The following is a 57,671-nucleotide window of genomic DNA, read 5'->3' on the forward strand; positions in this document are numbered from 1 at the left end:
ACACAGAATTCTGAACACTACCGATCCCAATGCCGATTACTCGACGGCCCCTGATGGTATTCGTGAACTGTGTTCTAATAATTTGAACATTCTTTTAGAGCCATACTAGGCAGTGACAATGTCATTTCTTTGCCTTCTACCTGCGCAATATTACGCTTTAACAACCAAATCGCTTAGTCATCGCTTTGCCTCGAGTTTTTTGAAACGTGGGTAGGTTGAATCTTTGTTTTAATGTCTTCTCTTAGCTCCGCTAACGATAGCTCTATAACAGCTTCCCAGTTTCCAATGACCCCAGTCTGGTATCTTTTTTGAACTTCACTATCAAACTTCAGTCCTTCTGAAAAAATACCTGTAGGGGCACTTACAATAATGGACGTTTGGAAGTTTAATCCAATAGACCAAAACCCAGGACTGACCCAACCCCAGAACTTTTCGATATCAATATCAACAGGAATCGCTTGTTCGTACCCCTCGTCTTCAACGGACAATACGCGGTAATTACTCGCTCTAAAGCCTTCTGACAAACGGTTCTTCACTACCCCCTTCACCGTCTTACCCTCTGGCAACAATATATCGCCCCATGCCATGCCATGAGCATCCCGCTTTCTTGCTATTGCTCTAGACGTAATCTCAGCATCATGTATTTCGCTATTTTTAAGCGAAGGTATATCCGCTTGCCTTGGCTCTATTTGAAAGTCTCTGTTGTCGCTCACCCTTACAAACTTTATCGCCTTGCCTTCAACAGGGTTGACCGACGCGTTGTTCTTAATATCTAAAATATCTCTACTTGCAGCGCATCCTGTTGCTGCCATTATTAACAAAACAACAAGCATAACTTTTATGGTGCTTTGCATGATCTAATTCCTTATCTAATTCACTATGCATTGTGCCTTCACTAGGCCCTAGCCGGCCTAGAAGAACCAAATTTATATACTCTTAGCGTCATAATAAATCTTTGACACTGCTTGCTTAATTCGGAAGTACCGCGATCAATCGACTTGTGTAACTGGCTCCAATCACCTATTAAATATTCTTAGCAATCAAGTCCGCTTTCAAAAGCCCGCCTTTGGTAAACAGTTTGGCTGAGAATTTAGGGTTTCTGCGCGACTTATAAGCTTCCAGTATTTTCTTCAGGCCAGCGGCTTCCAACAGTGAAATGTTCACTTCGGTATCCATTTCAGCCGACTCAACAAAGTCATTAGAAAAACTTGGCGCGACAATGAGTACTTGTGCGACTCGCTTACCGGCACCTTCACAGCGTGTGACATAAGCTTTCACTTGGCGGGAGGTCGTTGAGTACTTCGCAAAGTCCCCTTTCTTCGAGGTTTTCGCTTCACCGATAATAATATCGTCTTCACTCAACGACAGCAGGATGTCAGCTTTGTCTTTGGCGGTATTGATGTCGCGTCGTAAGTCTTCGTCAACTGTTAAGCTAAGCTCTTCGAATATGGCTTTGGTGACCTCTTCAAACTTAATGCCGATGTCAGCTTCGGCTATCTCAATATTCTTCTGCTTCAGTGCTGCTAAATCGCGCCTTGCCAGGGCTTCGTAATTCTCTACAAGCTTATCTGTAGCATCGGCAAAGCTTTCAAGAATCACCTGCCGTGGGTCGCCTCTGCGCGTTATACCCATATCAGACTTCAGACTCTTTACCTGCTCGTTCGACAGCATAAACAGAATGTCGTACGGCGTTATCGCAAGAGCACGAAGCTTCTCAACGTCTATGTCCTGATTCGGCTCAAGTTCGAACTCGTCCTTTAACATTTTCGGCAATTGCGGGAGGTGCTGGCTTAGCGTTGAAAACAGCGACTTGTACCCTGTTGCCGATAAAATATTAAATTCATGCTCTGTAGAGGAGTTCAGCGCGCCAATAATTAGGTTGCACCTCTCTTCCAGCGTTGTGCCAAGCTTATCGAGCGCGAGCTGTAAGTCATCAATAAGTGTTTTCAAACGCTCTTTTTTCTCAGTCACGCCCGACTGTTCGCCGTGCATGTCATCACTAAGAATTTGACTGACCGATAAGCCCATTTTGAAAACGGTATCAATTTTATCGTCACGACTGACACCGCGAATACGCTTGTCATGGCTTTTCAGAATATTGGAGAGCTCGGCGTCAGAGAATGTCCGCAAAATTCGTAGCAGATGCTTGTCTGCAAGCTCTTTAGATTGAATTCGGTGCAACAGCGCAACTATTTCATCGGGCACATAGACGGTCTGATGCTTCTTAGATACGAAAACAATGCCTATTTCACGGAGCTGATTCAGACAGTCAGAAACGCCAGTTTTAGGGATGGGATCGATTAAATGCTCAATGGCAACACGGTTGTCGGCAGTAACATCCAGTTTATGCGCGAGCACATTCAGTATTCCGCGTTCTTCATCGGTAATTTTACCTTCGCGGTTCGAGCGCTCGTCATTATGCAGTGCTTCGTGCAAACAGGCGTAGTAAATGCCCAGGCGTTTCGGTTCGTCATAAACCTCTGTTTGTTCAGCTTCATCGAAAAGCGCTTTCAAGCTCTTCGCCTGAGCGTCAATTTGTTTCCACTCCTTTTCGTACAGCTGCTCTATCCAGGAAACACGCGCCACACAATTGCCGTCACGACTAAGAATATTCACCAAAAGCGCGGCCTGAGCCCCACTTAACGCAAGCTGCGACTTTACTTCTTTTTGAAAAAGCGGCTGAGCAAGCCTGAATAGTTGGGTAACTTCGCCACTGGGCGCATTTTTGATTTCACCGTCAATGTTCTTGAACTGCTTTGCCACTTGCTTGTTGTGCGAACTGGCTTCCGTGCATATGCGATCAAGAAAGTTAATGAATTTAGACTTCTCAATTTGGTTAACAGTAGACAGAACATTGGAGAGTTTCATTACGTACCGTTCCTTGGTTAGGCTAATTATTCACCAATTAAGTTACTCCTTTATAACGATATTGCAACCCAAGGTTATATTAAGAAACTATAAGATCAATAAAACCAACCAGTCCGAAACGACACGCCGACAACAACGAATAGAATGGAAATAGCCGTAACTGACACAATGTGCCAGGCCATGAGGTTTAGGTTCGCAGGTGAAAGGTTCGGAATGACTCGAAACCTTGCGCTAATAGCAAAACCAGCTGTTAGTGCCAGCAAACCCAGCTTTGCCATTATAGGGTAAGCAACGGGGTTACTGGTATTGAACCACTGACTGACATCTGGCAGTAGCCGGTACGCCAGCATTACCCCGGTAATGATCTGAACAATGAGTGCGGGCATGCCTATTTTTTCGTACGCGGACTCAAAGTTTAAAAGTAGCTGAGGAGAGCGCTCTCTCAAGACCCTGGGTAATATAGCGAAAGCCAAAACAATGTGTCCGCCTGTCCAGATGGTTGCCGCAAGAATGTGGAGTAGTAAAAGTGAGCCATACATTGGAAGCCGCCTTTCAGCCTAGGTATTCGTATAAATTATTCTGAGAACCGTACCATTCTATTGTCTCTTTGAGTCTAAAACCAATAGTTTCCAGCAGCTTATTTGATCTAACGTTGTCGGGAAGGGTGACAGCAACAACTTTGTCGAGTGAACAGGTTTTCATAACGGTTTTTAAGGTATTTTCCGCAGCCTTTCTCGCATAACCTTTGCCGCTGTATTCAGGCAAAAATGCGTAGCCTAAATCCGGGCTTTCCAATTCGTCTCGTTTCAATAAGCCACACATGCCAATTGGTGTGTGCGTTTCTTTTAGGCAAACCAAGTTTAGACCGAAGCCGTGCTTCTTATAGCTAACCATAGGGCCAGTTTTAAGATAGTTAGTTGCATCTTCTTGCGTACGAATGTTTTTATCGCTGATGTACCGTATAAACAAGTCATCGTTGAGTAAGCGGACAATAAAAGGAGCATCGCTTAACTCAAACTGCCGGACAACTAAACGTTCAGTTTCACAGACTACTTTCATGGAAGCCCTTTTATAGCAATGGTTATTGGTAACCCGAAAGCATTTCCCAGTTATTCTCATCAATACTGTGATTACACCACTTATCGATTGTGGACTGAACCAGAGCCCCCTTCGTACTCGCCTTAACCTGAACAGGAAATGACTTTAATGACTCGGAATGCACGGCTGTAACATCAAACCCAGGCACATTCCCAGAGTACGGAGAAACATAGTAACCTAACGTACCCAGTACTGCCGACACCAGATGTTCGCCGACCTGCCCTGTTAATTTATTTGATGTGCCTGATGCCATAATATTGTTTTTCTTGTTCTTAATGCCCGAGCACAGCACCGCAGGCGCGTGCTGATGCGTCTTGTTATATTTCATTCAGCTGATACTCGAAAGATTGAGCTATAATTACTTCCTCAAAGTTTTCGGGATTAGGCATCAGAAAGCGCGCAGCAAAATCAGCAGCCATACCAAAAGGTTTCTCAGTTACTTCTCTGACAAACTCCACTGAATTACTCTCTTGCTCGGTCAAATAATCGAACGCCCTTCGGTTGCACTCCTTTACCCAATCTGTTTTGCTGGCAACTTCTTTCGAACGCGGACGACACTTTAAAGCAACTTCAGATGCTTTATGCTCCACGATAAAATCAATTGCTTCAGAGCTACTGTGAACCACACTGTCAGCATCGGTCTCAGAGTTAACCGAAGAGCAACCAGTAAGTAACACAGCAGTGAATAACATTCCGTACTTCATCCAAGCTCCTTAAGAAATATAACAATTATATATGTTGCAGACGCATTTTGTAACGCCCAAAAACAGCACTCCTAACCGCCTTAAATGACTGATAAAAAGTACTATTTTTACTCTTAGGTCAAACTTACCCGAGAAAGCAGTTCGAGCATGCTCACTTTCCTTCAACCTAATGCGCAATATCATACTTTAATTTTTTGTTATATAGCTGAAGATAAAAGAGTTAGTTCCATAAAGCAATGCTAAACCGTGCAACATCACCGAAGAGTGTGCACAGGCAACTGAATCAACCAGCCAGTCATAAGCGGCGGAACCGTACCAAATAACCCAAATCTAACGTACAATACACAGCCTAAACACCAAACCGCACACGGTCACATGACTTTTTCTGATCTCAAACTATCGCCAGAAACCCTTACTGCCCTTTCACGCCAGGGGTATAGCGAACCTACCCCCATTCAGGCAGAAGCTATTCCGTTGGTGCTTGCAGGGAAAGATGTCATGGCCGCGGCGCAAACGGGTACGGGAAAGACAACGGCCTTTACGGCGCCTATTTTAGAGCTTCTGAAAGGTAACGAGCGCGCCAAGGCAAACACAGCGCGAGCGCTTATTTTAACGCCCACTCGCGAATTAGCGGCTCAGTTGGGTGAAAACGTTGCGAACTTAAGTGCGGGTCTGCCATTGAATTACGCGGTGGCGTTTGGTGGTGTGAAAATTAATCCGCAAATGATGAAGCTTCGCAAAGGCGTGGATATTCTGGTGGCGACACCAGGCCGCCTGCTGGACTTGTACAAACAGAACGCGGTTCGCTTTCCTAAGTTAGAGGTGCTGGTGCTGGATGAAGCCGACCGCATGCTCGACATGGGTTTTATTCACGACATTAAGAACATTATTAAGTTACTGCCGGCTAAGCGCCAAACGCTTCTGTTCTCGGCAACCTTCTCTAACGACATTCGTGCGCTGGCTAAAGGCTTGCTGAAAAGCCCGGTCGAAATTTCGGTGGCACCACCCAACGCCACTGCCGAACCTATTGAGCAAACAGTGTATGAAGTACAAAAAAGCCAAAAGCTGGGGCTGCTATTAAAACTACTGAAAAGTCTGGAGCAACCCAAAGTGCTTGTGTTTTCGCGCACCAAGCAAGGCGCTAACCGGTTAGTTAAACAGCTGGATAAAGCCGGCTTCTCGGCAACAGCTATTCACAGCGCTAAAAGCCAGGGTGCCCGCATTAAAGCATTGGCTGACTTTAAAAGTGGCAAGGTGCAGGTACTTGTCGCCACCGACATCGCCTCGCGCGGCATTGATATTGAAAAGCTGCCGTACGTGATTAATTACGACCTCCCACACGTCGCAGAAGACTACGTGCACCGTATTGGTCGCACCGGCAGAGCCGGCCAAACGGGTCATGCTATTTCTTTGGTTACAGACGAGGACGCGCCCTTTCTGCAGGCCATTGAAAAACTCATTGGCCAGCCAATTGAACAGCGCACCTTGGAAGACTCTGCTAAAGTTAAATCATAAACGGAGAGCCCGAAAATGAGTAACTTAGCCAAAGCGTTAGAAAGTGAATGCCAAATTGTCTCGGGGTGCAATGCGCTTAAGCGCGTCATTAGCCCTAAATCGCGTGACTTGGGCGGTTTTACGGTAAAGCGCATATTACCTTCGGTAGGCATGAAATCAGTCGGCCCCTGGGTGTTCTTTGATCATATGGGTCCTGCTGAGTTTGCCGCTGGTGACGGTATTAACGTGCGCCCTCATCCACACATTGGGCTGGCTACGGTTACTTATTTGTTTGAGGGTGAAATTCAGCATAAAGACTCGCTAGGCACGGATGTCGCGGTGCAACCGGGTGACATAAACTTAATGGTTGCTGGTCATGGCATTGTTCACTCAGAGAGACAACTCGAGAAAATTACAAAACACCCTCACAGCGCCCATGGTTTGCAATTATGGTTAGCACTGCCGCAAGCCCATGAACAATGTGAGCCCAGCTTTCATCATTACGATAGCGACAACCTGCCTACGGTGAAGTTTGATGGTGCGCGCGCAAAAGTACTTATTGGAGAGGCGTTTGGTGAACGTTCTCCGGTGAAAACATTTTCTGAAACCCTGTATGTTGAAGTGAATTTAAACGAGGACATAAGTTTCGAGCTTCCCAAGGTTGAAGAGCTTGCACTTTATGTCGTTGCAGGCAGCCTGAAAATAGAAAACTTTACTTTGGCAGACCACCACATGGCGATATTCAATGAAGAGCAGGGTATAAAGGTGACCGCACAGGCTAACACTCGCTTTGTGTTGGTAGGTGGGGCCTCGCTTGGTCCTCGCTTCATGGAGTGGAACTTTGTGGCAACCGATCAAGCATTGATTGATGCGGCCAAACAGCGCTGGCAACAGCAGGAGTTTCCTGACGTGCCAGGAGATGCTGAGGAGTTTACTCCACTGCCGGAGTCAAATTAAAAGTGATAATTACTAAATTTATTAGCTAAGAGCCACGCATCTCAGCAAAAGGTCAGCGGAACTTTCTTCGAATGTTTTCAACTAATAAGCCATACTCAATAACAATTTAAAATAATGAAAATCGCTTTCCTGATTTCAATTTTAGTAGTCTTAAGCACCTCTCCAGCCATAGCCGGCGAAAAATACCTGCGTGATGATGGCACAGAAATTCGATATTACTTAGATAACGCCGCTGCTGATAATCTGCTGGTGATTTTTCAGGGATCAGACTGTAACAGCGTTCGTCACATGACGTCAGTTACGACTATTTGGCAAACTCTAGCTCCTAATTCCGCTCTGTTGACGATTGAGAAGTATGGCATTGATGATAGCCTACCCTATGCCTCTGGAGAGCGAGATGACTGCCCTACCAAATACCTTCAACACGACACAATGACGCAGCGAATTAATGACGGGGTTCAACTCATCGACGCTTTTAAGAACTCCTATGACAAAGTCATAGTCGCGGGAGGCAGCGAAGGCGGCTCCATTGCGCTGGCGGTAGCCAAACGAGTTTCGGGCTTGCACTCCGTACTAGCGTTAAACTCGGGTTCCTCCAGCTTTCAGCATGATATCGAGTTCAGCATTAAACAGACTGTACCAGAAGACCAACGTAATGAAGCTTTAAACGGATTTCGACAATTTGTGGCGCGAATTAAACAAAGTCAGGAGCCTTTTCCAGCCAACGTCAGCGGACACGGTTACGCATACTGGAAAGATGCCTTAGAGCGAGACTTACTCAAGCCTCTAACAAGCATTGATGCACCTGTAGTAGTTATACAGTCACAGGAAGATAAAAGTGTCGACCCTGAGCAAACGCGGCGGGAAATAAACAGAATTATTTCCGATGGCGCTAAACATATAACACTAAAGATGCTGCCGGGACTTGATCACGGTTTTCAAGATTCAAATGGTCAATCCCAACTAAAAAATGTTGTTGAGGGTGTATCTAATATCATCAATACTAAATGATAGAGAAACCTAAAAAGACAGGTACGTCATGCCAGATAATTTAAAACTCTACGAAGCCATTATGCTACTCGCATTGTGCGAGGAAAAGGGCACCATGAACGGCATGTACGTGGAGTATGCCACCGCCGGAGCTATAGCCGCTGAACTTTTAATGCTCGGCCGAATTAAGGCTGATGAAAATAATAAAAACAAAGTTGCAGTGCTCGATGACAGCCCTACTAGCGATGCGTTGTTAGATGAAGCTTTAACGATGATCGCTGAAGCCAAACGTCCGCGTAAACTCAAGGACTGGGTGCAAAAACTCGGCGGCATTAAGAACCTGAAACATAAAGTTGCACAAGCATTAGCTGATGACGGCATTGTGTCTCATGAAAAAGAGAAAGTGTTGTGGCTGTTCGAACGCCAGGTTTACCCCGAAGTAAACCCGCAACCAGAACAGGAATTGCGTCAGGCCATGCGTGATGCGGTACTCAGTGATAGCGAAGATATTGAGCCTCGCATCGCTATTGCCGTCGCATTAGCCAATAGTGCCAAGCTACTGCCACAGGTGTTCAGTAAGCAAGAGCTGAAAGACCGCAAACAACGCATTAAGCAGCTGGAAAATGGTGAACTTGTGTCTAAAGCCGCCAAGGAAGCCGTCCAGGCCATTGAAGCGGCGGTTATGGTTGCTGTGATTATGCCTGCCATAACAGCAGCTTCAGCGCCAACTTCCGGGAACTGTTAACCGATAAAAGGAACTTACATGATACTTCTTAAGAAACTCAAACGATGGCAGGCTGGCTTAATTGCTATATTTATAAGCTTTGCCATTGCCTTCACTACTTACACAGCTCAAACCCGTGTCACCGAGACTGTACCTGACGCACAAGGTGGCATTGTCATAGTTTACTCGCTCATCATTAACGTTGTGCTCTGGTTATTTTTATCGATTGCGATTTTTCATTTTATGCGAGCACTCGCGCAAGGGCATCGGTTTAAATCCGTTATCACCGCCGCATTGATTTTTTTATTTGTCGGCTATGCAACTAACACCACTTATACCGCCATGCAATTAAATAGTGCTTTAATCGCTGCGGCTGATCCAACAACTTCTTCGCACAGGTTAACCGAGCTTGCAAAAGCCGATATAGACTATGGCTACGAACTGGACAATAGAGTGGCGGGTAATCCATCAACGCCTGTTGATACGCTGGTGTCCTTATACAACAAAGAAGGCCAGATCGGCACCGACTTAACTCTGGCAGCTAACCCCAACACGCCTAATGAGATACTAATCGCATTGTCTAAACGCACCAACGAACGCTGGGGAGATGCTATCGTCAATGCTTTAAAACGTAACCCCAAAGTCAGATCAGGCGAACTAACTTTTGACTCTTCTATGACATTGCAGGCTAATTAAGCCTGCAGTAGGTTTCCTATTTCAAATCCATATACATGCAAAATGCTATTTGAAAAAAAACAGTAAGCTTCTACTGTTAGTAGTTAGCCGAATATATTCTTCGCATTAGTGGAGGGGCTGACTATGAATAACAATTTCACCTGGAATGCAGACACACTGTTCGTCTTTAGCCTTAACGAGAACCAGCGAGTTTCTTATTGCCCGAATAATATTCAGGGCTTAATGCAAAAGGAAAAAGACGATCTACTACAGCAGCCACTTGATGCGCTTGTTGATAATGATGCCTTACCCAACAAAGTCATTAAAGAAGTCAATACGTCACTTAAGCGTGAAATGCCGTGGAGAGGCATTGTGCCTTTTGTTGTGCCAAATCGCGGAACCGTTTGGTTTGATGTGATTGTACGCGGCATATTTCGTCGCGGGAAAATTACGGGTAGCCAGTGGCTCATGCATCAGGCCGACAGTCACTACGAACAAGCAGCTAAGCGAGTCTATAAGCGTCAAGGCGGTTGGTTTAATTGGTTAACCAAGCCCTTTAATCATTGGCGTAATAAGCGCAAATGGGCTAAAGAGTTGGCTAACGCCGATGGTTCAACCGCAAAAACTCAACACCGCATATTTGGAGACGGTTCACCCATGGGAAAAGCCATGTATGAGCTTGCACTACGCGAATCATCATTGCTGGCGCTTACCACCCGCTTGGGGGAAGGTAACGACGTGTTAGCGGAAGCCGTTAATTCAACATCTGAAAACGCGTCAAAAACTGCCGACGCCACCGAACAGACGGTTGAGGATATTGAGCAAATTGCTGCTTCTATGGAAGAAATGGGACAGACCGTTGATGAAATTGCCCGCAACGCAAATGACTCTTCAAGTGCGTGCAATGATGTTAGCGACCAAACAAAAAGTGCAGCCGACTTTATCGCGGACAGTAGCAAGAAAATTACTCAGTTGGTGAATGTCGTTAACGAGAGTGCTAAGCAAACTGAACAACTCTCTCGTAATGCCGATTCAGTAAAAGAGGTCAGTGAGAAGATTGATGCTATCGCTGAGCAAACGAACCTGTTGGCATTAAATGCTGCTATTGAAAGTGCCAGAGCCGGTGAACATGGTCGTGGATTTTCCGTTGTCGCCGATGAAGTGCGCGCCCTTTCTCAGAAGACACAGCAAGCTGTCGATCAAATTGAAGAGACGGTCAACCGTATGACGCAATCAATGACCACTTGGCGTAATAAAATGTACGAACAACGAGATTTGGCTGAGGAATGCGGAGAACTAGGCCGAAAATCTGAGCAACAGGTCTACGAAGTGACGGAAGCCGTAACGGGAATCAATGATCGAATGACGCAAATTGCCGTTGCCGCTGAAGAACATACCAGTGCGGTTTCCGAAGTGAAAGACAGCATGATGTCCATTAACGACAACGTGCGCAGTGCAAATAGACTCACCCGTGATACAGAAGGTGAAGTTAAAGCGATTAAAACCCGCTTGCGCGAGTTTCGTTCGCTGGTTGAAGCCTTTGAAGAAGACTAGCTTTTCAGCTCTCCAGAGGACGATTCTATGTGCGCTCGCACGAACCACTGGAACTGCTCGAGCTCTGCTAACTGCCCGGTTAACATGTCTTCTGATACCGGGTCGAGCTCAGCCAGTGCTTCCATCGCTTCCCGGTGGTCACCGTTGACGCCGTTGTAGACTTTGTCCAGAGCTACTAAATGCTCTGTCACTAACCCTTTACCTAAAGAGTAGTCTTCCCATCTGCGGCGGTCGGCAATCGCTTTAGGCGTACCGACAGGAACGCCACCTAACGTCGCAATTCGCTCTGCAATGGTATCGGTCATTTCACGTACAGCGTCGACCTGAGGGTCTAACATTTCATGCACACCAATAAAATTTGGTCCAACAACGTTCCAGTGCACATGTTTTAGTGTCAATTGCAGGTCAAGCAATGCGACTAGGTGATCATCAAATACCCAGGAAGATCGCTTTGTGGCAGCGCAAGGAAGAAGAGTTCGCTATCACGGAGTGTCGAAGGCCAAGGATGGCCTTCGTCAAGCCCACAAGGATGTGCTCGTAGCGTCTCCGTGATAGCGAACTCTTTTTCCTTAGAAAGCAGCCACAAAAAACCCGGCGCGAAGGCCGGGTTTTGTTTAAGCGTTGGCGGGATATTACCAGCCAGTTTTCTCTGCAACAGCTTTGCCGATGTCGGCCAGGCTTCGTACAGTTTTAACGCCTGCTGCTTCAAGTGCAGCGAATTTCTCGTCAGCAGTACCTTTACCGCCGGCAATGATGGCACCAGCGTGGCCCATACGTTTGCCCGGAGGCGCAGTAACACCAGCAATGTAAGAAACAACTGGCTTAGTTACATTGTTTTTAATGTACTCTGCCGCTTCTTCTTCTGCTGTACCACCGATTTCACCGATCATTACGATAGCTTCGGTTTCTGGATCTTTTTCGAACAGTTCCAGAATATCGATGAAGTTAGAGCCCGGGATAGGGTCACCACCGATACCAACACAGCTAGACTGACCAAAGCCTGCATCAGTAGTCTGCTTAACCGCTTCGTACGTCAATGTACCTGAACGTGACACGATACCCACTTTACCTTTCTTGTGGATGTGGCCAGGCATGATACCGATTTTGCACTCGTCCGGAGTGATAACACCCGGGCAGTTTGGACCGATCATGCGCACGCCTTTGTGCGTCAGGTATTCTTTAACGTAAAGCATATCCAGCGTAGGGATACCTTCAGTAATACAAACAATCAGTTCGATACCAGCGTCTGCTGCTTCGATGATTGAATCTTTACAGAAAGGAGCCGGTACGTAGATAACTGATGCAGTTGCGCCAGTTGCTTCTACCGCTTCTTTTACGGTGTTGAATACAGGCAGGCCTAAGTGCTCTTGACCACCTTTACCAGGTGTTACACCGCCAACCATTTGCGTACCATAAGCAATTGCTTGCTCAGAGTGGAAAGTACCCTGACCGCCAGTGAAACCCTGACAGATTACTTTGGTGTTTTTATCGATCAAAATGCTCATTATTGACCTCCTGCCGCAGCAACCACTTTATCGGCAGCATCAGACAAGCTTTCTGCAGCGATAATGTTCAGGCCACTTTCGTTCAATTTCTGTGTACCCAGTTCAGCGTTGTTACCTTCAAGGCGAACAACCACTGGTACTTTAACGCCGACTTCTTCAACCGCGCCAATGATACCTTCTGCGATCATGTCGCAACGAACGATACCACCGAAGATGTTAACCAATACGGCTTTAACAGAGCTGTCAGACAAGATGATTTTGAACGCTTCAGAAACACGCTCTTTTGTCGCGCCGCCACCAACATCAAGGAAGTTAGCTGGCTCGCCGCCGCTCAGTTTAACGATGTCCATAGTACCCATCGCCAAGCCTGCGCCGTTAACCATACAACCGATGTTGCCGTCTAACGCTACGTAGTTCAGTTCCCACTTAGCTGCTTCAGCTTCACGAGCGTCGTCTTGTGACGGATCGTGCATTTCCTGAATTTTAGGCTGACGATACAGAGCGTTGCCGTCGATGCCGACTTTCGCATCCAGACAGTGTACGTTGCCTTCGTCAGTGATAACTAATGGGTTAATTTCTAACAGTGCTAAGTCGTACTGTTCGAACATTTTCGCCAAGCCTAAGAAAACCTTAGTGAATTGCTTTACCTGATCTGGAGTCAGACCCAGTTTAAAGCCTAATTCACGACCCTGATATGGCTGCGCACCAACTGTTGGATCAATTTCAGCTTTCAAGATTTTTTCAGGTGTTTCTTCTGCGACGGTTTCAATCTCTACGCCACCTTCGGTTGACGCCATGAACACGATTTTGCGTGAAGCACGGTCAACAACAGCACCTAAATAAAGTTCGTCGGCAATGTCAGTGCAGCTTTCAACTAAAATCTTAGCAACCGGCTGACCTTTCTCGTCGGTTTGGAAAGTAACTAAGTTTTTACCTAACCACTGCTCTGCGAATGCACGAACGTCTTCTAAACTTTTCACTAATTTCACGCCACCCGCTTTACCGCGGCCACCAGCGTGAACCTGACATTTGACAACCCAAATGTCACCACCAATACGTTTTGCCGCTTCTACCGCTTCATCAGCAGTGTCGCAGGCATAACCTTCAGATACTGGCAAACCAAACTCTTTAAAGAGTTGCTTACCCTGATACTCATGCAAATTCATGATGCTCTTCCGATTCGTTGAAACAACTAAAGCAGCGATAGGCTGCTTACCCGAATACCGCGCCGAATTTTAACGTGATCGGCGCATAATTAACAGCCGCAAGCTAAATTAGCGTTGCGGCTGGTTCTCAGCGTCTTTAGATATCCAGGATAAGACGTTGAGGATCTTCTAACAGCTCTTTCACGGTGACCAGGAAGCCAACCGATTCTTTACCATCGATAATACGGTGGTCATAAGAAAGAGCTAAGTACATCATTGGCAAGATTTCAATCTTACCGTCGACAACCATTGGGCGCTCCTGGATTTTATGCATACCCAGAATGGCGCTTTGAGGTGGATTTAGAATTGGTGTAGATAACAGAGAACCAAACACGCCACCATTGGTGACAGTGAAGTTACCGCCTTGCATTTCATCAAGTGTTAACTTGCCGTCACGACCTTTAATAGCCAGCTCGCGAATGCCTTTTTCCATGTCAGCAATTGACATTTTGTCGGTGTCGCGCAGTACCGGTGTTACCAGACCACGTGGTGTCGATACGGCAATGCTGACGTCAAAGTAGTTGTGGTAAACAATATCGTCACCGTCGATAGACGCATTCACGTCTGGGAAACGTTTCAGCGCTTCGGTTACTGCTTTAATATAAAAGCCCATGAAACCTAAACGCGTGCCATGGGTTTCTTCAAAGACGTCTTTATATTTCTTACGCAGGTCCATAATTGGCTTCATGTTGATTTCGTTGAACGTGGTCAACATAGCCGTATCATTTTTCGCTTGTAGCAAGCGCTCTGCGATACGTTTACGCAAACGTGTCATAGGTACACGTTTCTGGTCGCGGTCACCTGAAACTGCAGGCTGCGCAGATTGCTGCTTGCTGCTGTCCGAAGACTTAGACGATGAGCCTGCTTTAACGTGTTTTTCAACGTCTTCTTTGGTGACTCGTCCGCCTTTGCCCGTGCCTTTAACATCACTTGGCTTAAGTCCGTGTTCACCTAATAAACGACGTACCGCAGGACCAGCCACTTCGCTGTCACCGCCATCGTCTTTGCTTTCAGCAGCAGACTCTGACTTGCTGTCGTCTGATTTGCTTGCGCTACCGCCTGAAGAAGCACCCGCTTCCACAATACCGATAACGTCGTCGGCACCAACTGTTGCGCCTTCGTCGTGTTCAATTTTAACCAACACACCGTCAGCAGGAGCAACGACTTCCAGAACCACTTTGTCGGTTTCAATGTCGACTAAGTTCTGGTCGCGCTTAACTTCGTCGCCTTCTTTAACGTGCCAGGCTGAAATGGTTGCGTCAGACACTGACTCTGGTAATTGAGGAACGGTAACGTTCATCTTTTCGCCTGAGCCTTTTTTCTCAGAAGAGCCAGAGTCTTTTTTGTCGTCTTTCTTGTCGGCTTTTTTGTCGCTGTCGTCTGACTTTTCTTCTTTCTTAGAGTCAGAGCTTGCTGCGCCGTCACCTTCTTCGATTTTACCAATCACTTCGTCGGCAGTAACGGTAGTGCCTTCTTCAGCTGTAATTTCGCCTAAAACACCGTCAGCTTCTGCGACAACTTCAAGCACTACCTTATCGGTTTCGATGTCCACCAAATTTTGGTCGCGCGATACTTTATCGCCAGGTTTTACGTGCCATGTTGCGATGGTAGCATCTGCAACAGATTCGGGTAATTGAGGAACTTTAATATCAATCGCCATGGTTCATCTTCACCTATTTAATGGTTAGCGCTTCGTCAACGAGTTTTTGTTGCTGTTTATTGTGCTCTGATAAATAACCGACCGCAGGAGCCGCTGATGCGTCCCGACCACGATAAGTTAATTGAGCACCGGAAGGTATCGCAGCCCAGAAATGATGCTGGCTGTTATACCAGGCACCTTGGTTCTGCGGCTCTTCCTGACACCAGACAAAGTCCTTGACGTGTTGATAATCTTTCATGATATCGGCTACTTCTTCCGCAGGGAACGGATACAACTGCTCGATACGAATAATAGCCACATCGTCTTGTTCACGGTCGCGGCGTTCTTTCAGTAAGTCGTAATAAACCTTACCGGAACATAGCACCACGCGTTTCACTTTTTTCGGATCCAAAGAGTCGATTTCGCCAATCGCATTTTGGAAGCCGGTATTTTCGAGCTCGCTCATCTCTGAAATTGCCAAAGGGTGACGCAGCAATGATTTAGGCGTCATGACAATTAACGGACGGCGAACCGGACGTAATTGCTGACGACGAATCATATGGAATACTTGTGCCGGGGTAGTAGGCACACACACTGACCAGTTGTGGTCAGCTGAAAGCTGTAAGAAGCGCTCCAGACGTGCTGAAGAGTGCTCTGGCCCCTGCCCTTCGTAACCGTGCGGTAATAACAGAGTCAGTCCACATAAACGGCCCCACTTCTGTTCACCAGAACTAAGGAACTGGTCAATAACCACCTGAGCGCCGTTAGCAAAGTCACCGAATTGGGCTTCCCACATAATCAGTGATTTAGGTTCTGCCGTTGCGTAACCGTACTCAAAGGCAACTACTGCCGCTTCTGACAATACTGAGTCATAAATTTCGATTTGGCCCTGATCTTGTCTGATATTGTTCAGAGGCATGTAGACGCTAGCGTCGTCCTGGTTATGCAATACTGCATGACGGTGGAAGAACGTACCGCGGCCTGAATCCTGACCGGTTAAACGAATATGGACGTCTTGATCGACTAAAGTTGCGTAAGCCAGGCTTTCTGCAAAGCCCCAGTCCAAGGCTTTGTCACCTTTCGCCATTTTCTGGCGCTCTTGGTAGACCTTAGCAACACGCGAGTTCAGCTTATGTTCTTCCGGATACGAAGAGATTTTATCCGCCAGCTCTTTTAACTTCTTCGCTGATACTTTGTAGTCGTACTCAACGTCCCAGTCATTACCAATGTACGGTGACCAGTCAACTGAATGCTGACGCATTGGACGGTGTTCTTCGACAACCACTTCACCCTTATCCAATGCATCGCGATAATCTTGTATCCACTGCTTAGCGTCGTCTTCACTGACAGCGCCTGACTCGTTTAAGCGTTTTGTATACAGCTCGCGCGCCACTGGATGTTTCTTAACTTTTGCGTACATCAACGGCTGCGTCGCACTTGGCTCGTCCGCTTCGTTATGGCCGTGACGGCGATAACAAACTAGGTCGATAACTACGTCACGCTTAAAGGTATTACGATAATCGAGCGCTAATTGCGTAACGAAAACAACCGCTTCCGGGTCGTCTGCATTTACGTGGAAAATTGGCGCCTGCACCATTTTCGCAATATCAGTACAGTACTGAGTTGAACGCGCATCTTCTTGCTTCGACGTGGTGAAGCCGACTTGGTTGTTCACAACAATACGTACTGAACCGCCAACCTGATACGCTCGGGTCTGCGACATGTTAAACGTTTCTTGTACTACGCCCTGACCGGCAATAGCCGAGTCGCCGTGGATAGTAATTGGAAGAACTTTCTCACCAACCTTGTCACCCAAGCGATCCATGCGAGCACGTACCGAGCCCATAACAACTGGGTTTACAATTTCTAAGTGAGACGGGTTAAAGGCTAATGCTAAGTGCACATCGCCGCCCGGCGTAGCGAAGTCTGACGAAAAGCCCATGTGATACTTAACGTCACCAGAGCCCTTGCTTTCGCCGTGCTTACCCGCAAACTCGTCAAATAGGTCTTGTGGTTTCTTACCTAAGACGTTCACTAAAACGTTCAAACGTCCGCGGTGAGCCATACCAATAACCACCTCTTTTGCGCCTTGCTCGCCAGAGCGAGAAATTAACGCTTTAAGAAGTGGTACCAGGCTGTCGCCGCCTTCTAATGAAAAACGCTTAGCGCCCGGGAATTTTGAGCCTAAGTATTTTTCCAGACCGTCAGCAGAAATCAGCTCACGCAGAATTTTGGTTTGTTGCTCTTTGTCGAACTTCGCTTTACCTAAAGAGCCCTCTAAACGCTGCTGAATCCAACGTTTCTCTTCAGTAGAAACGATGTGCATGTACTCGGCACCAATAGAACCGCAGTAAATGTTTTCCAGCGCTTGGTGAATCTCTTTTAACTTCATGGTTTCGCTGCCTACGGCTAGCGAACCCACGTTGAACTCGCGATCTAAGTCGTCTTTGGAAAGCTCATGAAAGTCGAGAGAAAGGTCAGGAACCGTGTCTTGTTTCCACAATCCAAGCGGATCTAAGTTAGCGTGTTGGTGGCCACGAAAACGGTAGGCGTTAATCAGCTGTAAGACTTTAACCTGCTTTTGGTCGCTGGCTGAACTGCCGCCACCAGACTGTTTGAGTTTGTTCTTCGCCGCTTCGCGAAACTGTTCGCGAACATCGCTCATTTTGGTATCTGTTACCTGACCATCGCTTGGCAGAGCATCGAAGACCTTACGCCATTCATCGCTGACAGCGGTCGGATCATCCAGATACGCCTCAAACATTTGCTCAATGTAGGCAACGTTCCCACCGGCTAGATGCGAAGTTTCTAGCCATTCACGCATTACACCGTCTTGCATTGCGTTTCCTTCACCTAAATATGTAAACCGATTTTATAAAAAAATAGCCATCCTTTGTGGGATGGCTATCCACAACATAAACCGTTCAAATTGACGCGCCGTTGGTTTTTAAACCGCGCGATTCAACAGCATCGATTTAATGTGGCCAATAGCCTTAGTTGGGTTCAACCCTTTTGGACAAACATTGACGCAGTTCATAATGCCGTGGCAACGGAACACACTGAATGCATCGTCTAAATCATCCAAACGCTCGTCGGTTGCTGTGTCACGGCTATCGATTAAGAAACGATACGCGTGCAACAGGCCAGCAGGACCAATGAACTTGTCAGGGTTCCACCAGAACGACGGGCATGATGTTGAACAACATGCACATAAAATACATTCATACAGTCCATCAAGCTTAGCACGCTCTTCAGGAGACTGCAGACGCTCACGCGCCGGCGGCGTTTTTTCGTCGTTAATCAGGTACGGCTTAATCTTTTCATACTGCTGATAGAACTGGCTCATATCAACAATAAGGTCACGAATAACCGGTAAGCCTGGCAATGGACGAATGACAATTTTGCTGCCTTTCAATGCTGATGTTGGCGTAATGCACGCCAACCCATTTTTACCATTGATATTGAGGCCGTCAGAGCCACAAACGCCTTCACGGCATGAACGCCGGAACGCCAACGACGGATCTTGCTCTTTCAATTTGATAAGCAAGTCCAGCACCATCATGTCTTGGTTTTCTTCCACCTCTAGGGTGTAGTCCTTCATGTAAGGTGCGTCATCAACATCCGGGTTGTAACGATAAATCGAAATATTCAATGTTTTCATCGCTGTAACCCCTTAATTAGTACGTACGAGCTTTCGGAGGGAAAGCTTCGCGCAGTTTCGGTGCCATATTAACCTGACGAGTAACCATGTCTTCAGATTCTGGACGGTAAACAGAGTGAACCAACCATTTTTCGTCGTCACGGTCAGGATAGTCAGCACGGCTGTGCGCGCCACGGCTTTCAGTACGGAAGTTTGCTGCAACCGCAGTTGAGTATGCCGTTTCCATTAAGTTATCAAGTTCCATACACTCAACACGCTGAGTATTGAACTCTTTCGAGGTGTCGTCTAAACGTGCATGCTTCAAGCGCTCACGAATTTCTTTCAATTCTTTCAGACCTTCTGCCATTGCGTCGCCTTCACGGAATACCGAGAAGTTCATCTGCATGCAGTTTTGCAGGTCTTTCTTAATTTGCGCTGGATCTTCACCTTTCTGTGTGTTTTCCCAACGGTTGTAGCGAGCCATTGCCGCTTCAACATCAGATGCTGAAGATTCACGCGCTTCACTGTTAGCCGCTAAGGTTTCACCTAAGTGCATACCGGTCGCACGACCAAATACGACAAGGTCAAGCAGTGAGTTACCGCCCAAGCGGTTTGCACCGTGAACAGATACACAGGCAATTTCGCCACAAGCAAACAGACCTGGTACTGGTTTACTTTCACCTTTGTCATCAACAGTCAGAGCCTGACCGTTAACGTCGGTTGGGATACCACCCATCATGTAGTGACAGGTTGGAATAACCGGAATAGGTTCTTTAACCGGGTCAACGTGAGCAAAGGTACGAGACAAGTCACAAACGCCTGGCAAACGGCTTTCCAGCGTTTCTTTGCCTAAGTGGTCCAGTTTCAACTTAAGGTGTGTACCCCAAGGACCTTCACAACCACGGCCTTCACGAATTTCGGTCATCATTGAGCGGGCAACAACGTCACGCGACGCTAAGTCTTTTGCGTTTGGTGCATAACGCTCCATGAAACGTTCGCCGTCTTTGTTTAACAGGTAACCACCTTCACCACGGCAACCTTCAGTTACCAAGCAACCTGAACCGGCAATACCGGTTGGGTGGAACTGCCACATTTCCATGTCTTGTACAGGAACACCGGCACGTAACGCCATGCCAACACCGTCACCGGTATTGATGTGTGCGTTCGTGGTTGAAGCGTAGATACGACCAGCACCACCAGTTGCTAAGACAACCGCTTTGGCTTTCACGTAATAAACTTCGCCGGTTTCCATGTTCAGAGTTGTTACACCCGTGATAGCACCGTCTTGGTTCTTCACGAGATCAAGTGCATACCACTCAGAGAACACGGTAGTTTTGTTCTTAACGTTTTGCTGATACAGCAAATGCAGAAGCGCGTGACCAGTACGGTCAGCAGCTGCTGCGGTACGAGCGGCTTGCTCGCCACCGAACTCTTTTGACTGACCACCAAATGGACGCTGGTAAACTTTACCGTTCTCAAAACGTGAGAAAGGCAAGCCCATGTTTTCCAGTTCCAGAATAGCTTCCGGACCTGCTTTACACATGTATTCGATAGCGTCCTGGTCACCAATGTAATCCGACCCTTTTACGGTGTCGAACATGTGCCATTGCCAGTCATCTTCGTGTGCATTACCTAAAGCAACGGTAATACCACCTTGTGCAGAAACCGTGTGAGAGCGCGTTGGAAACACTTTCGACATCAACGCACAGCTCATTCCCTCTTGGGAAATTTGCAGCGCTGCTCGCATGCCGGCACCGCCAGCACCAATCACCACTGCATCAAATTCTAAAGTTTTAACGTTCACTTAAACACCCCACAGTACGAATAAGCCAGTGAGCCAAACAGCGATGAGACCAACGCTGAAAACCAGCTGAATGAAAGCACGTAAGCCAGCGGCTTTAACGTAGTCAGTCAGTACCTGCCAAATGCCAATCCAACCGTGGATAAGAACGGCTGTCAGAACCAGCATAGTGGCCACTTTCATCCAGATGTTAGCAAATAACCCACTCCAAACTTCATAGGTGACATCTGGCGTAGAAATGAAAAAGCCCGCCATGAATAATGCGTATAAACAAATAACGATAGCGCTGGCACGAAGAAGGATAAAGTCGTGCGAACCGCTGCGTCCGAAAGTAGCTGCTGCTGTTACCATAGCCAAACTCCTACTAGCACGGAAAGAAGAATAGAAAGCACAATTGAAATAACCGCGCTGGTTCTTCCCGAATCGAGCTCTTCCCAGTAGCCCATGTCCATGACTAAGTGACGCAGGCCAATAATTAAGTGAAATCCTAGCGCTGTCAAAATACCCCAGCCAATAAATTTAGCGATAAAGCTGGTCATCAGGTTTTCGATTTGAGCAAAGCCTTCTGGTCCACTAAGGGAAACAGCAAAAGCCCAAATAAGGAAAGCAAGAGACACCAGCATTACGACACCTGAGATACGGTGCAAAATAGATGCTTTGGCAGCGGCAGGAAATTTAATAGTTGATAAGTCTAAATTAACAGGTCTTTCTTTTTTCACGATAGATTGCCTTTTAATAAAGCACAAAAGAAATGTCTTTCACGTGTGTGTAACAAGATATTTGTCACAAATACGGTGAAAGAGTATATCGACCCAAGCCACATTTTACAACGACAAAACAACGATTCGATAAGTGAACTGTTTAGTCATGCGACTAAAGTCTAACTTAACTCAAAAATGAGTAATCTTTTCTTCATCTTCACTACGTATACTTTGCTAGAATTAGTTCACGTTCTGCGAATTAAATTGACATTTACGGGCATGATCGAGTTAAATTAGCCCACTTTTTCAAAGTAAACAGTGAGGAGATTTCCTTATGGCTGATCGTAAAGCCACTTTACAGATTGACGGCCAATCCATTGAACTGCCAGTACTTTCACCGGCGGCAGGTAAGGATGTAGTTGACGTCCGAACACTGGGAAAACATGGTTACTTCACTTTTGACCCAGGGTTCCTGGCTACGGGCTCTTGCGAGTCGGCTATCACCTACATCGATGGCGAAAACGGTGTGCTTTTACACCGCGGTTACCCTATCGGTGAGCTTGCAACAAAAGCAGACTATTTAGAAGTTTGCTATATGTTGTTGCACGGCGAAGCGCCAACTGAAGAACAGTACCAAGATTTCAAGAGCACTATTACTAAACATACAATGGTGCATCAGGGAATCCACAACTTCTTTAACGGATTCCGCCGCGACGCACACCCAATGGCAATGCTATGTGCTGTCACGGGTGCTTTGTCTTCGTTCTACCACGATGACTTAGACATTCATGATGAAAACCAGCGTCTGCGCAGTGCGTATCGCTTAATTGCTAAAATCCCAACGATTGCAGCAATGGCTTACAAATTCAGCATCGGCCAACCGTTCGTCTACCCACGTAACGACTTAGGCTACGCAGAAAACTTCTTAAACATGATGTTCTCTGTACCTGCTGAAGACTACGAAATTAGCCCGGCGGTTGCTCGTGCTATGGATCGTATCTTCACGTTGCACGCAGACCACGAACAAAACGCATCAACCTCTACTGTGCGTTTAGCAGGCTCTTCAGGTGCAAACCCATATGCGTGTATCGCAGCGGGTGTTGCGTCATTGTGGGGGCCGGCTCACGGTGGTGCTAACGAAGCGTGCTTGCGTATGCTGGCTGAAATTGGCTCTGTTGAGAACATTCCTAAGTACATCGAAAAAGCAAAAGACAAAAATGACCCATTCCGTCTGATGGGCTTTGGTCACCGTGTTTACAAAAACATGGATCCACGCGCAACTGTTATGCGTGAGTCTTGCCACGAAGTACTGAAAGAGCTTAACCGTGATGATCCTTTACTGGACGTTGCAATGGAGCTGGAGCGCATTGCGCTTGAAGACGACTATTTCGTTGAGAAGAAACTCTTCCCGAACGTCGACTTCTACTCAGGTATCGTACTGAAAGCTATCGGTATTCCAACGAATATGTTTACCGTTATCTTTGCACTGTCACGTACCGTTGGCTGGGTGTCTCACTGGCACGAAATGATGGGCGAAGCGAACCAGAAAATTGGTCGTCCTCGTCAGTTGTACACTGGCTACACACAGCGTGAATTTAGCCCAATCAAAAAGTAAGGCTAACTACCGTTTACAAAGGCGCTCGATGAGCGCCTTTTTTATTGCTCGAAATTCAATAATTTTCCCGAAGATACCGACAATTAGTTCGTGTACGTTGCTTTTTATTCCTTAGAAAACGTGCAACTGCCCTTCAATTTATTTATACTACGTCGCATTTCGCTGGCCACCCATAGCGACAAGGCCGATTTCATTTTCAGTGAGTGTCTGTCACTTACTGCAGATAATTACAGAGAGGCTTATGCAGCAAGTAGTTAACGTACAACAACCCATCATTAAACCTCGTCGATTCAAGGTCTATCAGCACCGACAGCTTGATAAAATAGAAGCATTGAACAAAGTGCCTGCTGATATGCGTTTTGAAATGAAAGTCGTTGCCAACGTACTGCCATTTCGGGTCAATGAATACGTGTTTAACGAGCTTATTGATTGGGAGAATGTACCCAACGATCCGCTGTTTCAGCTAACTTTCCCACAAAAAGACATGCTTGAGCCGTCTGCGTTTCAGCGCATGGCTGACTTAATGTCGGGTAAACACACAACGAATGAAGTGTTTGACCTGGCAACACAGTTACGTGAGGAAATGAACCCGCACCCGGCCGGACAAATGCAGATGAACGTGCCTCATGTGGATGGCGAGCCATTACCGGGCATGCAGCACAAATACCGTGAAACGGTTCTGTTTTTCCCTGCGCAGGGGCAATACTGCCATTCTTACTGTACTTTCTGCTTCCGTTGGGCACAGTTTGTGGGCAAGGCAACACGGTTTAACTCTAACGACGCCGATCAGCTGCATCGCTACTTGGCACAGCACAAAGAAGTGACAGACTTACTGGTAACTGGCGGCGACCCGATGGTTATGCGCACACGTAAGTTAGCGGAATACCTTGAGGGGCTGCTGAAGCCTGAGTTTGAACACATTAAAACCATTCGTATCGGTACTAAGTCTCTGACTTTCTGGCCGTATCGCTTCATTACCGACCCGGATGCGGATGAAATGTTACGCCTACTTGAACGCTTGGTCCAAGGTGGTAAGCATGTGTCCATTATGGCGCACCTTAACCACCCGAATGAGCTACGCACTGAAGTGTGTCAGGAAGCCATTCGTCGTTTACGCAGCACTGGCGTGCAAATTCGCTGTCAGGCGCCTTTACTGCGCCACATTAATGATGACCCGGACGCTTGGGCAAACATGTGGACGAAACAAGTGCAGCTGGGCATGATTCCATACTACATGTTCGTTGAACGTGACACCGGCGCGAAACGCTACTTTGAAGTACCACTTGAGCGTACTTGGGAAATTTTCCAAAAGGCGTACCAGCAAGTTTCGGGTATTGCCCGTACTGTTCGTGGGCCATCAATGAGTGCCGGGCCAGGAAAAGTCGAAGTTCAGGGTGTGACAGAAATTGCCGGCGAGAAAGTGTTTGCATTGCGCTTTATTCAGGGCCGTAATCCTGACTGGGTACAACGTCCGTTCTTCGCAAAATATGACCCGGATGCAACATGGCTGCATCATCTTAAGCCGGCGTTTGGGGAAGAGAAGTTCTTCTTCGAAGATGAGTATGCGAAAATGTCAAAGATGGACTAAGAGATTCGGCAAGGCCAGCTTAGCCGCTGGCCAGTGCTCGCGCCCGCTGCAAGTCGGCTTCAGTGTCGATACCTGCCGCGGGCGTTTTTATTGCCTCAGCGACATGAATACGCTCGCCATGCCAAAGTACGCGTAACTGCTCTAACGACTCAATATGCTCAAGTGGGCTGCTTTCCCAGGTAATGTAGTCCAATACAAAACCCGCACGATACGCATAAATACCAATGTGACGTTGATAACTCTCAATAACCGCCGGCTGTAATGGCTGCTCTTTCGCAAATTCATCGCGGTTCCACGGTATAGCTGCACGGCTGAAATACAATGCATAACCTCTGCTATCAGTAACCACTTTGACTGCATTGGGGTTAAATACGTCCTCTGCGTCTTCAATGGGCACAGACAGAGTCGCCATGGGTGCTGCCGTCTGATTAGACAGGTTATCCGCAACCTGACGGATAATTTCAGGTGGAATAAAAGGTTCGTCGCCCTGCACATTGACGACCACTTCGGACGTTTCAATATTGAGCTTACTTATTACTTCCGCCAAGCGCTCAGTACCAGAGTTATGACCCGGCGAGGTCATTAATACCTGACCATCAAAGGCTTTTACCGCGCTTTCTATTCTGCTGTCATCAGTCGCAACGATAACCCGCCCTGCACCACTTTCCTGCGCACGTTCGTACACATGCTGAACCATGGGCTTGCCGCCAATGTCAGCTAAAGGTTTACCGGGTAAACGACTCGAACCATAGCGAGCAGGAATGACAACGGTAAAACTCATGAAGGAACCTTTTCTAACTCTTCACTGCTGATTTCCCGGGCTTTATCGGCAATCAGAACAGGAATACCTTCACTGATAGGATAGGCAAGTTGTTCACCACGACAAACCAGTTCGTCTTTCTCTGCATAATGAACCAGCTTTCCCTTACACTTAGGGCACGCCAAAATGTTTAACGTCTTAGCTTCAATGGGCATTTTGTTTCCTTTCCAGTTCTTTCAGTAACTGCTCTTTCAAAGAGTCAGGCAGTTTGGTCGCTATTGGCTGATAATACCAATTTTCCCGAGCAAATGACTGACATTTGCCAGCGTCTTTCTCGGTCATTAATATCGGTAAATCTGTCAGGTTATCAAAGTCGCTTTCAACGAACTCGTGATGATCATTAAAAGGCACGGTCTGCTTTACCTCAAAACCCTGGTCTCTCAGAGAGTTAAAAAATCGCTGAGGGTAACCTATAGCAGCAACTGCATTATAGGGTTGCTCTTTATCCAGTTCGGTTTGTTCATCGTCGTTAACCCGATACCACTGACCGTTCTCAACTTCCGTCACATAGCGGGCAAACGGGTGGCGACCATAATTTGATACCACCCATTGTGAGCCTTTAAGTCGCCATGGCCCTTCTCTAAGAGGGCCGGCCGGCAACAACCATCCATTCCCTACACCGCGCTCTGCGTCCAACATAATAAGTTCAATATCACGCTTCAGTGCATAATGCTGGAGACCATCGTCAGAAATAATAATATCAACATTAGGGTGCTTGTCGGCCATATACTTAGCCGCTTCAACGCGCTTAGGAGATATAATCACAGGGCAGTCGGTTCGTTTACGAATAACCAAAGGCTCGTCACCCACCTTCTCTGCATCATCTCCGACATTGATAGAGTGTGGGAATGGACCTTTTGCGCCATAGCCCCGGCTAACAATACCGGGTGTCCAGCCTTCTTCTTTTAACCACTGACAAAGCGCAATAACCATCGGCGTTTTACCGGTACCACCGACACTAATATTACCCACCACAATAACCGGCACATCTGCTTTATAGCGCCTAAAAGGGCCGATAAAGTAGAAGCTGCGGCGTAGGTTTGTCAGGAGCCAAAACAGCAATGACAGCGGCGCCAGTAATAATAAAAGCGGATGAATACGCGCCTTATACCACTGCTGTTGTAGCCACATTAAGCGCCTCCGTGGAACTGTAGGTTATACAGCTGCGAGTATGCGCCTTCCTGATCGAGCAGTTGCTGGTGAGTGCCTCGCTCAATGATCTCGCCATTGTCCATGACCAAAATTTCATCGGCGTTCTCTATAGTCGATAGCCTGTGTGCAATAACAATCGCTGTGCGGTTTTGTCGTAATGCGCCTAAGGCTTGCTGAATATGGCGCTCAGACTCGGTATCAAGAGCCGAGGTTGCTTCATCCAGAATAAGTATTGGTGCATCTTGTAAAAGCGCCCGTGCAATTGCAATACGCTGACGCTGACCACCAGACAACATAACACCGTTTTCACCCACCATAGTATCCAGACCATTTGGCATGTTGTCGGTAAATTCAGTGACATAAGCTTGCTCAGAAGCTCTTATTATGTCGTCTTTTGACACCTCTTTTGACGCACCATAAGCAATATTATTAGCGATAGTGTCATTAAATAAAGTCACATGCTGAGACACCAGCGCGAACTGCCGACGCAGACATTTCAGTTTGTAGTCATTAATGTTGTGGCCATCAAGCAAAATACGCCCCTGCTGGACGTCATAAAAGCGCGTCAGCAAGTTTGAAATTGTTGACTTACCACTGCCCGAACGCCCTACTAACGCAATGGTTTTGCCCGGCTCTACGTTAAAGCTGACATGCTGTAACGCTAAATCGTCGCCTTGCTGATAACCGAAGCTGACATCGTCAAATTCAATATGACCCGCCGCACGGTCAATCACTTTTGAGCCTTTATCAATTTCGATAGGCTCGTCGAGGATAGTAAATACGCTCGTTGCCGCTGCAATACCGCGCTGGAAATCGCTGTTTACGTTAGTTAGTTGTTTCAGCGGACGTAGCAGCATGATCATCGAGGTTAGCAAGGTCGTGAATGCACCTGCCGATAACTCACCCAGCATTTCCGGAAAGCTTGCTATAACCAGCACCATAGACAAACTGAGTGATGCAATAAATTGAATAACCGACGTGCTAATAACCCGTGTGTTCACCAATTTCATGTTTTGGTTACGGGTAGTGTTATTGATTTCTGCGAAGCGCGTCGACTCTTTCTTCTGTCCTTCGTGCATCACGACGACTTTGTGGCCGTTGATCATTTGCTCTGCGGTGGTTGTCACATTGCCCATCGCCGTTTGAATACGGCTACTGACTTTACGGAAGCGTTTAGACACTACCGCGACAACTTTAGCAATAAGCGGCCCGACAACCAGAAACACCAACGACAACTGCCAACTTTGATAAAACATCAGCCCTAATAAGCCAATAACAAAAGCGCCTTCGCGAACTAACACCAATAAAGCCCTGCTACTGGCTTCAGCGACTTGCTGGGTGTCATAGGTAATCTTTGAAATTAAATCGCCGGTTGAATGCTGGTCATGGAAGGCAACAGGCAACTTCATCAGATGGTCGAACAACTGCTGTCGCATTTTAGTGACAACTTTAAAGCCAACCCAATTTAAGAAATAGCTGGAGGCAAAGTTAAAAAAGCCACGGATAATAAAGAAAAACGGAACAAAAATAGCACCATAGAGAAGAATATCGGAGTTTTGCTCGGTTAATCCGTCATCGATAAGGGTTTCAATTTGAGAGAAAAATAGAGTATCGACGCCTGCATAACCAATCATGCCGATAACTGCGGCGATAAAAGCGAGCTTATAAGGTTTGATATAACCAATTAAACGCTTAAAGGTCGTCTGTTTTTTTTGCTGAGAATCCATGTAGTCTCATATAAGTCATTAAAACTTTGTGCATTCTACCTGTTTTCATGTGGTAACTCCAAACTCCATGAGTCCCCGTCGCTGATTATTGTTATTTGCCCGACTTCCTGCGTGCCGTACCACGGCGACCCGGTGCGCTCTAGCCGCTGTACAGTATAACGGTGCGGGAAATTGTAGCCACGATGTTCACCATAACTAATAACGTAAGCCTTGGCATTTACCACCTGTAATAAAGGCCAGCTTGTCGAGGTTTTGCTCCCATGGTGAGGAACAGCAAGTATGGTGGAGTTAAGCACGCCTTTCGACTCAAGAGAAGCGAGTAACGACTGCTCTGCCGCCATTTCAATATCACCGGGAAACAACATTTTAAAGTCATTCCAGCGTAACTGAACAACACAAGACTCATTATTGCGGCTTAATTGACCACCTTTTGCATAGGACGCTGTCGGCCAGTAGGTATGCAAAGACATACCGTTCCAGTGAATAACCCGCCCGGACTCACAAGGATTATTCGTTTTAGCGCCTTGCCATTTTATGTTCGGGTAGCGTTTTGCTAAATACGCTTTACCACCGCTGTGATCAATGTCTTTATGACTAATAACGGCAAGCTCCGGCACGAGCCCGTGGTACCTTAAAAAGGGTTCAATAACCTGCTCTGCCACACTAAATCCGCTATGGTACGAAACACCTGTATCCATAAGAAGCGCACGTCCATTTCTTTCAATAACGACCGCCTGACTTTGTCCAACATCTAACATATGAACGCGCAGCTGGCCGTCACGACTATTGAGCAATACAAAGGCGGAAAGCGGCAGACATAGAATCAGCAATGCTCGCTGCCAATTGCGGACTACTGGAACAATAAAGGCAATAATAAGCGCCCATAAAGCACCGAAACGCGCTTCTCTGGTAACCGCTAGAGCGTCGATTGCCAGCCAGTTCGACGGGTGCCCGCTCAGCTTCTCTAAATACGGCATGACATAAGCCAGCGGCTGTTCCGCAATATGCCATAGCCACTGCGGGTAACTGACACCGTCGAATAGGCTGCACACCGTTGCAATAAGAGACAACGGTAAAATCCAAAAGCTAATAATTGGCAGTATCAGCAAGTTGACCAGGGGTGCGAACAGCGAAAACCCACCGAATAAATACACCGACAACGGTGCCATAATAATTAACAGCACCCATTGAATGAACCAAAGTTGCCGGAGTCTGGCAAAGCCCCCCTCTTTCGGGCGCCAGCGCCAAGAACTGAAAAACAATGCCGTGACGGCACAAATCGACAGCCAGAAGCCAGCATCCTGCCAGGCGAAAGGGTCAACAATAAAAACGCCAAGACAGGTTCTAAGCAGTAACTGCAGTGGCGTTATTCGAACAGCAACTAACTTGTGGGCCAGAACAATACCTGCGAGCACAAGAGCACGAACCGTCGATATCGCAAAGTCTGCTAAAAATGCGTAGAAAACAGCAACCGCAATGCCTGCGCAAGCACACACGAATCTTTTATTATAGCGTTCCCGAAAAGCAGGACTTAACGGTAAATAACGAAAACCTAATGACACAAAAAGAAACACAGCGCCAATAACCATACCGATGTGCAAGCCGGATATTGCGAGGCTGTGCGCTAACCCTGTTTTTTGCCAAACCTGTTTGACTTGGTATGGCAGAAGACTGCGTTCGCCAATGGTTAAAGCAGCAATAATACCGGCGAAACTTAGATCAGCTTTCTTGATAGTATCGAAAATCTGCTGGCGAATGCTGGGGCTCCGGTTAAGTAATGTCACGTCTTTTAACGAGCCAACCGCACTTATGCCTTGTCGCTTTAAATAGGCTTTGTAATTAAAGCTACCATCGTTACGGTAACTTTTAGGGGCTTTAAAAACCGCAGTTCCGCGTACTGTATCGCCCGCTTTCAAGGCTATACTTTCGTCGTAAGTACCGTCGTAAGTGTAAAGGTTTAACTGTACCCGAATGCCTTGGTACCAAGACGGAACGAATTCATTCACACGCAAAACCCTGCCCGTAACACGCGTATGGTATTGATAGACTTGAGGGATTTCGTCGAGTGTTATTTCAACAGCGTATTCAGCGCCCAGATAGCTCTTAGGTAGTGACTGAAACTCTTGCCAATAAAGGTTGGCATTCACCCACGAAATACCGCAAAATACAACAATGAGTAGTAACCTGATGGTTTTAGAGTCCATCGCTTGCTCCCTCCCTGGAGCAAATCGAAACAGGTATTAAACATCACATTATGGCCAGACGCTTTATTCAACGCTTTATGCCTGACCACCAAAAAGTGCGTGAGTCTAAGGCAATAAGAATATTTGGCAGCCTTTTGCATGATGCAAATTTATGGCATTTGAACCGGCGTTCAGCCTCTGGGGCGTTCGCTGTTGGCCTTTTTTGTGCGTTTATTCCCGTTCCGTTTCAGATGTTATTAGCCGCAGCCTCGGCCATTCCTTTCCGGGTTAATCTGCCGCTGTCTGTGGGTCTGGTTTGGGTGTCCAACCCCATTACCATGCCACCCATGTTTTATCTGTGTTATCTGGTAGGCAATGCCATTCTGGCCGAGCCTCCACAGCCTTTTGCATTTGAGTTAAGCTGGGAGTGGCTGGGACACAGTATTTCCACTATTGGCCCCGCATTTATTCTTGGCTGTTTAATTCTGGGAACACTGTCGAGCTTAATTGGCTACGTTGCCATTCGCTTGCTATGGCGCCGCTCTGTGGTTAAAGCATGGCGCAATCGCCAAAGCGACTAACCTCTCTCGTGTAATGCTTTTGCGGGCTCCACTTTCATAGCACGCCAGGCCGGATAAATTGTCGCCAACCAACTCATTACCAGCGCAACAGCACTCACCAGAACAACATCGCTCCATTGCCACTGCGAGGGTATTTCGCTCACAAAATAAATACCGCCGTCAAGAATGTCGATATGAAACAAAGACTCAATAAAGCGCATAATTTCAGGCATAAATTGTCCCAGTAAAATACCAATACCAGCGCCCCAAAGCACGCCGTATAACCCATTCATAATGCCCTGGAACATAAAGGCCAGTAACAGAGTCCGGTCTTTCATACCTAACGTTTTCAGCATTGCAATTTGACGACGCTTTTTGGCCACTGTCATAACCAGTGTCGACACAATGTTAAAGCACGCAACCGCCATAACCAGTACCAACACCAGATAAACCACTGAGCGAACTAGCTCAATGTCTCTATACAAGTGACCATGGGTACGTGTCCAATCATTCAGGTAGACCAATTCAGGCAGTTGGTTACCGATCTCTTGTGCAACTGTCGGCGCTTTGAATACATCATTTAGCGCCAGTCGGACCGACGTCACACCATCGGCAATACTGAGTTCATCCATCGCAGTGCTAAGCGATACGTAGGCGTTCAGGTGATCAATTTCACCACCAAATTCAAACAGCCCTGTCACTTCTAAACGCTTGCGCTTTGGAGACTGAAACCCTCTGGCAGATTTTTCAGGGAACAGAATGGATAACGAGTCACCGATCTGTACATTAAGCTTTTCAGCAATTCCTGCTCCTAGCAAAATACCACCTTCAGAAGTCCAGCGCTGCCAGTCTTCATCACTAACGTAACTACTGAGATCAGATACCCTGTTTTCGTAACTGGGGTCGATACCTTTAAGTTGAATACCGTGAAAGCTAGTATTAGTTTGCACCATAACGGTACTGTTAATACCGGGAGCTGCCGCAACAACATCGGGATGTTCCTTCGCAATCTTACTGATGAGCTGCCAGTTTTTGAGCTCTCCCTCTACCGCGCTATATTCAACATGCGGAACAACCGACAACAACCTATTTTGAAGAACATTCTGAAAGCCATTCATCATCGACAACGCAGCAATGAGTACCGCGCACCCCAACGCAATACCAGTGGTTGATGACGCCGAGATAAAGGATAAAAACCCCTTTTTATCGCGGCGGCTACGGAACCGTTTTGCCAGTAACCAAGCTAAACTCATTGATGGTTCACCTGTGTATCGTCTCTCAACTGCTTACCATTCAAAGTACCACCGACCAATCGCTCCACTCGGTGCAGCTGTTCAGCCAGCGTATTGTCATGGGTCACCACGATAAAAGCCGTGCCCTTTTCTTTATTAAGCTCGAGCATTAATTGGTAAATACTGGCAGCAGCTTCGCCATCCAGATTCCCTGTTGGCTCATCTGCTAATACGATATCAGGGTTGTTCACAAAGGCTCTAGCAATCGCCACCCGTTGCCTCTCACCACCAGACAGCTGAGCCGGTCGATGAGATAAACGATGCTCTAAGCCAACTCGCTTCAATAAAGCTTCCGCCGCCTGCTTAGCCGCTTTGGGGTTCTCGCCGGCTATCAGCCTTGGCATAGCCACGTTTTCCAATGCCGAAAACTCCGGCAGTAAATGATGAAACTGATACACAAAACCGAGATTACTATTGCGCCAGCTTGAAAGCTTGTCTGAAGACCAGGTTGTCATATCCTGACCGTTAAACGACAGACTACCTTTACTCGGCTTTTCCAAACCTCCGAGGATATGCAGTAAAGTACTTTTCCCTGAGCCGGAAGCCCCCACAATAGCAACCATTTCCCCGGCAGAAATGGAAAAGTCGACCGACTTTAATACGTCGACCTGGCTTTCACCGTCCTGGTAAGTTTTACTCAGCTCACTACAATGCAGTAAATCAGTCATATCGAAGCGCCTCCGAAGGTTGCGTGTGAGCCGCCCGTAACGCTGGGTAAACCGTCGCTAGAATGGTTAGTGCAATAGCGGCGACTGCTATCAAGAAAATTTGTCCTGCATGAATCGATACGGGTAAACCGCCGTTACCCACGGCCAGGCCTCCGCCCATTAACGCCATAATGTCATTCAAAAACAGACTGACCAGCAGCCCGAGAATAACGCCAATAATGGAGCCCACCACGCCGTTGTAAGAGCCTTGCATCAGAAATACCGACCGAATGCTTTTATGAGAAAGACCTATAGTTTGCAAAATAGCAATATCGTGACGCTTATCATTTATCACCATAATAAGCGCCGACAACGTATTAAACGCGGCCACCGCAATAATCAGCGCCAGCATCAACCACATCATGCGCTTCTCCATGCCCACCGCTTCAAACAACTGACCATAGCTCGAGCGCCAGTCAGACACAGTAAACTCGGTTTTACTACGAATGTTTTCTGCCACAGCGGGCGCTTTGAACGCGTCGTCCAAATACAGTTGCAAGCCGGTTACATTGTCTCGCGGCAAACGAATTAAACGGGCGAGGTCATCGCCATGAGCAAAAACCACCGAGTCATCGACTTCAGAGCCCATGGAGAATATCCCGCTGATAACAAAACGTCGCTGTGAGGGAACCAACCCAAAAGGCGTATAAACACCACCTTCTGCAGCCACCAAACGCACAGTATCGCCCGGCGTTAACCCTTGTCTTTGCGCCAGCCTTCCCCCAATAATTAAATGGTAGTCGCCGGCGTTCAATGAAGCCCATTGCCCCTGTGTCAACTTGTCTCGTAACGAGTCCGGCAGTTCAACTTTATTAGGATAAATACCTTGTACCTGAGCCACAGAGAGCTTTTCATTTAATTGCAAGATGGCTTGAGTTTGAACATAAGGCAGTGTTTGTTGCACAGCGTCAATGTCCGGCAGCGCTTTGCGGGCGTCTTGCCATTGTGCTAACTGGCGCGAGTTGTTTGTGTCATGCACCGTCACTTGAGGTACTGCACCTAAAATGCGCTCTTTCAGCTGTCCTTCAAAGCCATTCATAACGGACATGACCACCACCAACGCCATAACCCCCAGCGCAATGCCGATAAAAGCGAAGCGGTTAATAAAGGCGGTAAAGGGTGATCCCTGTCGCGAGCGACTGTAACGCAGTCCTATAAACAGCTCGACGGGCTGAAACATGTTCCCTCAATGTTTTTGTGGTTGCTAATTCATTACGAGCAAGGATAATGACTTGTTAACAGCCTGACAACTAAAAGCAGAGGCAATGATGCAATCGCAGACATCGATGACAGCACCAATAGGCGATTTCTTCACCGTGCAGGAAGACTTCCCGGTTAACCTGGTACCGCTAAAGAATACTGATCAGCTGCCAACCGATGAGGAGTTTGAAACACAAATTCCTGAACTGTTTTTAATTGCCTCTAGCATGGCTGAAAACGACACCCAGAAAATACAAGCCATTAAAGTCGAACAACCTGCCGGCAGCGCTCTTGTTGACTTCCTTGAGCAGCAGCACAAACGCATGAATATTCTGCTGGGCTACATGCTTCGTAATGAAGACGATGCGACACACCGCTTTTCCGGAAAAGAATATGGCGGCGGCGGCATTCGGGTGATTTCAGGCTCACCGCCAGAAAGCGGCCAATTATTTCAGGCGAAGCTGTTTTTTAAAGAAGAAGCACTGGCTATATTCTGCTATGTCCGTCTTGAGAGCTCGGAAGCGCTCGACGATAACGACACCTACTTATGCACCCTAACTTTCGAGCGTATCCGCGAAGAAGACCAGGAACTCCTCATACGTGCCAGCCTGCACGCGCAAAGTCGCCAATTAAAGCAGCGCTCTAAACAACGCCGCGAACAAAAAGATAATGCAGAGGAAAAAGCTGACGACTCATCCAATTCCTAGTCATTTTCAGTATAATACCGTCGTTCGCGCAGCTTTTACTGCAACCTTTTTAACGTAACTATTGAGTAGTCATGACTAAGGCATCTGTATTACGACCGCCCTTTCCTTCATCTAAAGACAAAGACATTACCTGGCAGGAGCTCCAAGGTAGTTCTCCGGCACTTGCTCTGGCCAAACTGATTGACTCGACTCCGGGCCGGGTATTGGTGGTTACTGCCGATGCCAATCAGGCCTATCGCCTTGAGGAGGAAGTTAAGTTTTTTGCCGGCGAACACACCGAGTATCATGACGACATAACACTCTTTCCAGACTGGGAAACTCTGCCCTACGACAGTTTCTCACCGCACCAGGATATTATCTCTGACCGTCTGTCAGTGTTGGCACGTCTGCCCTCTGCCAAGCGTGGTGCGCTTATTGTCAGCGTCAATACCTTGATGCACCGCATTGCCCCAACCTCTTACGTGTCGGGACAGGCTCTACAAATAGAAAAAGGCCAGCAACTGGATGCTATTAAGTTGCGGGAAAAACTGGAGCGAGCTGGCTACCGGCATGTTAATCAGGTTATGGAGCACGGTGAATTCAGTGCGCGTGGCTCCATTTTAGATTTGTTCCCAATGGGTAGCGAAACGCCTTATCGACTGGACTTTTTCGATGACGAAGTTGACACCATTCGTCCATTTGACCCGGAAACACAGCTGTCAAAAGACCCAATAGAAGATATTAATCTGCTGCCGGCGCACGAATTTCCAATGACTAAAACCGCGATTGAGCGGTTCCGTGCCCAGTATCGCGAGCGTTTTGAAGCCAGTACCGAGCGCGAATCGGTTTATCAGCAAGTCAGTAAAGGCCAGCTACCCGGCGGCATTGAATACTATTTGCCGCTGTTTTTTGAGGAAACAGCTTCATTATTTGACTACTTACCTGAAGACACGGTTCTGGTGACCTTTGGCAACATTCAGGCAAGCCTTGAGCGACTCTGGCAGGACATTAATCACCGTTACGACCAACGCCAGTTCGATCCGTTACGTCCGCTGCTGCACCCCAATGAGGTGTTTTTACCTGTCGATGCGATTCACTCTAACTTTAAGCAGTATCGACGAGTACGTGCCAGCGTTCCTGCCGACATGGCGCAACCGGGACCTGTGCAGTTCGAGTCTCAGTCAGTTACTGAGATAGCCGCAGATCACCAGCAAAAGGCGCCTTTTGAAAAGCTCAATAAAGTTATCACTAATGCACTCGAGAAGTCAGAGCGGGTTATTATTTCTGGTGAAACAGCGGGCCGTCGCGAAGCACTGAGAGAAATCATTGCGAAACTGGGTCATAAAGTCACGCTGTGCCAGCATTTAGGAGACGCACCTGCAAAAGGTGTTGGTTTAATTGTCAGCCCCATCGTCAACTCCTTTTATTTACCCGACGCCAAACTCTGGTTCATTACAGAAACGGAGCTTTTTGGCAGCCGCGTAGTACAAAGTCGTCGCCGCGAACAAAAAGCAACCGTCAGTGCCGACACACTCATTCGCAACCTGGCGGAACTGCAACCCGGTCAACCCGTGGTTCACCTTGACCATGGCGTGGGCCGTTATAAGGGGCTCACAACACTGGACGCCGGTAACGTCACTACCGAGTTTGTCACCATTGAATATGCAGGTGGCTCGAAGCTTTATGTGCCAGTGGCTAATCTTAATGTTCTGAGTCGATACAGCGGTGGCGAAGAAAGCCATGCACCACTGCATAAGCTGGGTAACGACACTTGGGAAAAAGCTAAAAAACGTGCGGCAGAGAAAGTGCGGGATGTTGCTGCTGAACTGCTCGACATCTACGCTCGCCGAGAGGCTAAGCCCGGTTACCCGTTCAAAATTAACGATGAAGACTACCAACGCTTTGCAGCAGGCTTTCCGTTTGAGGAAACCATCGATCAGCAAGCCGCCATTGAAGCTGTTAAAAATGATATGCAGCAACCAAGAGCTATGGACCGACTGGTTTGTGGTGACGTTGGTTTCGGTAAAACGGAAGTGGCCATGCGCGGCGCCTTTATTGCGGTAAACGAAGGCAAACAAGTCATGGTGCTGGTACCAACCACCTTGCTGGCTCAGCAGCATTACGAGAATTTCAGCGACCGCTTCGCCGATATGCCAGTGCGTGTCGAGGTACTTTCACGCTTTAAAACAGCCAAGCAGTCCAACGCCATTCTTAGCGACCTGGCTGACGGTAAAGTCGATATTATTATCGGCACACACAAGTTGCTGCAGGACACGGTAAAATGCCGTGATCTTGGCTTGCTGATTGTCGATGAGGAGCATCGCTTTGGGGTGCGCCAGAAGGAAACCATTAAACGACTGCGAGCTGATGTCGACATTCTGACATTAACCGCAACCCCGATTCCTCGAACACTGAACATGGCCATGAATAACATTCGTGACCTGTCGATAATCGCGACACCACCGGCGAAACGTCTGGCCGTTAAGACTTTCGTAAGGGAGTATGACGAGCCAACAGTGCGAGAAGCCATTCTGCGTGAAATATTGCGTGGCGGTCAGGTGTACTTCCTGCACAACAACGTAGAAACCATTGAGAAAACCGCCCGCGACATTGAAGAGCTGGTACCGGAAGCGCGTGTCACTATTGCCCACGGCCAAATGCGTGAACGTGAACTTGAGCAAATTATGTCGGACTTCTACCACCAGCGATTTAACGTATTGGTGTGTACGACCATCATTGAGACCGGCATAGATATACCAAGCGCTAATACCATTATTATGGATCGCGCCGACCATCTAGGCCTTGCGCAAATGCACCAGCTTCGTGGCCGTGTCGGACGTTCTCACCATCAGGCGTATGCTTATTTACTGACCCCTCACCCCAAACGGATGACCAAAGACGCAGCGAAGCGCCTGGAGGCCATTTCTCAGTTGGAAGATTTGGGCGCTGGCTTCATGTTGGCCACCCATGATCTTGAAATTCGTGGCGCCGGAGAATTGCTTGGCGACGATCAGAGCGGCCAAATTGAGAGCATTGGCTTTACCTTATACATGGACATGCTCGAGCAAGCCGTAGACGCCTTAAAAGCAGGCAAAGAGCCGTCGCTGTCTCAACTTCTGCATGAGCGCTCAGAAATTGACTTGAAGTTACCGGCGCTACTGCCTGACGACTATATTCCGGATATTAATAATCGCCTTAGCCTGTATAAGCGCATTGCTAATTGCGAAACCAATAAAGAAATTGATGACATTCAGGTGGAGTTAATTGACCGCTTTGGACTACTGCCTGACGCCGCTAAGAACTTGTTGCGTCAAACCAGTCTAAGAAACCATGCCGAACAATTGGGCATTCGCAAAGTGGATGTGGGTAATCAGGGCGGTGTCATTGAGTTTGCTGATAACACTAAGATAAACCCGGAAGTGATTATCGGCTTAATTCAAAAAGCACCGAATCATTACAAACTGGACGGTCCAAACCGCCTGCGCATCAGTCAGTCGCTTGAAGATACTCAAAGCCGCTTAAAACTGATAGAGTCATTACTTAATGAGTTTTCTGAACAGTCGGAAGCCTAGCGCACAAGGAGAGCAAATTAATGGCGTCAGTCACCAGTCTGATTAAACACAGTTTAATTGCTGCTATTGCCGTTGCAGCAATTTACCCGGTTAGCGCAAAAGCCTTACCGGATAAAGACTACTGGCGCTGGTTTGAAGTTGAAGTTCTGGTGTTCAAACAGCGTATTGCTGATGACTCTAGCGAACAATTCCAGCTGTCCCCGACTCGCGTCGATGCACGCAACAAACGCGATTTCCTGACTTCGTTCTTAAGCAACAGGCCACGGGCATTAATCCGCGGTTTACCCGTTTGTGAGCCATTAGACGAGACTCAACAAATTGATTTAGCCTGTCGCTATGAAAACGAAGAGCAATGGATTCCGATTGCCGGTAACCCTTTAGCTCCGCCAGCGCCGCTTATGGCGTTGCCTGAAACCCCGGTGGTCATTGACGGCAAAGGTGGCGACATTAATACCGCAGCAGCCCCGTTTTTAGTGCCTGCTGACAAGCTGGAGCTCAATGAAATTCGTACCGAGCTTGAAGAAAAAGGCCATGCTAAGCCGTTATTACACTTAGCCTGGCGCCAACCGGTTTTCAAAAAAGGTGTTGGTCCCAAGTCCCGCTTATTTGCCGGTAAAAATTACTCAAACGACTTCTTTTATGACGGCTTTCCTAAAAATGACGATGAGTTTATAGCGCCATTGGAAAACCAAAGTAGTCATGCGCTTCAGTCCGATATTGAGCAATTGTTTGCACTTATTGAAAGCGGTCGCAAGCCCTTTAAACCTTTAAGCAAAATACCGCAGCCAGAGCAAATGCGGTCGTTAAATGAGAAGAACCCGCTGGTTTGGGAGTTTGACGGTCTTATCGACATATACCTTATTGGTAACTACCTGCACATTGACGGCGAATTCAATTTACGGGAAAAAAGCAGCCTGGAGCGCATTGGTAATAGCATTGAAGAGCAAGCGCAACTCGCGTTAGCTGGTGCGCAAACCGATACAGAGTTTTTACGCAGTTATTACTTCTCGCAACTGCGCCGCGTAATTAGCCACGAAACACATTACTTTGATCATCCGAGACTCGGTGTTGTCGTCCAAATTCGTCGAACTGACTTGTCAGCTCCACGATACTAAAACGGAGGCCGATAATGGAAAAGTACGAAGAGCTTTTATTGGCGCTCAGAAAAGTTATTAGAGCCATTGACCTTTACTCCAAGCAGCTCAACAAGTATTCCGGGCTGACCGCCCCTCAGTTGCTCATTTTACGGGAAATTAAAGCTGCAGATGGCATTACTGCTAGTAAAGTGGCTCAGAATATTAATTTAAGCCCGGCCACGGTATCGAATGTTATTGAGCGCCTTGAACACCGCCAGCTTATTCACCGGCATCGCAGTGAACAGGACAAACGTCGCGTGTCACTGTATTTGACCGACAGCGGAATGGCGTTACTGAATAAAGCACCCCAGCCGTTACAGGAAGACTTTATTGAAAAGTTTCAGGCGTTAGAAGAATGGGAGCAATCCTTACTGCTTTCCTCCATGCAGCGCATTGCCAATATGATGGATGCTGAACGACTCGACGCCGCCCCGGTGTTAGAAGTCGGTAGTTATCACAAACTGGATCATTAATTATGACTGCTTCACTGTTCACACGAGCTTCGCTCATCACAGCGTTAATTGCTGCGGCCTCTCCTTTTGCCGCAGTCGCTGATGTCTGTAAAACCGACAACCCAAATATTACGCCCATTAATGCCGTTCAGGGCAGCCGCTTTAACTCACCGATGGTCGACACTCGCGTCACGGTGAGAGGTATCGTAACGGCCAGCTGGCAAGCCGAAAAAGAGCTTGGCGGCTTCTTTATTGAAAGTGCGCCAGATGACGCTGACGACAATGACAAGACGTCTGAAGGTATATTCGTGCGAACAGATAGCCACATTAGTAACGTATCGCCCAAAGACACTATTGTTCTTTCCGGAGTCATTCAGGAAGTCAACGATGTCACTACCATCACCGAGGTTGACGAGCTGACTATCTGTGGGTCTGTTGACGCTTTACCGGAAGCCACTCAGTTTACTCTGCCTGCGGCTGATAAAAGCGCCTTTGAGCGTGTCGAAGGCATGCGCGTAATACTTTCCAGCAGTAATAATGAGCCTCTCACGGTTTCAGGCAATTACAATTACTCGCGTTACGGCTTTGTGGATATTTCTTCGGGTCGTTTATGGACACCGTCGCAAATTGTTAACCCCGGCGACGAAGCTCGTGAACTGGCAGCAAAAAACGAGCTAAACCGCATTCAAATGGACGACAACAGCAACCAAAAAGAACCTCGCCCATTGCCATTTGGCAGTTTGTTCTCAGGTCCTCAGAAGAGTTTACGTACAGGCTCTGAAATAGAGCCGTTAGTTGGCGTAGTCAGTCAGTTTAATCGCCGTTATCGGTTTCAACCACTAGAAGAGCCAAGGTTAAAAGAGCGAGAAGAAGCCATCATTTCTGAAGCTCCCGAAAAGGCTGGCGGCACACTAAGAATAGCCAGCTTTAATGTTTTAAACTTCTTTAATGGTAACGGTCAGGGGCTAGGCTTTCCAACGCCACGCGGCGCCGATACACCGGAAGAAATGAAACGGCAACAAGCTAAAATTGTAGCGGCAATAAACGCATTAAACGCCGATGTTATCGGCATTATGGAAGTTGAAAATGACGGCTTTGGAGAGCACAGTGCCATTCGTCAATTGGTCGATGCGTTAAACGATTCCGGCTCAGCTACCTATTACATCTCTGAACCGCAAGCTCAGCGTATTGGCGGTGACCAGATAACCGTTGGCCTGATATACAACAAAGACACTATCTCTGCGTCTTCTCATGCGTTAGTTAACACCGCTGGTGCATTCGCCTGGGGGAGCCGCCCGCCGTTGGCACAAACACTGAAAGATAAAAACACTGGCGAAGAGTTTACTGTTATTGTTAACCACTTTAAGTCCAAAGGAAGCTGTCCGGAAGACAACGAAAGTCCAAATAGCAACCAAAATGACGGACAAGCGTGCTGGAACGACTTGCGGGTAAAATCTGCGGAGCAGCTGACTGAATGGATTGCAGAAGAAGCCTTCCCGAATGCGGTATTACTGGGTGACTTTAACGCCTATTACAAAGAAGATCCTATTCGTTACTTTTCAGAAAACGGCTTTCATAATCCATCAAAGGCAACTGACTATTCCTACGTTTATGACAGCCAGGCTGGCGCGCTTGACCATATCTTTGTGGCCGATACCCTAAAAGACAATGTTTCAGGCGTTTACCATTTACCGTTTAACGCTGACGAACCGTGGATTTATGACTACCGTAATGCGGACTTTTATGAACCAACGCCTTATCGTTCATCAGACCATGATCCATTAGTATTGGATTTGCGCTTTTCGGCATCGGGCATGTAGGCGTTTGTAGTACCAAAGTGAACTTCGAACTCAATACCCACTAACCACTGGCCTTGCCGTTGCTCTTGTAAGTGATTACGAGGCCAGTGATAGCCCACCCAGCTTTCAACAAAAAACCATTCTCTTAAATAGCGCTGTCGGTTTAATAGCCGTAAACCATAGTCACTAATAGGCACCTCGTGGTCAGTTTGCCCCTCTATCCAAGTCTCCGTTGCCCAGGCCTTATCTTCGTTATATAAGTGATATAGGCGTGCAGTTGAGCTCCAGCGCAGTCCTTCTGTTTCCTCAGCAAAAGTACCTAATGCCCCCCACTGTAACAGCCAACGTTCATCTAATGCCGACTCATAATTGAAACGCTGCGAGACGCCAAAGCCATCGCTATCTCGCCAAAATGCTGCCGACTGAAATTTAAGCTGCTGTTTGTCCGATATGACAAAGCCCGTCATATAGCGTGCTCTCACGTAAGTATCAAAGCGCAAGCCACCGCGGATACCGACACTGTACGATACTCGATGCCCCTCATGTATCTCGGGGGCAAACCCCAATCCAACCAACCATTCTCGGTCAGATTCAGGCGAGCGTATCACCGACGGTTTACCCGTTGACTCTTCGTCTAAAAACTCGTCGTCATCAACACGCCCGATAAACGCGGACACGTTATCTTTGAGGTTAGGCAATGCAACACGAGCACGAAACCGCGACTTAACCTCAAAACCGTCGTATTCGTCCCACTGCGGTGCTACCGAAAGGCGCCCATACGAGCGGTGGTAGTCGTCTTCAAATTCGCCATCACCAAAAAGGCCGTCAAACCACAGTGTGGTTGCATCGACTGTGTCACCTAAACCGACCCTGAATCCATCCAGCCAAAACTCGTCGTCCTTTTGTTCCTGCTCGGCTGCAAGGCTCGGTAAAGAGCAACTTAAGGTGAGAATAATTGAGTAAGTAATCTTTTTCATAAAAGTTGGTCTATAAAGTATTAACCCTGGCGTTTGGAGTTTGCCATGAAAAAGCTCATTACTATTGTTAGTGCCACACTGTTATTTTCTTGTTTCAGCATGGCACAAAATACTGAGCCAACAAAGCAAAATAATGAAAAAGTCGCCACATTTGCGGGTGGCTGTTTTTGGTGTGTGGAAGAAGCTTTCGAGCAGCTGAGCGGTGTGCAGGAAGTGGTGTCCGGTTACGCTGGCGGCACCGAAGAAAGCCCAACCTATAAACAAGTTTCTTCCGGCCGGACCGGCCACACGGAAGCCGCACAAATTTACTACAACCCTGACATTATTAGTTATGCGGGTTTATTGCAGAAGTTTTGGCGCATTATGGACCCAACCAATGCAAACGGTCAGTTTGTCGACCGAGGCAAACAGTATCGCCCCGAGATATTCGTTCATAACGAAGAGCAGCGCCGTATTGCAGAAGCATCAAACCAGTGGCTGGCTGAAAACGGTCCTTTTGACGAGCCTATTGTGGTGCCTGTAACCGATTTCACGACGTTTTATAAAGCCGAAGAGTATCATCAGGATTACTACGACAAGAACCCCATTCGTTACAAAGTCTATACTTATAACTCAGGACGTTATGACTTTGTCGAAAAACATTGGGGTGACACTTCAGGTGTGGATTATCAGCGCTTCACCAATGATAACCCAGGTGGTGAGCAACCGTCGGCGGCCCCCGGCAACAAACCCTGGGTAAACTTCAAGAATCCATCTGAACAACAGCTGCGTGAACAGCTAACCCCTATTCAATACGCAGTCACTCAAGAGGATGAAACCGAAGAAGCCTTTAACAACCCCTACTGGGATAATAAGAAGCCTGGCATTTATGTTGATGTTGTCAGTGGCGAGCCTCTGTTTTCATCCGCTGATAAGTATAAGTCGGGTACCGGCTGGCCAAGCTTTACGCGGCCAATAGCATCCAATGCGGTGGTTGAGAAAGAAGATAATAGCTGGTTTTATACACGCACAGAAATACGCAGTCGTTATGCTGACTCTCACGTTGGACATGTGTTTGAAGACGGTCCGGCACCAACTGGCTTACGCTATTGTATGAACTCAGCAGCGTTAGAGTTTATTCCACTGGAAGACATGAAAGAGCGAGGATACGGTGACTACATTTCTGCAGTCACCGGTGATTAAAAAGTTAGAAAACTAAGCAGTCCAGCCGAGCTCTTTTGCTCGCTGTGCTGCTTGCTCAGGCACGTCTGTTGCTACAAAGTGATGGTGCAATACCTGAACACCCAGCATGTGGTTAATCACCGCATCAAGCTGCACGCGCTCTTCATTAGGTACGTTTTCGTCCTGATGACGCTCAAAGGTTCTAACTACTTCGTCATAGTCGAGTAACCCTGCAGACTCCACCGCGTCTTTACTTAAGAACTGCTCAGCGAGCTTTTCTACAGCCTTCCACTTTTCCGGATCGGTATGCGCAGGCGGTGCCATAAAGGCAAACTTTTCGCGCTTATACAGGGTTTCCGGCAAGAGGCCTTTCATCGCTTCACGCAGTACATACTTTTCTTTGTTGCCTTTAATACGTAAATGCGGCGGCACAGTAAACGCATATTCCGCCAAATGATGGTCAAGAAATGCGGGACGCGCTTCCATTGAGTTCGCCATATCGACTCGGTCACCACCCCAGGTCAGTATTTGCCCTTCCAGCATGGTTTTTATCCATACATATTGAGCTCTGTCTAACGGGTGACGGCCTTCCAGCATGGTTTCATCCAAAGTATCCGCAATAGCTTCGCTCGGGTCATAATGCTCGACCTGCTGACGCTTCTCAGCCGACATTAATGGTAAAGCGACTGACGAGCAGGACAACCAAGGCTGCACGCAACTTGGGGTAAAACCCATTTTCTTATTGAACGCGTCACTGACAAACTCTTCGCGAGCCAGCATAGCGCCCTTGAATAAAGCATTGTTCTTTTCCAGTAGCTCCTGCCATTCTACTCGCTCAACTTCCGGCAAGTGATCAAGGCCATGCAGGAACATATCTTTACGGAACGCCGGGTAGCCCGCAAAGAGCTCGTCCGAGCCCTCGCCTGTCATAACCACCTTATAGCCGGCTTCATGCACTTGCTGGCTCATTAAATATTTAGCGACACCCAAGGTGTTGTATATAGTTCGTTCTGTATGCCATAGGGTTTTCACAAAGTGATCGTAAAGATCGTTCGCATTCAGTCGCATAATATGATGGTCAGCGTTGGTCGCTTCCGCCATCTCTTTCGCTATTGGTGTTTCGTCGTAGTCGTCCGAGTCAAAACCAATGGTAAAGGCTTTTACGGAAGTTTGAGTTGACGCGGAAGCCAGCCCCAGTATCGAACACGAATCGATACCACCTGACAAATAACAGCCGACCGGTACATCGGCGGTCATTCGATGCTGGACCGCCTCTAATAACTTGGCACGGACACCTTCAATGTACTCTTCTTCATCGACGTCAGCCCCCGGGTAACTGTGCTCGGGAGGAAAGTCGACGTCCCAGTATTTATGCTCTGACGCAACCACTTTGCCGTTTTTACGCTGCAATTTAACAACATAGCCCGGTTGCACCTGGTTTATGCCCTCAAACGCTGTAGAGCCCGGCACCATGACCTGAATTAATTGGTGATATAAACCTTCCGCCGAGAATTGACGCTTAACATCCGGGTGCGCAAATAAAACTTTCAGCTCCGAACCAAACACCACACCGTGTTCCGTTTCTGTCCAGTACAGCGGTTTAATACCGAAGCGATCACGCACTAAATACAGGCTGTCGTCTTTGGCATCAAACAAGCCAAATGCAAACTCGCCACGCAACTCTTTTAAGGTGTCCTCCATTCCGTAACGCTCGAATAAATGCAGTACAATTTCAGAGTCACTCTTACTGTTAAAACGTGCGCCACGCGCCGTTAAGTCGGCGCGAATACGTTTAAAGTCATAAAACTCACCGTTGTGTGTCAGCATCAAACGTTTGTCTGCGGACATAAAAGGTTGACGACCCCGGTTTTCATCGAGATCAATAATAGACAAGCGAGCGTGACTAAAACCTACGCCGCGCTCCGGTTGAATCTTGTAACCAAACCCGTCGGGCCCGCGATGATGCATAATCGCCGCCATGTTAACCAGAGTTTGAGGGTTAATTTCTCTATCCGTTTGGTGATGAAAAACGCCAGCAATTCCGCACATTCTTTGCTTTTCCTCGTATTAAACGACATCAATGACGCGTTCAGCTCGCTGAACCATACAGGTTAGTAACGCCATACGTAAAAACACTGCCCCTCTGGCCTGACTGAAATACCAATTATGAGGCGTATGATCTAAGTCCGTTGAAAGTTCCTCACCACGCGCCAATGGGTGTAAAATAATGGCGCTTTCTTTCAGTGGCGACTTCGCTGACAAGTGAAACTCACTGCCGTAGGTGTTTACTGAATTACCTTCCCATGAAATAGCATTGATATAAACCACATCAAGCTCTGGTAATACCTCATCGAGCTCTCTGGTGCTACGAATCTTTATACCGGCCTGTTCGACCTGCTCTTTTTGTTCGCTACCAAATAGCTGCTCTGTTGACGCCTCATCATGGATGATGACCAGCTCATCAATGGCTTTTGGAAACTTAGTTAAGCACTTAATGAAACTTCTAACCGTACGCATTTTGTTCGGTACGCCAATAATACCGACTTTTATCGGAGCTTTTTCCGCCTCTTCGGTGACTAAGTCAGGACGCCATTTAAATATCGCGTACATATCAGACAGCGCCTGAGTTGGATGCTCATCGGCACCGTTACCGGCGTTGATAATTGGAATACGCAGAGAATCTATCATTTCCTCAAGCGAGGTTTCGTTATTATCACGAAGAACCACGCAATCGCCGTAATTATTAAACATCTCGGCTATATCCGACAAACACTCACCTTTTGCGATGCCTGTGGTTGACCGGTCAGTTATCGACATAATGTCGCCCCCTAACCGATGCCAGGCGCTTTCAAACGACAGTCGCGTACGGGTGCTTGGCTCATAAAATGCGCTGATTAATATCTTACCCTGCAACGACGTACTAAAACGGCGGGGATTCGCTTCATACTTCGCCGCCAAACGAAACAACTGCAACATGCCTTGCTGAGAAAACTGGTCAGCCGACACAATATGTTGATTCGCCAATTTCAGTAGGTAATCGCCGTCCTCCTGAATAGCTTTTAACAATGCCTTCGGATGAGCATCGCCGCAGACATCAGGGCGCTCACGTTCGAAGGATACATCCTTTATGTTCATAGAATTACCATATTGTTTTTGAAATTAAATCTTTTACCCAAAGCACCAGAAGTACTACAGGCGCTAAGCAACTGAGGATCAACGCAGTGATAATCATCCACTCAAATACCGACTCACTCATTAGCATGTGCGTCTTCCTCCTGTAGCTGCTTCCAGTCAAAGTTGTACTGGCTGGTCATGATACCCACCGCGCATATCAGTCCGGATACCGCGCAAGACACCAGCGCTGCCACATAAAAACCTATCGCGAAATAACCTATCATTCCGCACGCTGTGCCCGCTGCCATAGCTATTGCTGCATAGGTACCGGTCAGCTTCTTATGATAAAGCCCCAGTAATATTGGCCAGATAGTGCTTGCCACAAAAGCTCCGGCAAAATTCAGTAATGCACCCAGCGTGGCTATTTTAGGAAGACAGAAAAGCCAGGTAATGACTCCCAAAGCAAAAATACAGCTTCGGTTAAAACGCATCAGGTTTTTATCGGACGCCTTCGGTTTTAGTTTTTTGTGGTAAATATCCTGGGTAACGAGATCGGATGTTGCCGCTAATAACGAATCGAGACTTGAGGCTAAGGCTGAAAATATCACAATGAAAACGATAACAGCGCCCGCTTTACCCAACACAGCTGCGGCAACGGTTGGACCTATCATATCCATACTCGGCGGAAATATGCCTAACTGTGGCGCCGCGAGCGCAATAAAGCCGGTAACAATAGGAATAGGCAACCACATTAACCCACCGGTTAAATAGGCTTTATAAGCAACACCCTTTTTAAACGATAGCGCCCGTGACCACCACACGTTGGAATGAAAAATTTCGCCCAGGCCGAAGAAAATATTATTAAACAGGAACATAACGGCAGCGGGGAACAGCACATCGAGCAGCTTGGGATGCTCCGCCGTCAAATTCTCGTGAATACTGCTTAGGCCAATATTGTCGATAAGCCAGTAAGCAATAAAGCTAACACCGGCAATAATAATGAGTGCCTGAATAAAGTCGGTTGCAATAACGGCGCGCATACCGCCAAACAAGGTGTAGCCCACGCAAATGACCAAAATTGTGGTCATACCTATGTGGTAGTCGAGCCCGGTTAAAGACTCCAAAAGAATACCGCCCGCCATGCCCAGGCTGATTAACCAACCGAATGCATAGACGACAGAAATAATCATGAATACAACCCAGGCAAACTGACCATAACGCAGTCGGATAAAGTCACCTGAGGTATAACCGTTAGGCAGCAGCTCTTTAATACGCTTCGCCATGGGGGCGAACAAAATAAGCCCCAGCGCTGCAAATGAGTAGCCTATCATGCCCCACACGCCAAACTGGAACGTCAGCTGTGGCGCAACCAAAGTGGTATTACTAGTCACCCAGGTTGCCATCGCCGTCGCCGCCGCAAAAGCAAAACCGACGTTTCGGCCGGCTAACGCAAAGTCTTCATGGCTTTTATTTTTGCGGCCCAGCCAATACCCAAAACCTATCCAAAACAGGCCAAAAAGAACAATGATGAGAATGCCGGTACTTGTGTCCAGTGCAAATTCAGTCATGGGAGTGGTGCCGCGAATGTGTCCATTTACGATGAAGTAAAAGCAACGTAGTTACGACTGCTACAAAAATAATTAAACCGATAAAAAACAGTGTCAGTGCCTGCCACAGAGGATAATGCTTAACCGTAACCTGAATAACATTACTGACCAGCGACTCGCCGCTTTCTGTTTCGGCTCTGGCTCTTAAGTGATAACTGCCATTTGAAAACCCGGTTAACGATATGGTGGAAAAGTCACCCAGTGCAGGGAACTGTTTCTGGTTTTCAGTAAAACTTGCGTCTGTCGCTACTTCAATCGTTAACTTGTCGAGCTTTTGCTGCTCTGACTTTGCAGACACTGAGACATTAAAGTACCCTTCTTTAATAACTGAAGTAGGCCCTTCAATGGTAAGCTGGTGAGCTGATTCATTCGCAAGGGTTGGCGTTGGCAGAAAGCCAATAAAACAAAATAAAAACAAGATATAGCAATAGTTAAAGCTTTTTTTGTTTTTTGTCATTAAGACATCTGCTCGCCAACGCAAGTTGAAATTTCAGGCTATCAGCCAATTATAGCAATTTCAACTGTTTCACGGGGTCATCTGTTTTACGTTGTATACCGTATATGACACAACATAATTTTTACGTTTAGTGGCTTTTAACTTATGAAGTATTTATGCAGCCTGGGGTCGAATATCGATCCTGAAATGAACATCCATCACGCAAAACAGCAGTTACGAACGCTCAGCGGCGACTGCTTGTTCAGCCAAAACATAGCCACGAAGCCGGTTGATATTGATACAAACAACGGTTTTCTCAACGCCTTATTTATTGTCGATACACCGCTTAGCTCAGATGAGCTAAAGCAGCAATTTAACCAAATAGAAGAAGCTCTGGGTCGCGACCGCAGTGACCCGGAAAGAAGCAAAAAAGACAGAACCATCGATATCGATATTTTAGGGCTTCTTGATGAACGCCCTGACGTACCAGACTATTTACAATCACTGACCACAGAGTTAGGGCTTGCCTCATGACAAAAACCGCACTTGTTACCGGCGCTGGTCGCCGTTTCGGCTTTGAAGTCGCCAAAGCACTTATAGAAGACGGCTACAAAGTATTTGCACATTACAACCGTTCAAAAGACGGTGTCGACGAGCTCAGTAAACTAGGCGCTGAGCCGGTTCAGGCCGACTTTACCCGCCAGGATGACGTGAACGCTCTGGTAGCTCAGGTAAAAAAAGACGCCCCTACGCTCGATTTATTGATTAATAATGCGTCCTGTTTTTTCGACAATGATACGGTCGACAATAACCCGGAAGCCCTTGCAGCTGTCTTTCAGGTCCACAATGTTGCGCCCTACCTACTCATTACAGGCTTACAACAGCAGCTGTCGAACTCTGACAATGGGCTTATCATAAATATTACTGATATTTACACCGACAAGCCGTCCACGAATTACATTGCTTATTGTGCAGCGAAAGCAGGTTTAGCTAATATGACTCAGGCTTTTTCTAAAACATTAGCGCCGGACGTGCGTGTTAACGCTATTCAGCCAGGTCCTATTTTATTCCTGCCTGAGCACGATAACGAACATAAAATGCAAGTGCTGGATGAGACGCCGTTGCGTGTAGAAGGTGGCTTAAAGCCCATGATAGACACAGTGCGCTTTTTACGCGACAACCCATTCTTAACGGGCGAATCGATAAAAGTCGATGGTGGCAGAGCGCTTAAGCTATAAAAAAACCCCGGCTGTTGAACCGGGGTTTATCGTTTTAGCTAACTATTACTTAAGCATTTGACGCAGTACGTAGTGCAAGATACCGCCGTTTTTGTAATAGTTCATTTCGTTGCCGGTATCGATACGGCATTTCACCTGGAACTTCTCTTCTGAACCGTCTTTGCGTTTAGCAACAACGTCCAGCATTTGACCTGCTTTCAGGTCACCGTTCAGTCCCAATACAGAAATTTGCTCTTCGCCGGTTAGCTTATGAGCTTCAACGCCCTGCCCGTCGACAAACTGCAGCGGTAGAACGCCCATACCAACCAAGTTAGAGCGATGAATACGCTCATAACTCTCAGCGATAACAGCCTTAACACCCAGCAGACGCGTGCCTTTTGCAGCCCAGTCACGGCTAGAGCCTGTACCGTACTCTTTACCTGCCAACACGACTAACGGTGTGTCGTTTTCCATGTACTTCATGGCGGCGTCGTAAATTGGCATTTGCTCGCCTGTTGGAATGAACTTAGTAAAGCCACCCTCAACATTATCGAGCATTTGGTTTTTAATGCGGATATTTGCAAAAGTACCGCGCATCATCACTTCGTGGTTACCACGGCGTGAACCGTATGAGTTAAAGTCCTTAACCGCAACACCGTTTTCCTGCAAATATTTACCCGCAGGTGAGTCAGGCTTAATTGAGCCTGCCGGCGAAATATGGTCAGTCGTAATAGAGTCCGCGAACACCGCCAGTACATTAGCGTCTTTAATATCGCTTGGGTCTTCCAGCGGCTTATCAATACCTTCGAAGAACGGCGGGTTCTTAACGTAGGTAGACTCGTCCTGCCAATTATAGGTTTTACCTTCAGCAACACTAATGCGCTGCCACTCTTCGTCGCCAGCAAAGACTTCAGCGTATTCCTTGCCGAACATCTGGTTATCAACCATTTTCACCGCTTCTGAAATTTCAGCGCTGCTTGGCCAAATGTCTTTCAAGAATACGTCGTTTCCGTCTTTGTCTTTACCAATAGGGTCTTTGGTTAAGTCAGTACGAGTTGTACCGGCTAACGCATAAGCAACGACTAGCGGTGGTGAGGCCAACCAGTTTGCCTTAACTTCTGGGTGAACACGCCCTTCAAAGTTACGGTTACCGGACAACACTGAGGAAACCGTCAAGTCGCCTTCCTGAATCGCTTCAGTAATTTCATCGTCCAGTGGACCCGAGTTACCAATACAGGTCGTACAGCCATAGCCCACAAGGTTAAAGCCGAGTTTATCGAGGTACTCGTCCAGACCTGCTTTCGCCAAGTAATCAGTAACCACCTTCGAACCAGGTGCCAGTGACGACTTAACCCACGGTTTACGCATTAACCCTTTTTCTATCGCTTTTTGAGCTAATAAGCCCGCTGCCATCATAACGCTTGGGTTTGACGTATTCGTACAAGAGGTAATAGCAGCAATAACAACGTCACCATGTGACAAGCTGTAATCCTTACCTTTTACCGGTACTTCTTTATCTTTCTCAGCTGACTGACCATTCGTCTCAAGAATTAGGTCAAAGTTGCTACCCAGTTGCTCCATGTTGACACGATCTTGCGGACGTTTTGGTCCTGCAAGCGATGCTGTCACATCGCTTAGATCTAACTCCAACGAATCGGTGTATTCTGGTTCGTTGTCGTTGTCACGCCATAAGCCCTGAGCTTTGCTGTATTTTTCAACCAGCTCAATGGTTTCCTCGTCACGGCCAGACAAACGGAAGTAACGCAGTGTTTCATCGTCGACCGGGAAGAAGCCACAAGTTGCACCGTATTCTGGTGCCATGTTCGAGATTGTTGCGCGGTCTGCCAATGGCAGGTTATCTAAGCCCGGTCCGTAGAATTCAACAAACTTACCGACTACGCCTTTTTCACGCAGCATTTGCGTAACTGTTAAAACTAAGTCCGTTGCAGTCACACCTTCGTTGAGTTTACCGGTTAAACGGAAACCAACCACTTCTGGAATGAGCATAGAAACCGGTTGGCCAAGCATTGCGGCTTCAGCTTCAATGCCGCCAACGCCCCAACCCAATACACCAATACCGTTAATCATGGTGGTATGAGAGTCGGTTCCGACTAGCGTGTCCGGGAACGCAAAAGTTTTGCCATCTTCTTCTTTAGTCCAGACACTCTTACCTAAATACTCCAGATTAACCTGGTGACAAATACCAGTGCCCGGCGGCACTACGCGGAAGTTTTCAAATGCGCCCTGTCCCCACTTCAGGAATTCGTAACGCTCTTTGTTACGCTCCATTTCAATGCGGACGTTTTCTTTAAAGGCTTCGGGGCTTGCATACTTATCGACCATAACCGAGTGGTCAATGACCAAGTCGACAGGCGACAGCGGGTTGATGGTTTCAGGGTTGTGCCCTGCTTTATCCACCGCGTCACGCATGGCCGCCAAGTCGACAATGCCCGGCACGCCGGTAAAGTCCTGCATAAGAACACGCGCTGGGCGATACTGTATTTCACGGTCAATTTTCTTATCTTTCTGCCAATCGACCATGGCTTTTAAATCGTCTTCATTCACTGTGCTGCCGTCTTCATTTCGCAGCAAGTTTTCTAATAACACTTTCATTGAAGCCGGAAGTTTTGAAATATCCCCTAGAGCTTCTGCCGCTTTGGGCAAACTGTAGTAATGAAAGGTTTTTCCGTTAACCTCTAATGTACTTAAGGTTTTCAGACTGTCTTTGCCTGACATAGATACTCTCCCATTCGCTTCTTAAGCGTTTTGTTAAGCCAAACGATACTTCTAATATAGACAAACAGAACCGTTTGAGCCACATAAAGTGCTTTCTATGCAAACACAAATCAAAGACTTGTGCCAACACACTGCGCGTTAAATGCTCAGTTAATCCACTATAATCGTTATTTTCTTACTTTATATTACATAGTCCGGAAAAACCGTTTAAGATCAATAAGACTTAAGTTTTAACCAGCATCACAGGACGCAGGAAATGAGCAAGGTACTCGACGACTTATTGAACCTACTGACACTGGAAACCATTGAAGATGGTCTTTACCGCGGCCAAAGTCAGGATTTAGGCTTTGGTGCCGTATTTGGCGGTCAGGTCATTGGGCAGGCTTTATCTGCTGCAAAGGAAACACTGCCGCCAGAGCGTGTAAGTCATTCGTTTCACAGCTACTTTTTACGTCCGGGCGATGCAAAAAAGCCCATTGTTTATGACGTAGAAAATATTCGTGACGGCAAAAGCTTTTCGGCCCGACGGGTGCAGGCTATTCAATATGGCAAGCCTATTTTCTACATGACAGCGTCGTTTCAACAACAAGAACAAGGGTTTGAGCATCAAGATGTGATGCCACAGGTTCCGGGTCCCGAAGGCTTGGTTTCTGACTTGGATATTTATCGCGAGCATGAAGAGCTTATCCCAGCGCCGCTGAGAAATAAGTTTATCTGCGAAAAGCCGATAGAAATGCGCTTTGTTACACCCTATAACCCATTTAAACCCGAGAAAGATGAACCTAAGCGTTATGTTTGGTTAAAAGCCAACGGCAACATGCCTGCGGATACTCGCGTACATAAATACCTATTGGCTTATGCCTCAGACTTTAACTTCTTACCGACAGCCTTGCAGCCTCACGGCGTCAGTTTTGCGCAACCTAATATGCAAGTTGCTACCATTGACCATGCTATGTGGTTCCACCGGGACTTCCGCATGGATGACTGGGTGTTATACGCAATAGACAGTCCTTCGGCCAGCGGGCAGCGTGGACTTGTACGTGGTCAGATTTATACCAGAGACGGTGTTTTGGTCGCATCGACCATTCAGGAAGGTGTTATGAGAGACCGCAGTTAATTGCGGTCTCCCGGGTTTTATCAGGTTAGAGAAACAAAGAACCCTGCAATAGCGGCACTCATCATATTGGCGAGTGTCGCTGCCAATAAAGCTCTCATACCCAGTCGGGCAATATCATGACGACGACTTGGCGCCATGCCACCTAGCCCACCAAGCAAAATAGCAATAGATGAGAAGTTCGCAAAACCACAAAGCACGAAAGTAATAATGACCTGCGAATGCTCACTCATTTGATCTTTGTAATTCACGAAATCGAGGTAAGCGACAAATTCATTAATAACCAGCTTTTGGCCAATGAAGCTACCAGCCAGGTTCGCTTCGTCCCAACTGACCCCTAATACATAGGCAACCGGCTGGAAGACATAGCCAAAGACTTCTTGCAGAGTTAAGTCCGCGTAACCAAACCAGCTACCGACCCAACCAAAAATGCCGTTAATTAATGCAATAAGTGCCACAAAGGCTAACAACATTGCACCCACATTCATGGCTAGCTGCAAACCGCTGGACGCGCCTTGTGCAGCGGCATCAATCACGTTTGCTGAATTTTCTTCAACTTCTATTTCTTCTAAGTCGTTACGTGGCTTCTCGCATTCAGGAATCATCATTTTGGCCATGAGGAACCCTGCCGGAGCTGCCATAAAGCTTGCCGCGATTAGATATTTCAGCTCAACACCAACGCCCGCATAGCCCGCCAATACGGAGCCTGAAACGGACGCCATTCCGCCAACCATCACGGCAAACAATTCCGAACGGGTCATAGTGCCTATGAAGGGTCGCACCATCATGGGCGCTTCGGTCTGCCCCACAAAAATATTAGCTGCTGCCGACATTGATTCCGGACGACTGGTACCTAATAATTTTTGCAGACCGCCGCCAAGAATTCTAATAACCCACTTCATAATGCCTAAGTAATAAAGCACTGAAATAAGTGATGAGAAAAAGACAATAACGGACAACACCTGAATGGCGAACACAAAACCAAAGTCTTCGGACGCTAAGTTGCCAAAAAGAAAATCGATACCCGCTTTTGTATAACCTATAACGGTCGAAACACCTTGCGCGAACCCAAACAGCATTTCGCGCCCTATAGGCACATAAAGTACAAATCCGGCAAGCACCACTTGAATAGCAAACGCACCGAGAACGGTGCGCCAGCGGATAGCTTTACGGTTAGTAGAAACCAAATAAGCAACGAGAAAAATAATGGCAATGCCAAGAATACTATTCATAAGAAAACCAGTTTATTCCGCCAGCAACTGACGTATTTTTGTTTTTATAATGTCAATGGCTATTTCGTTCTGGCCACCGCGAGTGACAACAAGATCTGCATACTGCTTGGATGGGAAAATAAAGTCAAAAAACGCCGGGCGCACGTACTGCTCATACTGTTCAGTAACAGACTGTAGTGTTCTGCCACGCTCCTCAATATCGCGCTTAATACGACGCAGCAAGCAAATATCCAACGGCGTATCCATAAATACGGAAATGTCGAACTGTTCGCGAAGCTTTTCGTCCGTCAGCAGCAAAATACCTTCAACCATAACCACCCTTGCCGGTGCGACTTTAATACTTTCAGGCAAGCGAGTGTGTGTTTTGTGACTGTATTGTGGCATTTCGACTGCTTCGCCAGCTTTCAGCTGCTTGAGGTGTTGCATGAGCAAGTCATGCTCAAACGCTGCAGGCTGGTCATAATTTGTAAGAACGCGCTGCTCCATTGTCATATGACTTTGGTCGCGGTAATAGGCATCCTCGGCGAGAATGGCGATACCGTCAGTGCCGAGTTCGGCCACTAACTCCTGATAAACCGTTGAGGCAAACAAGCTTTTACCTGATGCTGAAGCCCCTGCTATTGCTATAACTGTCGTCTTACTCACAAGATACCGTATCTATTTGCTGCAAACCGCGCGCAATTATCCTTGATTGTCTGTGTAATTAAAAGACTTGACTAAGACCTTATTTCACACAAACAACCCTCCATCATTTCAATATGTTTAATTTCGTTACAATTTAATAGCCCTTTTCATGAGCATAACAAGCCGTCCTTTCGTATAGTAGACGAGCTTATAAAAACAAATTGGGAACAACGATGAAAATGATGAAAACCCTCACTGCAGTGGCAGTGACAACAGTATTATTAGGCGGCTGTCAGTCAACCAGCTCTGCTAATAACACCACGGCCGTTAGCCAGTCACAATTTCCAGAAGTTAAAGTCGATTATGAGACTTTTACTTTAGATAACGGTTTAACCGTTGTTGTGCATGAAGATCGCAAAGCGCCAATTGTTGCTGTTAACGTCTGGTATGCCGTTGGCTCTAAAGACGAAAAACCCGGTAAAACTGGTTTTGCCCATCTGTTTGAACACTTGATGTTCAATGGTACTGAAAACTACGACGATGAGTACTTCGGTCCCTTCGAGCGTGCTGGTGCAACCGAAATGAACGGCACCACCAACAATGACCGCACCAACTACTTTGAAAATGTCCCGACTCCTGCGCTTGATATGGCGTTATGGATGGAGTCGGACCGCATGGGTCATTTGTTAGGCGCTGTGACTCAAGAAAAACTCGACGAACAACGTGGCGTTGTGCAAAACGAGAAGCGCCAGGGCGAAGCTCAGCCATACGGTAAAGCCTGGAGCTACATTGCCGAGCAAACATTCCCGGAAGGTCACCCTTATTCATGGTCGGTTATTGGCTCCATGGAAGACTTAAATGCGGCAACTCTGGACGACGTCCATCAATGGTTTAAAGATTATTACGGTGCTGCAAACGCGGTATTAGTTTTAGCCGGTGATATTGATGTTGAAACCGCTAAAGAGAAAGTGACTAAATATTTTGCAGATATTGGTCCGGGCAAGCCTCTGAAAAAACAAGAAGCCTGGGTTGCTAAGCGCAATGAAACTAAACGTGCGACTATGGAAGACCGTGTTCCAGCCGCTCGTGTATATAAAGTTTGGAATACCGCGCAAATGGGTACGGCTGACTCCGAATACCTTGAGCTATTTGCTGATATCCTTGCTAACGGTAAAAACTCACGTCTTTATGAGCGCTTAGTATACGAAGAGCAAATTGCCAGCTCAGTCGGCGCGTTCCAATATGGTCGTACTCTTGCCGGGCAGTTTATGATTACCGCTGATGCAAAAGCGGGCGTCGAGCTCGAGCAAATTGAAGCCATCATTAACGAAGAACTGGAACGTCTAATTAATGAGGGACCAACGCAAGCTGAACTACAACGCACTAAATTCAGTAATACAGCTAACTTT

At 47.2% G+C, this 57,671-nt stretch carries 49 protein-coding genes and 1 pseudogene (1 of these 50 running past the window's edge); 19 read left to right on the forward strand and 31 right to left on the reverse strand.

Annotated features, from left to right (window positions below; genetic code table 11):
- Positions 1–173: 173 nt before the first annotated feature.
- From B3850_RS03680 to B3850_RS03705, 6 genes are all read right to left on the reverse strand, one after another.
- On the reverse strand, positions 174–854 hold the full coding sequence (locus B3850_RS03680) for a hypothetical protein (RefSeq protein WP_286872573.1): 681 nt from the start codon (positions 852–854) through the stop codon (positions 174–176).
- Between the two features lie 169 nt (positions 855–1,023).
- On the reverse strand, positions 1,024–2,868 hold the full coding sequence (locus B3850_RS03685) for a hypothetical protein (protein ID WP_286872574.1): 1,845 nt from the start codon (positions 2,866–2,868) through the stop codon (positions 1,024–1,026).
- Between the two features lie 95 nt (positions 2,869–2,963).
- Positions 2,964–3,407: a CopD family protein gene (locus tag B3850_RS03690; RefSeq protein WP_286872575.1), complete on the reverse strand. Its 444-nt coding sequence runs from the start codon at positions 3,405–3,407 to the stop codon at positions 2,964–2,966.
- Between the two features lie 13 nt (positions 3,408–3,420).
- A complete protein-coding gene (locus tag B3850_RS03695; RefSeq protein ID WP_286872578.1) occupies positions 3,421–3,927 on the reverse strand; it encodes a GNAT family N-acetyltransferase in 507 nt (168 codons plus the stop codon).
- A 22-nt stretch (positions 3,928–3,949) separates the two neighbouring features.
- On the reverse strand, positions 3,950–4,294 hold the full coding sequence (locus B3850_RS03700; protein ID WP_286872581.1) for a hypothetical protein: 345 nt from the start codon (positions 4,292–4,294) through the stop codon (positions 3,950–3,952).
- Positions 4,284–4,670, reverse strand: a complete 387-nt coding sequence (locus B3850_RS03705; RefSeq protein ID WP_286911404.1) for a hypothetical protein — start codon at positions 4,668–4,670, stop codon at positions 4,284–4,286. Before B3850_RS03705 ends, B3850_RS03700 begins: the two co-directional genes overlap by 11 nt.
- Positions 4,671–5,045: 375 nt before the next feature.
- Here B3850_RS03705 and B3850_RS03710 point away from each other — a divergent pair, with 375 nt between their 5' ends.
- The 6 genes from B3850_RS03710 (at position 5,046) to B3850_RS03735 (ending at position 11,064) form a co-directional block, all read left to right on the forward strand.
- Positions 5,046–6,185 carry a DEAD/DEAH box helicase gene (locus B3850_RS03710; RefSeq protein ID WP_286872584.1) on the forward strand — a complete coding sequence of 380 codons (1,140 nt, stop codon included), beginning with the start codon at positions 5,046–5,048 and terminating at the stop codon, positions 6,183–6,185.
- A 15-nt stretch (positions 6,186–6,200) separates the two neighbouring features.
- Entirely contained in the window at positions 6,201–7,121 is a 921-nt protein-coding gene (locus B3850_RS03715; RefSeq protein ID WP_286872585.1) for a pirin family protein, read from the forward strand.
- A 114-nt stretch (positions 7,122–7,235) separates the two neighbouring features.
- Positions 7,236–8,132 (forward strand): alpha/beta fold hydrolase, encoded by an 897-nt coding sequence (locus B3850_RS03720; protein WP_286872587.1) that lies wholly within the window; start codon positions 7,236–7,238, stop codon positions 8,130–8,132.
- A gap of 28 nt (positions 8,133–8,160) precedes the next feature.
- Complete coding sequence (locus B3850_RS03725) at positions 8,161–8,856, forward strand: GOLPH3/VPS74 family protein (RefSeq protein ID WP_286872589.1); 696 nt, start codon at positions 8,161–8,163, stop codon at positions 8,854–8,856.
- An 18-nt stretch (positions 8,857–8,874) separates the two neighbouring features.
- Positions 8,875–9,531, forward strand: coding sequence for a hypothetical protein (locus tag B3850_RS03730; protein ID WP_286911406.1), 657 nt, complete (start codon positions 8,875–8,877; stop codon positions 9,529–9,531).
- Between the two features lie 123 nt (positions 9,532–9,654).
- The gene (locus B3850_RS03735) at positions 9,655–11,064 is read left to right on the forward strand and encodes a methyl-accepting chemotaxis protein (protein WP_286872593.1); all 1,410 of its coding nucleotides are present in this window, start codon (positions 9,655–9,657) and stop codon (positions 11,062–11,064) included.
- Here B3850_RS03735 and B3850_RS03740 read toward each other — a convergent pair.
- The 9 genes and pseudogenes from B3850_RS03740 to sdhC form a co-directional block, all read right to left on the reverse strand.
- Positions 11,061–11,495: pseudogene (locus tag B3850_RS03740) on the reverse strand (Dps family protein); the annotation flags it as partial. The gene B3850_RS03735 and the pseudogene B3850_RS03740 sit on opposite strands and share 4 nt — an antisense overlap.
- A 201-nt stretch (positions 11,496–11,696) precedes the next feature.
- Positions 11,697–12,569 (reverse strand): succinate--CoA ligase subunit alpha, encoded by an 873-nt coding sequence (gene sucD / locus B3850_RS03745; RefSeq protein ID WP_100691921.1) that lies wholly within the window; start codon positions 12,567–12,569, stop codon positions 11,697–11,699.
- Positions 12,569–13,735 carry an ADP-forming succinate--CoA ligase subunit beta gene (gene sucC, locus B3850_RS03750; RefSeq protein WP_058578967.1) on the reverse strand — a complete coding sequence of 389 codons (1,167 nt, stop codon included), beginning with the start codon at positions 13,733–13,735 and terminating at the stop codon, positions 12,569–12,571. Before sucC ends, sucD begins: the two co-directional genes overlap by 1 nt.
- A 136-nt stretch (positions 13,736–13,871) precedes the next feature.
- On the reverse strand, positions 13,872–15,434 hold the full coding sequence (odhB, locus tag B3850_RS03755; protein WP_058578966.1) for a 2-oxoglutarate dehydrogenase complex dihydrolipoyllysine-residue succinyltransferase: 1,563 nt from the start codon (positions 15,432–15,434) through the stop codon (positions 13,872–13,874).
- Positions 15,435–15,447: 13 nt separating this feature from the next.
- Entirely contained in the window at positions 15,448–18,252 is a 2,805-nt protein-coding gene (sucA, locus tag B3850_RS03760; protein ID WP_286911407.1) for a 2-oxoglutarate dehydrogenase E1 component, read from the reverse strand.
- Positions 18,253–18,360: 108 nt separating this feature from the next.
- Entirely contained in the window at positions 18,361–19,074 is a 714-nt protein-coding gene (locus tag B3850_RS03765; protein WP_058578964.1) for a succinate dehydrogenase iron-sulfur subunit, read from the reverse strand.
- Between the two features lie 16 nt (positions 19,075–19,090).
- Complete coding sequence (sdhA, locus tag B3850_RS03770) at positions 19,091–20,857, reverse strand: succinate dehydrogenase flavoprotein subunit (RefSeq protein WP_273269676.1); 1,767 nt, start codon at positions 20,855–20,857, stop codon at positions 19,091–19,093.
- Positions 20,858–21,205, reverse strand: a complete 348-nt coding sequence (gene sdhD / locus B3850_RS03775) for a succinate dehydrogenase, hydrophobic membrane anchor protein (protein WP_053952372.1) — start codon at positions 21,203–21,205, stop codon at positions 20,858–20,860.
- On the reverse strand, positions 21,199–21,573 hold the full coding sequence (sdhC, locus tag B3850_RS03780; protein WP_058578962.1) for a succinate dehydrogenase, cytochrome b556 subunit: 375 nt from the start codon (positions 21,571–21,573) through the stop codon (positions 21,199–21,201). The genes sdhD and sdhC overlap by 7 nt, the downstream gene beginning before the upstream one ends.
- Before the next feature lie 316 nt (positions 21,574–21,889).
- Here sdhC and gltA point away from each other — a divergent pair, with 316 nt between their 5' ends.
- Complete coding sequence (gene gltA, locus B3850_RS03785) at positions 21,890–23,170, forward strand: citrate synthase (RefSeq protein ID WP_058578961.1); 1,281 nt, start codon at positions 21,890–21,892, stop codon at positions 23,168–23,170.
- Positions 23,171–23,411: 241 nt separating this feature from the next.
- Positions 23,412–24,758 carry a KamA family radical SAM protein gene (locus B3850_RS03790; RefSeq protein WP_286911408.1) on the forward strand — a complete coding sequence of 449 codons (1,347 nt, stop codon included), beginning with the start codon at positions 23,412–23,414 and terminating at the stop codon, positions 24,756–24,758.
- Positions 24,759–24,777: 19 nt separating this feature from the next.
- Here the strand turns inward: B3850_RS03790 and kdsB are convergent, their stop codons facing one another.
- The 5 genes from kdsB to B3850_RS03815 are packed head-to-tail and all read right to left on the reverse strand — an operon-like array spanning position 24,778 to position 30,661.
- Positions 24,778–25,539 carry a 3-deoxy-manno-octulosonate cytidylyltransferase gene (gene kdsB, locus B3850_RS03795; protein WP_286874784.1) on the reverse strand — a complete coding sequence of 254 codons (762 nt, stop codon included), beginning with the start codon at positions 25,537–25,539 and terminating at the stop codon, positions 24,778–24,780.
- On the reverse strand, positions 25,536–25,733 hold the full coding sequence (locus tag B3850_RS03800; protein WP_053952377.1) for a Trm112 family protein: 198 nt from the start codon (positions 25,731–25,733) through the stop codon (positions 25,536–25,538). The genes kdsB and B3850_RS03800 overlap by 4 nt, the downstream gene beginning before the upstream one ends.
- Positions 25,723–26,709, reverse strand: coding sequence for a tetraacyldisaccharide 4'-kinase (gene lpxK / locus B3850_RS03805; protein ID WP_286874786.1), 987 nt, complete (start codon positions 26,707–26,709; stop codon positions 25,723–25,725). The genes B3850_RS03800 and lpxK overlap by 11 nt, the downstream gene beginning before the upstream one ends.
- On the reverse strand, positions 26,709–28,457 hold the full coding sequence (msbA, locus tag B3850_RS03810) for a lipid A export permease/ATP-binding protein MsbA (protein WP_286911409.1): 1,749 nt from the start codon (positions 28,455–28,457) through the stop codon (positions 26,709–26,711). Before msbA ends, lpxK begins: the two co-directional genes overlap by 1 nt.
- A 35-nt stretch (positions 28,458–28,492) precedes the next feature.
- Entirely contained in the window at positions 28,493–30,661 is a 2,169-nt protein-coding gene (locus tag B3850_RS03815; protein ID WP_286874790.1) for a DNA internalization-related competence protein ComEC/Rec2, read from the reverse strand.
- A 50-nt stretch (positions 30,662–30,711) separates the two neighbouring features.
- On the opposite strand from B3850_RS03815, the gene B3850_RS03820 reads away from it, so the two are divergent.
- The gene (locus B3850_RS03820; RefSeq protein ID WP_273267402.1) at positions 30,712–31,221 is read left to right on the forward strand and encodes a DUF2062 domain-containing protein; all 510 of its coding nucleotides are present in this window, start codon (positions 30,712–30,714) and stop codon (positions 31,219–31,221) included.
- Here B3850_RS03820 and B3850_RS03825 read toward each other — a convergent pair.
- From B3850_RS03825 to B3850_RS03835, 3 genes are read right to left on the reverse strand one after another with little or no spacing between them, the layout of a single operon-like run.
- Complete coding sequence (locus B3850_RS03825; RefSeq protein WP_286874792.1) at positions 31,218–32,453, reverse strand: lipoprotein-releasing ABC transporter permease subunit; 1,236 nt, start codon at positions 32,451–32,453, stop codon at positions 31,218–31,220. The two genes, B3850_RS03820 and B3850_RS03825, sit on opposite strands and share 4 nt — an antisense overlap.
- The gene (lolD, locus tag B3850_RS03830) at positions 32,450–33,160 is read right to left on the reverse strand and encodes a lipoprotein-releasing ABC transporter ATP-binding protein LolD (RefSeq protein ID WP_286874794.1); all 711 of its coding nucleotides are present in this window, start codon (positions 33,158–33,160) and stop codon (positions 32,450–32,452) included. The genes B3850_RS03825 and lolD overlap by 4 nt, the downstream gene beginning before the upstream one ends.
- The gene (locus tag B3850_RS03835; protein WP_286874796.1) at positions 33,153–34,379 is read right to left on the reverse strand and encodes a lipoprotein-releasing ABC transporter permease subunit; all 1,227 of its coding nucleotides are present in this window, start codon (positions 34,377–34,379) and stop codon (positions 33,153–33,155) included. Before B3850_RS03835 ends, lolD begins: the two co-directional genes overlap by 8 nt.
- Positions 34,380–34,464: 85 nt before the next feature.
- Here B3850_RS03835 and B3850_RS03840 point away from each other — a divergent pair, with 85 nt between their 5' ends.
- From B3850_RS03840 to B3850_RS03860, 5 genes are all read left to right on the forward strand, one after another.
- On the forward strand, positions 34,465–35,106 hold the full coding sequence (locus tag B3850_RS03840; protein WP_286874798.1) for a PilZ domain-containing protein: 642 nt from the start codon (positions 34,465–34,467) through the stop codon (positions 35,104–35,106).
- Between the two features lie 71 nt (positions 35,107–35,177).
- Positions 35,178–38,657, forward strand: coding sequence for a transcription-repair coupling factor (mfd, locus tag B3850_RS03845; RefSeq protein WP_286911410.1), 3,480 nt, complete (start codon positions 35,178–35,180; stop codon positions 38,655–38,657).
- 20 nt (positions 38,658–38,677) lie between these two features.
- Positions 38,678–39,772 carry a CsiV family protein gene (locus tag B3850_RS03850; protein WP_058578949.1) on the forward strand — a complete coding sequence of 365 codons (1,095 nt, stop codon included), beginning with the start codon at positions 38,678–38,680 and terminating at the stop codon, positions 39,770–39,772.
- Positions 39,773–39,786: 14 nt separating this feature from the next.
- Complete coding sequence (locus tag B3850_RS03855) at positions 39,787–40,266, forward strand: MarR family winged helix-turn-helix transcriptional regulator (protein ID WP_058578948.1); 480 nt, start codon at positions 39,787–39,789, stop codon at positions 40,264–40,266.
- A 2-nt stretch (positions 40,267–40,268) separates the two neighbouring features.
- Positions 40,269–42,065 (forward strand): ExeM/NucH family extracellular endonuclease, encoded by a 1,797-nt coding sequence (locus B3850_RS03860; protein ID WP_058578947.1) that lies wholly within the window; start codon positions 40,269–40,271, stop codon positions 42,063–42,065.
- On the opposite strand, the gene B3850_RS03865 is transcribed toward B3850_RS03860, so the two are convergent.
- The gene (locus tag B3850_RS03865) at positions 42,002–43,021 is read right to left on the reverse strand and encodes a hypothetical protein (RefSeq protein ID WP_286874806.1); all 1,020 of its coding nucleotides are present in this window, start codon (positions 43,019–43,021) and stop codon (positions 42,002–42,004) included. The two genes, B3850_RS03860 and B3850_RS03865, sit on opposite strands and share 64 nt — an antisense overlap.
- 45 nt (positions 43,022–43,066) lie before the next feature.
- On the opposite strand from B3850_RS03865, the gene msrB reads away from it, so the two are divergent.
- Positions 43,067–44,203 (forward strand): peptide-methionine (R)-S-oxide reductase MsrB, encoded by a 1,137-nt coding sequence (msrB, locus tag B3850_RS03870; RefSeq protein ID WP_286874807.1) that lies wholly within the window; start codon positions 43,067–43,069, stop codon positions 44,201–44,203.
- A gap of 12 nt (positions 44,204–44,215) precedes the next feature.
- Here the strand turns inward: msrB and asnB are convergent, their stop codons facing one another.
- From asnB to B3850_RS03890, 4 genes are all read right to left on the reverse strand, one after another.
- On the reverse strand, positions 44,216–46,231 hold the full coding sequence (gene asnB / locus B3850_RS03875; protein WP_286911411.1) for an asparagine synthase (glutamine-hydrolyzing): 2,016 nt from the start codon (positions 46,229–46,231) through the stop codon (positions 44,216–44,218).
- A gap of 18 nt (positions 46,232–46,249) precedes the next feature.
- Positions 46,250–47,317: an aspartate/ornithine carbamoyltransferase family protein gene (locus B3850_RS03880; protein ID WP_286911412.1), complete on the reverse strand. Its 1,068-nt coding sequence runs from the start codon at positions 47,315–47,317 to the stop codon at positions 46,250–46,252.
- Between the two features lie 113 nt (positions 47,318–47,430).
- On the reverse strand, positions 47,431–48,864 hold the full coding sequence (locus B3850_RS03885; RefSeq protein ID WP_058578942.1) for a sodium:solute symporter family protein: 1,434 nt from the start codon (positions 48,862–48,864) through the stop codon (positions 47,431–47,433).
- Positions 48,857–49,360, reverse strand: coding sequence for a hypothetical protein (locus tag B3850_RS03890; RefSeq protein ID WP_058578941.1), 504 nt, complete (start codon positions 49,358–49,360; stop codon positions 48,857–48,859). The genes B3850_RS03885 and B3850_RS03890 overlap by 8 nt, the downstream gene beginning before the upstream one ends.
- Before the next feature lie 144 nt (positions 49,361–49,504).
- On the opposite strand from B3850_RS03890, the gene folK reads away from it, so the two are divergent.
- Entirely contained in the window at positions 49,505–49,873 is a 369-nt protein-coding gene (folK, locus tag B3850_RS03895) for a 2-amino-4-hydroxy-6-hydroxymethyldihydropteridine diphosphokinase (RefSeq protein ID WP_286875462.1), read from the forward strand.
- Positions 49,870–50,577 carry an SDR family NAD(P)-dependent oxidoreductase gene (locus tag B3850_RS03900; RefSeq protein ID WP_286875463.1) on the forward strand — a complete coding sequence of 236 codons (708 nt, stop codon included), beginning with the start codon at positions 49,870–49,872 and terminating at the stop codon, positions 50,575–50,577. The genes folK and B3850_RS03900 overlap by 4 nt, the downstream gene beginning before the upstream one ends.
- Before the next feature lie 45 nt (positions 50,578–50,622).
- On the opposite strand, the gene acnA is transcribed toward B3850_RS03900, so the two are convergent.
- Complete coding sequence (gene acnA / locus B3850_RS03905) at positions 50,623–53,292, reverse strand: aconitate hydratase AcnA (protein WP_286911413.1); 2,670 nt, start codon at positions 53,290–53,292, stop codon at positions 50,623–50,625.
- A gap of 256 nt (positions 53,293–53,548) precedes the next feature.
- Between acnA and tesB the strand changes: the two genes are divergently transcribed.
- Positions 53,549–54,409, forward strand: coding sequence for an acyl-CoA thioesterase II (tesB, locus tag B3850_RS03910; RefSeq protein ID WP_053952399.1), 861 nt, complete (start codon positions 53,549–53,551; stop codon positions 54,407–54,409).
- A gap of 20 nt (positions 54,410–54,429) precedes the next feature.
- On the opposite strand, the gene B3850_RS03915 is transcribed toward tesB, so the two are convergent.
- Together B3850_RS03915 and udk are read right to left on the reverse strand one after the other, a co-directional pair.
- On the reverse strand, positions 54,430–55,638 hold the full coding sequence (locus B3850_RS03915) for a NupC/NupG family nucleoside CNT transporter (protein ID WP_053952400.1): 1,209 nt from the start codon (positions 55,636–55,638) through the stop codon (positions 54,430–54,432).
- Between the two features lie 12 nt (positions 55,639–55,650).
- Positions 55,651–56,283, reverse strand: coding sequence for a uridine kinase (gene udk, locus B3850_RS03920; protein WP_053952401.1), 633 nt, complete (start codon positions 56,281–56,283; stop codon positions 55,651–55,653).
- 212 nt (positions 56,284–56,495) lie between these two features.
- Between udk and B3850_RS03925 the strand changes: the two genes are divergently transcribed.
- A protein-coding gene (locus B3850_RS03925; protein ID WP_286911414.1) for a M16 family metallopeptidase crosses the window boundary here: on the forward strand, positions 56,496–57,671 show its 5' end (the start). It continues 1,596 nt past the right edge of the window; the window shows 1,176 of its 2,772 coding nt (coding positions 1–1,176); its start codon is at positions 56,496–56,498; the stop codon falls past the right edge of the window.

The sequence above is a fragment of the Idiomarina sp. UBA4520 genome (assembly GCF_002388365.1).
GTDB classification, from domain to species: Bacteria; Pseudomonadota; Gammaproteobacteria; order Enterobacterales; family Alteromonadaceae; genus Idiomarina; species Idiomarina zobellii.

Excerpts from the sequence above, each read along its gene's own strand:
- B3850_RS03680 (WP_286872573.1), bottom strand. The coding sequence starts at position 854 with ATGCAAAGCACCATAAAAGTTATGCTTGTTGTTTTGTTAATAATGGCA.
- B3850_RS03685 (WP_286872574.1), bottom strand. The coding sequence starts at position 2,868 with ATGAAACTCTCCAATGTTCTGTCTACTGTTAACCAAATTGAGAAGTCT.
- B3850_RS03690 (WP_286872575.1), bottom strand. The coding sequence starts at position 3,407 with ATGTATGGCTCACTTTTACTACTCCACATTCTTGCGGCAACCATCTGG.
- B3850_RS03695 (WP_286872578.1), bottom strand. The coding sequence starts at position 3,927 with ATGAAAGTAGTCTGTGAAACTGAACGTTTAGTTGTCCGGCAGTTTGAG.
- B3850_RS03700 (WP_286872581.1), bottom strand. The coding sequence starts at position 4,294 with ATGAAATATAACAAGACGCATCAGCACGCGCCTGCGGTGCTGTGCTCG.
- B3850_RS03705 (WP_286911404.1), bottom strand. The coding sequence starts at position 4,670 with ATGAAGTACGGAATGTTATTCACTGCTGTGTTACTTACTGGTTGCTCT.
- B3850_RS03710 (WP_286872584.1), top strand. The coding sequence starts at position 5,046 with ATGACTTTTTCTGATCTCAAACTATCGCCAGAAACCCTTACTGCCCTT.
- B3850_RS03715 (WP_286872585.1), top strand. The coding sequence starts at position 6,201 with ATGAGTAACTTAGCCAAAGCGTTAGAAAGTGAATGCCAAATTGTCTCG.
- B3850_RS03720 (WP_286872587.1), top strand. The coding sequence starts at position 7,236 with ATGAAAATCGCTTTCCTGATTTCAATTTTAGTAGTCTTAAGCACCTCT.
- B3850_RS03725 (WP_286872589.1), top strand. The coding sequence starts at position 8,161 with ATGCCAGATAATTTAAAACTCTACGAAGCCATTATGCTACTCGCATTG.
- B3850_RS03730 (WP_286911406.1), top strand. The coding sequence starts at position 8,875 with ATGATACTTCTTAAGAAACTCAAACGATGGCAGGCTGGCTTAATTGCT.
- B3850_RS03735 (WP_286872593.1), top strand. The coding sequence starts at position 9,655 with ATGAATAACAATTTCACCTGGAATGCAGACACACTGTTCGTCTTTAGC.
- sucD (WP_100691921.1), bottom strand. The coding sequence starts at position 12,569 with ATGAGCATTTTGATCGATAAAAACACCAAAGTAATCTGTCAGGGTTTC.
- sucC (WP_058578967.1), bottom strand. The coding sequence starts at position 13,735 with ATGAATTTGCATGAGTATCAGGGTAAGCAACTCTTTAAAGAGTTTGGT.
- odhB (WP_058578966.1), bottom strand. The coding sequence starts at position 15,434 with ATGGCGATTGATATTAAAGTTCCTCAATTACCCGAATCTGTTGCAGAT.
- sucA (WP_286911407.1), bottom strand. The coding sequence starts at position 18,252 with ATGCAAGACGGTGTAATGCGTGAATGGCTAGAAACTTCGCATCTAGCC.
- B3850_RS03765 (WP_058578964.1), bottom strand. The coding sequence starts at position 19,074 with ATGAAAACATTGAATATTTCGATTTATCGTTACAACCCGGATGTTGAT.
- sdhD (WP_053952372.1), bottom strand. The coding sequence starts at position 21,205 with ATGGTAACAGCAGCAGCTACTTTCGGACGCAGCGGTTCGCACGACTTT.
- gltA (WP_058578961.1), top strand. The coding sequence starts at position 21,890 with ATGGCTGATCGTAAAGCCACTTTACAGATTGACGGCCAATCCATTGAA.
- B3850_RS03790 (WP_286911408.1), top strand. The coding sequence starts at position 23,412 with ATGCAGCAAGTAGTTAACGTACAACAACCCATCATTAAACCTCGTCGA.
- kdsB (WP_286874784.1), bottom strand. The coding sequence starts at position 25,539 with ATGAGTTTTACCGTTGTCATTCCTGCTCGCTATGGTTCGAGTCGTTTA.
- B3850_RS03800 (WP_053952377.1), bottom strand. The coding sequence starts at position 25,733 with ATGCCCATTGAAGCTAAGACGTTAAACATTTTGGCGTGCCCTAAGTGT.
- lpxK (WP_286874786.1), bottom strand. The coding sequence starts at position 26,709 with ATGTGGCTACAACAGCAGTGGTATAAGGCGCGTATTCATCCGCTTTTA.
- msbA (WP_286911409.1), bottom strand. The coding sequence starts at position 28,457 with ATGGATTCTCAGCAAAAAAAACAGACGACCTTTAAGCGTTTAATTGGT.
- B3850_RS03815 (WP_286874790.1), bottom strand. The coding sequence starts at position 30,661 with ATGGACTCTAAAACCATCAGGTTACTACTCATTGTTGTATTTTGCGGT.
- B3850_RS03820 (WP_273267402.1), top strand. The coding sequence starts at position 30,712 with ATGGCCAGACGCTTTATTCAACGCTTTATGCCTGACCACCAAAAAGTG.
- B3850_RS03825 (WP_286874792.1), bottom strand. The coding sequence starts at position 32,453 with ATGAGTTTAGCTTGGTTACTGGCAAAACGGTTCCGTAGCCGCCGCGAT.
- lolD (WP_286874794.1), bottom strand. The coding sequence starts at position 33,160 with ATGACTGATTTACTGCATTGTAGTGAGCTGAGTAAAACTTACCAGGAC.
- B3850_RS03835 (WP_286874796.1), bottom strand. The coding sequence starts at position 34,379 with ATGTTTCAGCCCGTCGAGCTGTTTATAGGACTGCGTTACAGTCGCTCG.
- B3850_RS03840 (WP_286874798.1), top strand. The coding sequence starts at position 34,465 with ATGATGCAATCGCAGACATCGATGACAGCACCAATAGGCGATTTCTTC.
- mfd (WP_286911410.1), top strand. The coding sequence starts at position 35,178 with ATGACTAAGGCATCTGTATTACGACCGCCCTTTCCTTCATCTAAAGAC.
- B3850_RS03850 (WP_058578949.1), top strand. The coding sequence starts at position 38,678 with ATGGCGTCAGTCACCAGTCTGATTAAACACAGTTTAATTGCTGCTATT.
- B3850_RS03855 (WP_058578948.1), top strand. The coding sequence starts at position 39,787 with ATGGAAAAGTACGAAGAGCTTTTATTGGCGCTCAGAAAAGTTATTAGA.
- B3850_RS03860 (WP_058578947.1), top strand. The coding sequence starts at position 40,269 with ATGACTGCTTCACTGTTCACACGAGCTTCGCTCATCACAGCGTTAATT.
- B3850_RS03865 (WP_286874806.1), bottom strand. The coding sequence starts at position 43,021 with ATGAAAAAGATTACTTACTCAATTATTCTCACCTTAAGTTGCTCTTTA.
- msrB (WP_286874807.1), top strand. The coding sequence starts at position 43,067 with ATGAAAAAGCTCATTACTATTGTTAGTGCCACACTGTTATTTTCTTGT.
- asnB (WP_286911411.1), bottom strand. The coding sequence starts at position 46,231 with ATGTGCGGAATTGCTGGCGTTTTTCATCACCAAACGGATAGAGAAATT.
- B3850_RS03880 (WP_286911412.1), bottom strand. The coding sequence starts at position 47,317 with ATGAACATAAAGGATGTATCCTTCGAACGTGAGCGCCCTGATGTCTGC.
- B3850_RS03885 (WP_058578942.1), bottom strand. The coding sequence starts at position 48,864 with ATGACTGAATTTGCACTGGACACAAGTACCGGCATTCTCATCATTGTT.
- B3850_RS03890 (WP_058578941.1), bottom strand. The coding sequence starts at position 49,360 with ATGACAAAAAACAAAAAAAGCTTTAACTATTGCTATATCTTGTTTTTA.
- folK (WP_286875462.1), top strand. The coding sequence starts at position 49,505 with ATGAAGTATTTATGCAGCCTGGGGTCGAATATCGATCCTGAAATGAAC.
- B3850_RS03900 (WP_286875463.1), top strand. The coding sequence starts at position 49,870 with ATGACAAAAACCGCACTTGTTACCGGCGCTGGTCGCCGTTTCGGCTTT.
- acnA (WP_286911413.1), bottom strand. The coding sequence starts at position 53,292 with ATGTCAGGCAAAGACAGTCTGAAAACCTTAAGTACATTAGAGGTTAAC.
- tesB (WP_053952399.1), top strand. The coding sequence starts at position 53,549 with ATGAGCAAGGTACTCGACGACTTATTGAACCTACTGACACTGGAAACC.
- B3850_RS03915 (WP_053952400.1), bottom strand. The coding sequence starts at position 55,638 with ATGAATAGTATTCTTGGCATTGCCATTATTTTTCTCGTTGCTTATTTG.